The following is a 57,202-nucleotide window of genomic DNA, read 5'->3' as shown; positions in this document are numbered from 1 at the left end:
TGATGTGGTCGCGCAGGATCTGGCGCAGCTCGGTGGTGCTGATCGAACCGTCGGCGACGCCGCTGGTCAACCAGGCCGGCAGCTGGTTGTGCCAGACCAGCACGTGCCCGCGTACGCGCTGGTGGTGCTGCTGGGCGAAGGCGACCAGCTCGTCGGCCGGTCCCCAGTTGTAGCTGCCCCGGGTGGGCTCCAGGCTCTCCCACTTCATCACGTTCTCGGCGGTGACGGTGGAGAACTCGGACCCGGTCAGCTCGCGGTAGCGGGGGTCGGCGGGGTCGTTCAGGGCGGCCATGTCGACCGCGGTGCCCACGTGGAGGCCGTGCCGCATGGCCAGGTCGCGCAGGCTCTGCGCGGCGGGATCGTGCGGGCGGCCCGCCGTGGCGGGGGTGATGTTCAGGGCGGCGACGGTCGCGACGGCGACCGCGCCGGCGGCGATCCAGCGTCTCAGCTTCATGGGGGTTCCTTCCGGGAAGCGGGGTCCTCTGCTCCGAAACTTCCGAAGGTATTTCCGTAAGTAGCCCGGAAGGTTACGGAGGTCGATGGCGTCCGTCAACCGGTCGGCGGGTTCAGTGCTCCCGATAGGTGGCCAGGTCGAAGTCGGCGTACACGCCGTCGTTGCCGAGGTCCTGCACCCAGAGGCCGAGGAAGGCGCCGGTGAAGCCCCAGGCCGCCGGCTCGCCGTCGATGATGAGCGCGGCGTGCTCGTCGGACAGGGTGGTCGCGTCGAGGTCCACCGGGAGCTCCCGCCAGCCGGCGCCGAGGTCGTAGCCGAAGCGCACCACCGGCCCGTCGAACCGCGCGCGCAGGCCGACCGGGACGGCGTCGGCGACGTCGACGGTGAGGTCCGGGTGGACGATCCGCCGCCCCCGGTCGCAGCTGAGCAGCTCCAGCACCAGCCGGCCGTCGTCGGCCCGGGTCAGGTAGAGGTAGTGCCAGTTCTGGGTGTTGTAGTAGGCGGTGAGGCCGGCCAGGTGCCGGTGGTCGACAGGATCGAACTCGACCACGGTCTCCAGTACGCAGTTCGCGGCCCCGACCCGCCGGCCGACCAGGCTGGGGGTCTGCTTGCCGACCGGCGACTGCCCACCATGGATCCGCAGGTGTGACGGGCGCGCCGCGAGGTCGAGCCAGTCCGGGCCCGCCGGGCGGCGCAGCGTCGACCAGCAGGCCGCGAGCCGGGGAGCGTCGAAGTGGTCGGTCGCGGGCTCGTCGGGCCACGGGTGCGCCGGCAGGTCCGGCGCGGGGATGGCGTCGGCAGGTACGCCGCCGGGGATCCGCGGCCACTGCCCGGCGGGCCAGTCGACCCGCTGGATCGCGGTCTCCCGGCCGAGGACGCAGTTGCCCCGCGGCGTGTAGGGGCGCGCCACGAGGTGGGCCAGGTACCACTCGCCGCGCTGGGTCTCCACCAGGCAGCCGTGTCCGGCCTTCTGCAGCCGCAGCTCGGGGCGGCCCGCGGAGGTGAGCAGCGGACCGTTCGGATCGGCCAGGTAGGGGCCGAGCAGGTGGCGGGAGCGGGCGACGGTGACCTGGTGCTCCCAGCTGGTGCCGCCCTCGGCCGTGACCAGCCAGTACCAGCCGTCCCGCTGGTAGAGGTGTGGCCCCTCGGTCAGCCCGGCGGAGGTGCCGTGGAAGATGATCCGGGCCTCGCCGACCAGCCGTCGCTGCTCGCGGTCGTACCGCTGGATCTCGATGCCGCCGAAGCGGTCCCGTCCCGGACGCCAGTCCGCGCTCATGCTCAGCAGCCAGGTGCTCCCGTCGGCGTCGTGGAAGAGCGAGGCGTCGAAGCCGTGCGCGTGCAGCTTCACCGGATCCGACCACGGCCCGTTGATGTCCGGTGCGGTGACCAGGTAGTTCTGCGGGTCCCAGTAGCCGCTGGCGAAGCTCGCGACGTCGCTGTAGACCAGGTGGAACAGGCCGTCGTGGTAGGTGAGGTCGGGCGCCCACACGCCGTTGGAGTCGCCGCAGCCGCGCAGGTCCAGGAGCCGGCGATCGGTGATGATCCCGCCGAGCGCACGCCAGTGGACGAGGTCGCGCGAGTGGTGGACGCGGACGCCCGGGTACCACTCGAAGGTCGAGGTCGCCAGGTAGTAGTCGTCGCCCACCCGCAGGATCGAGGGATCCGGGTGGAACCCGGTGAGGACCGGGTTGCGGATCGTCCGGGCGGTCGTGGCCACGTCTGCGATCTCCGTCGACATGTACGGCTCCTTGGGGTCGGTCTTCCGTCGAATTTCCGGAAGTTGTCCGCCATGAGTTTCCAGATTCCCGCTCACCGTAACGGCTTGCGGCGACCGACGACAGAGCCTTGACCCTGGCGGGAGTGCGTCGTAACGTACCCGCCATCACGTTGAAACATGTCGTCGCGTCGATGAAAATTCCGGTGCCGTCGTTGGCCTGAGCGATGTCGAAAGGGCGCCTCGTGACCTCGGACCATTCCCGGAGAGTCACCATCGCGGCGATCGCGCGGCTGGCCGGTGTCTCGGTACCGACCGTCTCGCGGGTCATCAACGGCCGCTCCGACGTCTCGCCGCAGACCCGGGAACGGGTCGAGGAACTGCTCGCCCGGCACGGTTACCGCCGCCGCCCGCCGAGCATGCGGGCCAGCTCCGGCCTGGTCGACCTGGTCTTCAACGACCTGGACAGCCCGTGGGCGCTCGAGATCATCCGGGGCGTCGAGGATGTCGCGCACGCGGCCGGCATCGGCACCGTGGTGTCCGCGATCCACCGGCGCAGCTCGTCGGCCAAGCAGTGGCTGCACAACATGCGCGTCCGCTCCACCGAAGGGGTCATCTTCGTGACCTCCACCCTGGAGCCGCCGCTGCAGGCCGAGCTGCGCCGCCTCAACATCCCCGGAGTCATCGTCGACCCCGCCGGGGTGCCGCCGCAGGAGGCGCCCACGATCGGCGCGACCAACTGGGTGGGCAGCCTGCGCGCCACCGAGTACCTGCTCGGTCTCGGCCACCGGCGGATCGGCTTCATCGCCGGGCCGCCGCAGCTGATGTGCAGCCGGGCGCGCGTCGACGGCTACCGGGCGGCGCTGGAGACCGCCGGTCTCGCCGTCGACGACAAGCTGATCTGCCCGGGCAACTTCTACCACGAGGCCGGGTTCGCCGGCGGCAACCACCTGCTGGGCCTGGCCGACCCGCCCACCGCCATCTTCGCCTCCAGCGACCAGATGGCCCTCGGTGTCTACGAAGCCGTTCGGCGACGCGGCCTGCGGGTGCCGGACGACATCAGCGTCGTCGGCTTCGACGACCTGCCGGAGGTCCGGTGGTGCTCCCCGCCGCTGACCACCGTCCGGCAGCCGCTGGCCGAGATGGGCATGCTCGCCGCCCGCACGGTCCTGCGCCTGGCCCAGGGTGAGCGCATCGAGAGCCCGCGGGTGGAACTCGCCACCGAGCTCATCGTGCGCGACAGCGCCGCCCCGCTGGCCCGGCGCGGGGAGCGTGCTGTTTCCCGGGGTGACGGCGTCAGCGGTAGGGGCGGCAGGACGAACGGATGACCAACTCGGTGGGGAGCCGGATGTGCGTGTCGCGTTCGACGCCGGCGATCAGGTCGATGAGCAGGCGCAGCGCCTCGGCGCCCATGCGCTGCAGCGGTTGCGTGATCGTCGTCAGCGGCGGGTTGACCAGCGCCGACTCCGGGACGTTGTCGAAGCCGATCACCGACAGGTCGTCGGGCACCGTGAGGCCCATGCCGCGGGCGACGTCCATCGTGGAGATCGCCGAGAGGTCGTTTCCCGCGAAGATCGCGGTCGGCCGGTCGGGGAGCGCGAGCAGCTCCGCGGCCGTGCCGGCGGCGCTCTCGATCCGGAACCCGCCGACGCGTACGAGCCGCTCGTCCACCGGCACGCCGGCGTCGGCCATGGCCCTGCGGAAGCCGGCCTCGCGCAGCCGTGCCGACTCGAGGTCGGGACGTCCGCTGATGTGCCCGATGCGGCGGTGACCGAGGGACAGCAGGTAGTTGGTCGCGAGTACGGCGCCGGCGAAGTTGTCCGAGTCGACGGTGGGCAGGCCGGACGGGCCCGTGTGGGGGTCGACGGCCACGACGTGGAAGCCGTGCTTGGTCTCGACCACGGTCGGCGTGACGATCACGGCCCCGTCGATGAGGGTGCCGGACAGGCGGGCCAGCGAGCGCCGTTCCCACCCTATTGCGGCGCCCTCGCCGTCGCCGCTGGAGTAGGCCAGCAGTTGGTATCCGCTGCCGGCGACCTCCCGGGACGCCCCCTTGAGCAGTTCGGTCGAGAACGGCTCGAACTCGGCGACCAGGATGCCCAGCACGTTCGTGCGGTGGCTGCGCAGGCTCTGCGCCCCCAGGCTGGCCTCGTAGCCGAGCTCGTGGATGACCTGCTGGACGCGCTCCACGGTCGCCTGGGCCACGCCGTACCGCCCATTGACAACCTTCGATACGGTTGCCACCGAGACGCCGGCGGTACGAGCCACATCCGACATCTTGATCCGCTGGGGGAACGCCACGCCGACGATGATAGAGGGCTGCCGGAGGCCCCGCCACGAGGTTTCGAAAACGTTATCGATACCGATTGACATCGAGTTACACGACTGTAAAACTCCCCCGCAAGTAACCCGACTGAGTGGTCGAGGAGACATCGATGGCGATGAAGCGCCGTGCGGGTGCCGTCCTGGCACTGTTGATGACCAGCGCTCTCGTCGTCGCCGGATGCAACGGCGGCGGCGAGGAGGAGGCGGCTCCCCAGAGTGAGCTCTACAAGAACCCGGTCACGCTGACCTGGTGGCACAACGCCCCGCAGGACGGCCCCGGCAAGATCTACTGGGAGAAGGTCGCCAAGGACTTCTCCGCGCTGCACCCGACCGTCAAGATCGAGATCGAGGCGATCGAGACCAACCAGCTGCAGCGGACCCGGATCCCCGCCGCGCTGCTGAGCAACGACCCGCCGGACATCTTCATGTCGTGGGGCGGCGGCGAGATGCGCGAGCAGGTGGAGGCCGACTACCTCAAGGACATCACCGACCAGGTCAAGACGGAGGTCGCCAACATCGGCAGCGCCGCCGAGATCTGGCAGGTGGACGGCAAGCAGTACGGCCTGCCGTTCCGGATGGGCATCGAGGGCATCTGGTACAACAAGGACATGTTCGCGAAGGCGGGCATCACGGCTCCGCCGACCACCTTCGAGGAACTCAACGCCGCGGTCACCAAGCTCAAGGCCATCAACGTCATCCCGATCGCCCTCGGCGCCGGCGACAAGTGGCCCGCCGCGCACTGGTGGTACAACTTCGCGCTGCGCGCCTGCTCGGTCGACACCCTCAAGAAGGCGTCCACCGACAAGGTCTTCGACGATCCGTGCTTCGTGAAGGCCGGCCAGGACCTGAAGACCTTCATCGACACCAAGCCGTTCCAGAACAACTTCATCGCCACGCCGGGCCAGAACGACCCGACCAGCGCGAACGGCCTGCTCGCCAACGGCAAGGCCGCGATGGAGCTGATGGGCGACTGGAACCGGGGCACGCTGGACAACGTCGCCACGGACAAGGCCAAGCTCGCCAAGTTCCTCGGCTGGTTCCCCGTGCCGGCGATCGCCGGTTCCGCCGGTGACCCCAAGGCGGCCCTCGGCGGCGGCGACGGCTTCGCCTGCGCCAAGAAGGCCCCGGCCGAGTGCGTCGAGTTCCTCAAGTACATTGCGAGCCCCGAGGTGCAGAAGGGCTACGCCGCGACCGGCCAGGGCCTGCCCGTCGCCAAGGGCGCCGAGGCCGGCGTCCAGGACCCCGCCCTGAAGTCCATCCTGCAGGCCACGTCCGAGGCGAGCTACGTCCAGCTCTGGCTCGACACGGCCTACGGCAGCACCGTCGGCACCGCGATGAACGACGCGATCGTCGCCATCTTCTCGGGTAACGGGACGCCGGAGAAGGTCGTCTCGGCCATGAAGGCAGCCGCGAGCAAGTGACCTCCACCGACCAGACCCGGTTCCCCGCCGGCGGCGTCTCCGCGCCGCCGGCGGGCCTCCGGCCCGCCGGACGCGCATCGTCCCGCCGGGCCGAAACCCGCCGCAAGTGGTACGAGATCATCGGGCTCACCACGCCGGCGCTCGTCATCTACGTGATGTTCGTGCTGGTGCCGATGGGCTTCGCGGTCTACTACAGCCTGTTCCGGTGGCGTGGGGTCGGACCACCCACCGAGTACGTGGGCTTCAAGAACTACGTCCTCGCCTTCCAGGACCCGATCTTCCTCGACGCGCTGCGCAACAACGCCATCATCGTCTTCGGGTCGCTGCTGATCCAGGGGCCCCTCGCCCTGGGCATCGCCCTGCTGCTCAACCGCCGCTTCCGCGGGCGCGCCGTGTTCCGCCTGCTGGTGTTCGTGCCGTACGTGCTCGCTGAGGTCACCGTCGGCATCATGTGGAAGCTGATCCTGACCGACGGCGGCACGGTCGACGCCCTGATGCGGTCGCTCGGAATGGGCGGCCTGGTGCAGGCGTGGCTCGCCGACCTCGACATCGTCATCTGGACGATGCTGCTCGTCCTCACCTGGAAGTACGTCGGCTTCGCCATCATCCTCCTGCTCGCCGGCCTGTCGAACGTGCCCGACGAGCTGACCGAGGCCGCGGCGATCGACGGCGCGAGCTGGTGGCAGACCCAGCGCCACGTCACGCTGCCGCTGCTCGGCCCGACGATCCGGATCTGGATGTTCCTGTCGATGATCGGTTCGCTGCAGGTCTTCGACGTGATCTGGGTGACCTCGGTGCCCGCGGTGCGGTCCCTCGGGGCGTCCGGCACCATGGCGACGTACATGGTGGACAACGGCTTCTTCGCCCGGCTGTGGGGCTACGGCAACGCGGTGGCCGTGATCCTCTTCGTCATCTCGTTCGTCGCGGCGCTGGTGTTCCAGCGCTTCATCCTCCGCCGGGACATCGAGGGCGCCATCACCGGAAGGGCGAACTGACTGTGGCCACCAACTCCGTTCATCCCCCCACCGCCGGGCGCCGCCCGGTGTCGTGGGGCACGCCGCTCACGTACGCGCTGGCGCTCGCGGTCGCGGCCGTGTCGATCGCCCCGATCCTCTATGTGGTCGTCGGCGGTTTCCGCACCACCCCGCAGATCGTCGCCGACCCGGCCGGCCTGCCCGACCCGTGGGTCTTCGACAACTACGCCCGGGTGCTGACGAAGAGCAACTTCTGGCAGCAGGCGTTCAACAGCGGGGTGATCGCCCTCGGTACCACGCTCGGCGTCGTGGTGCTCGGCATGGCCGCCGCGTTCGTGCTCGCCCGGTACGCCTTCCGGGGGCGCGAGGCGCTCTACACCTTCTTCACCCTCGGCCTGCTCTTCCCGGCCGGAGCGGCGATCCTGCCGCTCTACCTCATGCTGCGTGATCTGGACCTGATCAATTCCTACTACGCGGTGATCCTCCCCCAGGTCGCCTTCCAGTTGCCGCTGACGATCGTGATCCTGCGGCCCTTCCTGTCCGCCATCCCCCGCGAGTTGGAGGACGCGGCGGCGATCGACGGCGCGAGCCGGCTCGGCTTCCTCTGGCGCATCGCGCTGCCGCTGTCGCGGCCCGCGCTCGTCACCGTCGGCGTCCTGGCTTTCGTGGCCAGCTGGAACGCGTTCCTCCTGCCGTTGCTCGTCCTCGGCGACGTCAGCCTGCACACCCTGCCGCTGGGCGTGCAGAACTTCTCGAGCCAGTTCTCCACCGACACCGCCGGCGTCCTCGCCTTCACGTCGCTGGCGATGCTGCCAGCACTGCTCTTCTTCACGCTCGCCGAGAAGCAGATCGTCGGTGGCCTGCAGGGTGCGGTCAAGGGCTGAGCGGCAGCGGTACAAGCACAACCAATGGAAAGGCACAACATGACAGAGGTCCACGCGGTGGTGGACGGGCCGGCACCGGCTCAGGCAACTCCCGACCACGACCGGCCGGACGGGCACGCCGGTGAGGCGCGCGTACGTGAACTGCTCGGCCGGATGACGATCGAGGAGAAGATCGCGCAGCTCGTCGGCTTCTGGGAGAAGGAGGACGGCGAGGCGGTCGCACCCCTGCAGGGCGAGTTCGGCGACGCCGTCAAGCTCGAGGACTTCGCCCGGCACGGACTGGGCCATCTCACCCGGGCCTACGGCACCCGCCCGGTCGACGCCGCGGCGCGCGCGGCCTGGCTCTGGAAGTTCCAGCGGGACCTGGTGACCGGCACCCGGCTCGGCATCCCCGCGATCGTCCACGAGGAGTGCCTCACCGGGCTCTCGGCGTGGAAGGCCGCCACCTTCCCCACCCCGCTGGCCTGGGGCGCCGCGTTCGATCCCGAGCTGGTCACCGAGATGGCCGCGGCGATCGGGGCCTCCATGCGGGCCCTGGGCATCCACCAGGGGCTCGCGCCGGTGCTCGACGTGATCCGGGACCCGCGCTGGGGCCGGGTCGACGAGTGCATCGCCGAGGACCCGTACCTGGTCGGCACCATCGGCACGTCGTACGTGCGTGGCCTGCAGTCGCAGGGGGTGCACGCCACGCTGAAGCACTTCGCCGGCTACTCCGCGTCGCGCGCCGGGCGCAACTTCGGCCCGGTGCACGCCGGTCCCCGGGAACTCGCCGACGTGCTGCTCCTGCCGTTCGAGATGGCGATCCTCGACGGCGACGCGCGCAGCGTCATGCACTCGTACGCCGAGATCGACGGCGTGCCCGTGGCCGCCGATCCGACGATGCTGACCGGCGTGCTGCGGGACCGGTGGGGCTTCGACGGCACGGTGGTGGCCGACTACTACGGTGTCGCGTTCCTGAACCTGCTGCACCACGTCGCGGCAGACCACGCGGAGGCGGCCGGGCAGGCGCTGACCGCCGGGGTCGACGTCGAGCTCCCGACCGGCGATGCCTATCTGACCCTGCGGGAGACGGTCCGGGCCGGCAAGCTCGACGAGGCGCTCATCGATCGCGCGGTGCTGCGGGTGCTGCGCCAGAAGCGGGACCTCGGGCTGCTCGACGCGACCTTCACCGACGAGCCGCCGCAGGCGGTGGACCTGGACTCGCCGGAGCACCGGTCGATCGCCCGCCGCCTGGCCGAGGAGTCGATCGTCCTGGTCGCCAACCGGGACGCGTTGCCGCTGCCCGCGGGTCGCCGGGTGGCGGTCATCGGCCCGAACGCCGACCGGCAGGGCGCGCTCTTCGGGTGCTACTCGTTCCTCAACCATGTGCTCGTCCAGCATCCCGGCGTGGAGACCGGCTTCGAGGTGCCGACGGTGCTCGACGCCATCCGCGTCGAGTTCGGTGCCGATCACGTCACCTGGGCGCGCGGCTGCGACGTGGACACCGACGACCGGTCCGGTTTCGAGGAGGCCGTCGCCACGGCGGCCGCCGCGGACGTCGCCGTACTGGTCGTCGGTGACCACGCCGGCCTCTTCGGGCGCGGCACGGTCGGGGAAGGCTGCGACCGCGACGACCTGGAGCTGCCCGGAGTCCAGCGCGAGCTCGTCGAGGCGGTGCTGGCGACCGGCACGCCGGTCGTCCTCGTGCTGGTCACGGGCCGGCCGTACGCGGTCGGCTGGGCCCTGCCACGATGCGCGGCGGTGGTGCAGGCGTTCTTCCCCGGTGAGGAGGGCGCCGGGGCGATCGCGGGCGTGCTCTCCGGGCGGGTCAACCCGTCGGGCAGGCTGCCGGTCAGCCTGCCCGGCTCGGCCGGGGCGCAGCCGTACTCGTACCTGCACCCCACCCTCGGTGCGGGCAGTGAGGTGACCAACCTGCCGGCGACGCCCGTGGCGCCGTTCGGCCACGGGTTGTCCTACACGACGTTCGCGCACACCGGCCTCACCGTGCCCGCCACGGTGCCGACCGACGGGGCGCTGCACGTCGCGCTGCGGGTGACGAACACCGGCGCGCTCGCCGGCGACGACGTGGTCCAGCTCTACGGCCGTGACCTGGTGGCCTCGGTGACCCGACCGGTGGCGCAGCTGCTCGGGTACCGGCGGGTCCACCTGGCGCCGGGCCAGTCCGCCACGGTCGAGCTGACCGTCCCCACCACCCGCCTGGCCTTCTCCGACCGCACGCTCACCCGGGTCGTCGAGCCCGGTGACGTCGAACTCTGGGTCGGCACGAGCACCCAGCGGGACACGCAGGCGCTCACCACACTGGTCGGTGACACCGTCCCGGTCACCAACGCCTCCCCGCGCTGGACCATCACCGAGATCAGCTGAGGTCGCTCCGCCGGTCGTCCCGTGGGACGGCCGGCGGACCGGCGCCCCGACGCCGCCATGCGAACCCGCGTCGACCACCGGTGTCCGGCGGCGGTCAGAACAGCGTGGCCGGCCCGACCGGCGCCGGCTCGGGCAGCGGCTCGACCTCGGGCAGCCGCGTCCGGACCTCGTCGTGGAACCGGCGGGCGAGTTCGGGCGCGTCGGCGTTGTCCGGCGTGTGCACGAACACCGTCGGCGAGCGGCCCTCGCGCAGCCAGCCGGTCACCACGTCGAGCCACGGTCGCCAGCCTTCGACGGTGCGCGCGGGGTCGTCGCGGCCGAGGTACCGGACGATCGGCCGGTCGGTCAGCGCGCGGGTGCGCAGCGGGATGCGCGGCTTCCGGGTCCACGCCTCCCGTTCCGCGTCGCTGGTCGGCGGAGTGCGGAAGAACGCGGTGGTGTCGAAGGGAATCCACTCCGCGCCGACCGTGGCCAGGGCCTCCTCCAGGGTGCGCGCCGCCCGGGGCTCCTCGAAGAACGCGGGGTGGCGGACCTCCACGGCGTACCGGTGGGCGGCGGGCAGCCCGCGCAGGAAGCGGGCGAGCGCGGGCACGTCGGCGGGGCCGAACGAACCCGGCAGCTGGATCCAGAGGGCGTGGGCCCGCGGGCCGAGCGGCTCGATCGCGTCCAGGAAGACCCGCAGCTCCTCGTCCGCGCCGGTGAGCCGGCGTACGTGCGTGACGGCCTTCGGCAGCTTGAGCACGAACCGGAAGTCCACGTCGGTCTGCCGGGCCCACGACGCCACCGTCTCCCGCGACGGCGTCGCGTAGAAGGTGGTGTTCCCCTCCACCGCGGTGCACCAGCCCGCGTAGGCCCGTAGCCGCTCGTGCGCCGGCAACGGGTGCGCCAGGAAGCGTCCCGGCCAGGACTTGTGCGTCCACATGGCGCACCCGACGTGCAGGCGCATCCGACCCTCCCTCAGCCGGCCGCGCAGGCCGTCTTCAGCTGCGTCACCGCGCCGTCCAGGGCCGCCCGGCCCGGCTTCGCCTTCGGGTCCTTCGCGTACGCGTCGGCAAGGTCCGACATGGCGGTCGCGACCTGCTTCGCGGCGTCGTTGACCGCGGTGCTGTCGGTGAAGGTGTGCGCGTAGAGCCCGGCGGCGCCGGCGGAGAACTGCGCGCTGACCGCCAGGTGGCCGGCCGGCGGCCCGATCTTCTCCGCTGTGGCGACCTTCGCCAGGGCGGCATCGATGTCCTTGCTGATCGTGGTGCAGGCGGTCTTCGTGGCGTCGCTCATGGTCGCCCCCGTGGCGGACGGCTGCGCCGTGGCCGCCGCCGCGCCGCCCGACGGCGTGCGATCGGCCGCCGGAGCGCCGCCGCCGTCGTCGCAACCCGCCATGACGACCAGCGCCAGCATGACCGGACTGACCAGTCCAAGCCGAGTCGACCGCATGGTTCCTCCCCCGTGTGCCGTCGCGTTCGCCGCCGCAAGCTACCAGATGATCAAGGAGAAGTTCCGCCCGCTTTTCCTGCCGCCCTCCCCGAGCGCCCGCGCCCCGCGTTTCGCGTCCCGCGTCCCCGACCGGGGAGCGGGGATCAGCGGACGATCACCAGGTTGGCCATGTCGACGACCGGCCGGAAGCCGAGCGCCGCGTAGATCTTGTTCGAGGTCGGGTTCGCCTGGTCGGTGTAGAGGCACACCCGCGCGCCCTCGGCCCGGATCAGCCGGGACACCTCGGCGACCGCGTTGCTGGCCCAGCCGCGCCCGCGCTGGGCCGGCGGCGTGTACACCGGGCCCACCCGCGCGACCCCGAACGACGGTGGGTTGGCGCCGGTGAGGTGCACCCGCTGCCCGGCCTCGTCCACCCAGAACCACAGCCGTCCGGCGCGGAGCCGCAGCAGCAGCTCCGCCCGGTCCGGCACCTCGTGCGCGCTCGCGCCGCGCGGACGGCCCGCCTGCTCGTCGGCGTCGCCCATGAACGCGCCGAACCAATCGGTCACCAACTCCAGGTCGTCCTCGGTGGCGACCTGCAGGCGGCCGGGCGCCGGGGCCGGCGGGACCAGCTCGCCGAGCTCGTGCAACCGGGTGTGCTGGCCGACCTGGACCCGGCCGCCGCCCAGCCGGGCCAGCTCGGCGGCGCACCGCTCGGCGGCCGGGAGGGCGCCGTTGACCGCGCGCACCTCCTCGCCGCGCTCGTGCAACGCGGCGGCCAGCGCCACCGCCGCCTCGTCCGGCATCGGCAGCAGGAACGGCGGGTACGGCGCGAACGGCGCGGCCCGCATCCCGGCGCCGACCACGCTGCCGCCGGCGTCCCGGACCACCAGCCACCAGTCGCGGTCGGGCAGCGCGATCCCATCCGCCTGCCGGGACGACAGCCGGTGCGCGATGGTGGTCACCACCGTGCTGACCACCGGGTCGGCGGCCAGGTGGTCACCGGCAGCGGCGAGGAACTCGCCGGGATCCCGGTAGAAGTGCAGGCGCGGCTGGGTGCTCATGGGCCGGAACGTAACCGGCGGGACAAGGTAGCCGCACCGGGATTTCGGCGTCCCCGGCGCTCAGACCAACCCGCGTACCGCCCGCAGCGCCGCGTCCACCTCGGCCTCGCTGTTCGCGATGGTCGCGCCGAACCGCAGGTACGACGGGTTGTACGGGGTGCTGCTGGCGATCACGCCGGCGGCCGCCAGCCGGCCCACCGCCTCGCCCACCGGCACGTCGGTCACGTCGCAGCAGACGATGCCGGCGGAGAGCTCGGCCGAGCGCGGGGTGACCATCCGTATCCCGCGGATGCCGGCCAGCCCGTCCTTGAGCCGGTCGGCCAGTTCGCGGGTCCGCGCGGCGACCCGCTCCGGACCGATCCGCCGGTGGAACTCGAACGCCGCGGCCAGCGCCCACCGGTGCTCGAAGGAGTGGTAGCCGCCCGGCGTGTGCGCCGGACCGCCGGGCGTCGACCGCCCGCCCGCGCCGCCGTACAGCCACGCGCCGATGCTGCGCCGGTCGAAGGAGGGGATCACCGGCGTCATCCGGTCCCACGCCAGCGCGCTGCCCCAGACCAGGCCGGTGCCGCGCGGCCCGAGCAGCCACTTGTGGCAGCCGGAGACCAGGACGTCGCAGCCGAGCTGCGCCGGGGTCACCGCCTCGGCGCCGAAGCCGTGCACCCCGTCGACGCAGACCAGGGCCTGCGGACTGCGCGCCCGCACCGCCTCGGCGAGCTGCCGGACCGGCAGCTTCACCCCGGTGCTGGAGTGCACCCAGGTGAGCGCGACCACCCGGGTACGGGAGGTGACCGCCGCCGCGAGGTTGCCGACGATCTCGTCGACGGTGGTCACCGCCGGGTCCAGGTAGAGGCGCACCCGGCGGACCGTCACCCCGTCCCGCTCGGCCCGCAGCCGCAACGACTCGTGGGTGGCGTAGAAGTCGTGCTCGGTGGTCAGCACCTCCTCACCGGGGCCCAGCCGTACCGCCGTGTAGAGCAGGCCGAGGCCCATCGTGGTCGAGTCGGTCAGGGCGATCTGGTCGGGTCGGGTGTCGAGGTGGCCGGCGGCCGCGGTGAGCACGCCCTTGTCCAGCTGTTCCTCGTTGGTGCCCAGGTAGCCCAGCGCGTCCCGGTCGAGCCCGTCCCGGTACGCGGCGACGGCGGCGCGTACCGGCGCGGGATGCGCCGCGAAGACGAAGGTGGCCAGGTGTGCCCGGCTGCGGTCGAGCGCGAACTGGGCCTGCACGCTCTCCCAGCTCGCCGGGTCGAAGGCCGGCGCGCCGGTGGCCGTGACCTCGCCCGCGGCATCCCGCCGCTCGGGCTCACAGCCGGTGGCCAGGCCGGTCACGCCGGCCGCCGCGGTCACACCGAGCAGGCTCCGTCGGGTGAACTGCATGCCACCCATCGTCCATCGTGAACGTCACGTCCAGATCACCGCCGGGCCCGTCCCCGCCTGAGCGCCCGGATGGCGTGCCCGACGTACGCTGCCGCCGTGAGCGCACCGACCCGCATCCTGGTCTACGGGGTGTACGGCGCCGGCAAGTCCACCCTCGCGGCAGGGCTGGCCGAACGCCTCGGGCTGCCGTGGTACCCGGTCGACGACCTGCTCTGGCAGCCCGGCTGGGTCGAGGTGCCGGTGCCCCGTCAGCGCAGCCGGATCGAGGCGATCTGCCGGCGGGACCGCTGGATCCTCGACGGGGCGTACCACGGCTGGCGGGACGTGCCGCTGGCCCGCGCCGACCTGGTGGTCGGCCTGGACTACCCGCGCTGGCGCTCGTTCTGGCGGCTGCTGCGCCGCACCCTGCGCCGGTTGGTGACCCGGGAGGAGATCTGCAACGGCAACCGGGAGTCGCTCGGCAGCGTGCTGTCCCGGGACTCGATCCTGCTCTGGCACATCGCCGCGTTCGGCCGGGCCCGGCGGCGGATGCGGGCCTGGCAGGCGGACCCGTCCGGGCCGCCGGTGCTGCTGTTCCGCTCCCCGGCCGCCCTCGACCGCTGGCTGGACGCCCTGCCCCGGCGGTGAGGGCAGCGGCCCGGCGCCCCCGCCGTGGGATCGGCGATCCGGAGCCGGCCCGGCAGGCCCGCCGGCCGGGCGGTCGGCGCGGGGCTGCCTGGTCGCCGGTGGTGGTGCTCGCCCCGTAGGCCGCCGTTCGGTTCGGTGAATCCGCGGCTCGGCCCTCGCGGCGGGACCTAACGTCGGCAGGGACGATCGGCCGGGCGTCGGAGGGGCGGCGAGATGGGGCGCGACCGCGCGGGGCACGGGCTGGCCTGGCCGCGCCCCCCGGAGCCGGCGCCCCGCGACCGTCCGGTCACGCCGTTCGAGATCTTCTTCGACGTGGTCTTCGTGTTCGCGATCACCCGGATCATGGCGTTGATCGGGCGGGCGCCGGCCCCGGTGACCATGGCGCAGGGGCTGCTCCTGCTCGTGCTGCTCTGGGTGGCCTGGTCGTCGTACGCCTGGTTGGGCAACCAGACGCGGGCGGACGTCGGCCTGGTCCGCGCCGGTTTCCTGGTGGCCATGGCGGCGCTCTTCGTCGCGGCGCTGGCCATGCCCCAGGCCTGGTCGCCCGGTCCGGGTCTGGACGGGCCACTGCTGGTCGCGCTGGCCTACGTGCTGCTGCGCATGGTCCATCTGGGGCTGTACCACTGGGCGGCGGCGAGCGTGCCCGGGCTCCGGGCCCGGATCCGGTTCTTCGCGGCGGTCAGTGCCGCCGGCTGGCTGCTGCTCGTGCTCGGCGCGTTGACCAGCGGGGTCGCGCACGCCGTGCTCTGGGTGCTGGCCTTCGTGATCGAGAGCGGCGGCCAACGCCTCTCGTACGCGTCGCGCGGCACCTGGCCGGTGCGCAGCCCGAGCCACTTCACCGAGCGGCACGGGCTGGTGCTGATCATCGCGCTCGGTGAGTCGCTCAGCGCCGCCGGGGTGGGCGCCGCGTCGGCGGTGACCGCGCCACCGGTCCTCGGCGTGGCGCTGCTCGGCCTGGTCGTGGCCGTCTGCCTGTGGTGGCTGTACTTCGAGCGCGGCGCGCGCACCGCCGCCCGTACCCTGACCGAGGTGGCAGGGGAGCGGCGCGACCGGGTCGCCGCCGACGCCTACAGCCAGACCCACCTGTTGCTGATCATCGGGGTGATCTACCTCGCGGTCGGCATCGAGCAGGTGCTCGCCCACGTCACCGAGGCGCACCGGGGCGACCACGGCGGTGCGCGGACGCTGACCTGGTCCGCCACCATCGCCCTGTACGGCGGTGCCGCGCTCTACCTGGCCGGCCGGCTGCTGTTCCGCCGGCTCTCCGGACAGCCGGTCCGGCTGGACCAGGTGGCGGTCGCCGTGCTGGTGCTGCTCCTGCTGCCGCTCGGGCGGGTGCTCCCGCCGGCCGCGGCGCTCGGCGTGCTCGCCGCCCTCCTGCTCGCCGGGGTGCTCGCCGAACGGGTCGGCCGGGCGCGCCGGACAGACGGGCATCCCGGGCGTCCGTGACAGATGCCGCGGTCGGATTCCCGATCAACCGTCATGGAGGCAACACCGGGCTCCCCTGTGGCGCCGCCGGCAAGTACTCTCCCGCTCGGAGAGGAACGCGATGATCAGTCGTCGAAAGTTGATCGCCACCGGTCTGGGTGTCACGGCCGGCGTGGTGACCGCAGGGTGCAGCCGGGGTGCGTCGTCCGCCACGACGTGGACAGAGCCCGGTCAGGCCGCCGCGACCGGTGCCCCCGCCGGCGCCGTGCAGGTGACCGTCACGCCGGCCGCCGACGCCACCAAGGTGTCGCCGCTCGACCCGGTCGTGGTGGCGGTGGAGGCCGGCACGCTCAAGGACGTCACGGTGACCACCGGCAGCAAGTCCATCGCCGGCAAGCTGGACGACGACGGCCGGTCCTGGCGGTCGACCGGCAAGCTGGCCTACAACAAGACGTACACGGTCACCGTCTCGGCGGCCGACGCCGCCGGCACGGTGACGGAGCACACGAGCACCTTCCGGACCCTCAAGCCGTCCGGGGTCGCCTCGGTCACCTTCCAGGCCAACAAGCTGACCGCCCTGAAGGACGGCGGGACGTACGGGGTCGGTCTGCCGGTCATGGTGAACTTCAGCCGGCCGGTCCGGAACCGCGCCGAGGCGGAGCAGGAGATGCTGGTGGAGACCACGCCCGCCGTCGAGGGACGGTGGCGCTGGATCGACAGCCAGAACGCGCACTGGCGGCCGGCGAAGTACTGGACCCCGGGCACGAAGATCTCTGTGAAGATCAATCTTTTCGGCCGTGACCTCGGCAAGGGCGTGTACGGCGGCGCGAACGCCAGCACGAACTTCACCATCGGCCCGTCCCGCATCGCCATCGCCGACGCCAACACCCACCGGATGAAGGTCTACATCGACGGCCGGATGGTGCGGGACATCCCGATCAGCATGGGCAAGGGCGGCACCACCACCGGGGCGAACGGCGAGGAGATCAGCTACTGGACCCGCTCCGGCCCGCACGTGGTGATGACCCGGGAGCCCTCGCACCGGATGACCTCGGCCAGCTACGGGGTCACCGACCCGGAGGACCCCAACTACTACGACGAGGTCATCAAGCTCTGCCTGCGGATCTCCTACTCGGGCGAGTTCGTGCACATGGCCGACTGGAACATCGGCGCGCAGGGCAACCAGAACACCTCGCACGGCTGCATCAACGTCGGGCCGGCCCACGCCCGCTGGTTCTACGACACGTTCCGGCTCGGCGACGTGGTCGACGTGCGCAACACCCCGCGCCGGATGGCGCTCACCGACGGGGTGGGCGACTGGACCATCCCGTGGGACAAGTGGTGACCACCGGGTCGCGGGCCGGGGCCGCCGTCGGGTGACGGCGGCCCCGGCCGGTTTCCGGCCGGTCGGCCTACGCCTTCAGCACCACCTTCAGGCAGTCGTCCTGCTTGTTCTTGAAGATGTCGTAGCCGTGCGGCGCGTCCTCCAGCCGCATGGTGTGGGTGATGATGAAGCTCGGATCGATCTCGCCCCGGCGGATGCGGTCCAGCAGCGGGCGCATGTAGCGCTGCACGTGGGCCTGCCCGGAGCGCATGGTCAGTGACCGGTTCATGAACGAGCCCATCGGGAACTTGTCGATGAACCCGCCGTACGCCCCGATCGCCGAGATGGTGCCGCCGTTGCGGCAGCTCAGGATCGCCTCGCGGAGCGCGTGCGGCCGGTCGGTCTCCGCCTTGACCGCCTGCTTCGCCCGGTCGTACGCGTGCAGCGCGGCCGACGCGTGGTGGCCCTCCATGCCGACCGCGTCGATGCAGGCGTCCGGGCCGCGCCCGGCGGTCATCTCCCGCAGCGTGTCCAGGACGTCGCTCTCCTCGTAGTTGATGGTCTCCGCGCCGGCCTTGTCCCGGGCCAGCCGGAGCCGGTACGGGAACCGGTCGATGACGATGACCTGTTCGGCGCCGAGCAGGTAGGCGCTGACCGCGGCGAACTGGCCCACCGGCCCCGCGCCCCAGATCGCCACCACGTCGCCCGGCTTGATGTCGCACAGCTCCGCGGCCATGTAGCCGGTCGGCAGCACGTCGGACAGGAACAGCACCTGCTCGTCCGGCAGGTCGTCCTCGATCTTGAGCGCCCCCACGTCGGCGTACGGCACCCGCACGTACTGCGCCTGGCCGCCGGCGTACCCGCCCATCAGGTGCGAGTAGCCGAAGATGCCGGCGGGGGTGTGGCCCATGGCCAGCTCCGCGATCGCGGCGTTGGGGTTGGAGTTCTCGCAGACCGAATAGAGACCGCGCTGGCAGGAGGCGCAGTCGCCGCAGGCGATCGGGAAGGCCACCACGACCCGGTCGCCGACCCGCAGGCCGTCCCGTGCGCCCTGGCCGAGTTCCACGATCTCGCCCATGAACTCGTGGCCCAGGACGTCCCCGCGCTTCATGGCCGGGATGAAGCCGTCGAGCAGGTGCAGGTCGGATCCGCAGATCGCCGACGAGGTCACCCGGACGACCGCGTCGCGCGGATTGAGGATCCGCGGATCCGGTACGTCCTCGACGGCCACCTGGTTCGGGGCGAGCCAGCAGTTGGCCTTCATGGCGCCTCCCTCACGCGGTCCGGGTCGCCAGCGGCCGCGCGGGACGCTGCTTCGTCCGGGTCTGGACGCTGGTGCCCTCCGGCGTGCCGTCGGACCGGGTGATCTCGCCGGTCTCGATGACCTGCTTGAACCGGCGCAGGTCGTCGCAGATCTGCTGCTGCGGGTTCTCGCCGAACGCCTTCGCCACCAGGCTGCCCACCCGCCGGCCGGGGATCTGGTAGTCCAGCTCCACCTGGACCTCCGTGCTCCGGCCACCGGCGACCGGGGTGAACCGGACCGTCCCGGAGTTGGGCACCCGCGCCCCGTCGACCGAGCGCCACCGGATCAGCTGGTTCGGTCGGTCCTCGAGGACCTCGGCCTCCCACTGCACGCTCCGCCGGGCCGGCCCCTTCGCGGTCCACCGGGAGCGCCGGTCGCTTGTCGACCGCACCGACTGGAGGTGGTACATGAACCGCGGCAGGTTCTCGACGTCGTGCCAGAAGGCGTACGCCTCCGCCGGCGGGCGGTTGACCGTCACCGACCCGTACGCGTGGCCGGCGTCGGTGGGCCGCCGGTTGCGGGTGGCCCGCACCGAGGCGTACAGGTCGACGGCGGTGATCCCGGCCAGGGCGGTCATGGTGTACGCGAGGCGCCGCCGACGGTCACCGCGGCGGTTGCGCCACGCCCGACCGGTCGCCGCCAGATCCAGCGCGTCGCCCGCGACCCGCGTCCAGACACCCAGACCGGCCCGACGGGGGACCAGCAGCGCGGCGGCGTGGCCCAGCTCGCGGGCACCGGCGGCGCGCAGGACCGTCCGCGCGGTCCGCGAGTCGTCCACCCCGCACAGCCGGCTCAGCGGGGACCCGGCCGCCAGGGCGGTCACCCCGAGGCCGAGGCTGAACCAGCCGAGGACGCGGGCCAGCCCTTCCGCGCCACGGTCCGAGGTCGCCCGCTCGATGCCGAGGGTGTCCGTCACCGAACGGACCCCCAGGGTCGTCTCTCGTCTCATGCCTTCCACCCCGTGTATTCGGTGATCGCGGGACCGCCCCGGCGGGCCCGGGCCGCCGAACCGGCCGGCGTGCCTTTCCCGGAATTCGCGCCGCCACACCCGCCGCCCGAGACCGCGACCAGCCCCACGGGCGCCCCCGTTTGCCCGCAGCCACGCCGGGAAGGCGGCGCGGATCGCGCCGCGCCGCACGGGCCGACGCCGCGAAGGGGGTACGCGTCATGGGTGACACCGGACGGTCACTGCGGGGCAGGCGGGTGGCGATCCTCGCCACCCACGGGGTCGAGGAGGTGGAGTACAGCCAGGCCCGGGCCGCCGCGGAGCAGGCGGGCGCCGAGGTGCACCTGATCTCGCTCGACCCCGGCGAGATCCAGGCCATGAACCACGACATCAACCCGGCCGGCCGGCACCGGGTCGACCGTACGGTGGACCAGGCGGAAGCCGCCGACTACGACGCCCTGGTGCTGCCGGGCGGCACGGTCAACCCGGACCGGCTGCGGATGAACCCGGCGGCGATGGACTTCGTCCGGGCCTTCTTCCAGCAGGACAAGCCGGTGGCGGCGATCTGCCACGGCCCGTGGTCGCTGGTCGAGACGGGCATCGTCCGGGGGCGCCGGGTCACCTCCTACCCCAGCCTGCGCACCGACATCACCAACGCGGGCGGGACCTGGGTCGACGAGCAGGTGGTGGTCGACAACGGCCTGGTCACCAGCCGCCGCCCCCGTGACCTGCCGGCGTTCTGCGACAAGATGGTGGAGGAGTTCGCCGAGGGCCGGCACGAACGGCGGCTGGCCACCGCCTGACCCGGCGCCCCGGCCGAGCCCGTCCGGCCGCCCCCGTGCTGGTGTGGAACCGCCGCCAGCGGGAAGGCAGGCCGCGGCCGCACTCGCGTACCGCTCGTGTGCCACGGCGTTGGGGGAGGCATGGGCGCCAGGACTTTCATCGTGGTCGGGGGGACCAGCGGACTGGGGCTGGCGGTCGCCCGGCTGCTCGCCGACGAGGACCAGGTGGTCGTCCTGGGCGACGTGGCGGACGAGGTCGACGCGACGGCCGACGAACTCGGCTGCGGCGGAATCATCTGTGACATCTCCTCCTACCCCCAGGTGCGGGACGCCTTCGCCGAGGTGGCCGACCGGTACGACACGATCGACGGGGTGGTCGACTGCGCCTCGATCTGGGCCGGCGGGGACCTGGCCGACCTCCCCCCGGAGCGGATCCGGCGGGCGGTCGAGGTCAACGCGCTGGGCACCACGTACGTGCTCAAGGTGGCCCTGGAACAGCTGCACCGGCAGGGCTTCGGCAACGTGGTGTACGTCGGCGCGATGGCGGTGACCCAGCCGCGCCCCGGAATCCCGGTCTACCGGGCCACCAAGAGCTACGGCAGGAGCCTGGTCGAGTCCGTGGCCGAGGCGCAGCACAGCAACCGGATCAAGGTGATGCAGCTGCATCCCGGTCCGATGCCCACCCGGCTGCAGGAGCGGGTGGGCGACCAGTTCCTCGACGAGGTGTACGCCCTGCCCGACCAGGTCGCCACCGAGGTCGTCCGGCTGCTCCGGCTCGCCCCCGACGACCTGTACGTCTCCGGCGAGCTGGTGCTGCGGGCGGACGGGAGGTGGTAGCCCCCACCGACGCCACCGTCGAGCCCTCGGTCTCGGCGTGGTCGCCGCTGCGCACCGCGGTCTACCGCAGCCTGTGGCTGGCCCTGCTCGCGGCGAACATCGGCACCTGGATGCAGACCGTCGGCGCCCAGTGGCTGCTGGTGCACCAGGCGAACGCCTCCACCCTGGTCGCCCTGGTGCAGACCGCCAGCCTGCTGCCGATGCTGCTGCTGGCCCTGCCGGCGGGTGCGCTCGCGGACACCTTCGACCGCCGGCACCTGCTGATCTCCGTACAGCTGTTCCTGGTGGTGGTGGCCGCGGCGCTGACGCTGCTCACCGCGGCCGGCCGGATGCCGCCGGCGCTCCTGCTCACCCTCACCTTCGCCTTCGGTGTGGGCCAGGCGCTCACCCTGCCGGCCTGGGCGGCGGTGATCCCGGAGCTGGTGCCGCGCGAACAGCTGCGGGCGGCCTCCGCGCTCGGCTCGATCAGCGTCAACGTGGCCCGGGCCGTCGGCCCCGCGACCGCCGGTGTGCTCATCGCGAAGGTGGGCGTCGCGCCGGTGTTCGGCCTCAACGCGGTGGCGTTCCTGATCTACGCGTTCGCGCTGTTCCGCTGGCGACCCGGCGACGCCCGTGCGGTGGAGGTGCCCGAGCGGTTCACCGCGGCGTTGCGCGCCGGCGGCCGGTACGTGCGGCACTCGCCGACCGTCCGTCGGCTGCTGCGCCGCGCGCTGGTCTTCGTCATCCCGGCGAGCGCGCTGTGGGCGCTGCTGCCGCTGGTGGCGAGCCGCCGGCTCGGCCTGGACTCCAGCGGGTACGGCCTGCTGCTGGCCGCGCTGGGGGTGGGCGCCATCGCCGGCGGCCTGCTGCTGCCGTGGATCCGCACCCGGATCACCGCCAATCAGTTCCTGCTGGTGGCCGGGATCCTGTACGGCGCGACGCTGACCGTGGTGGCCTCGGTCCGCAGCGTCCCGGTGGTGCTGATCGCCCTGCTGCCGGCCGGGGTGGCCTGGGTGACCGTGCTCGCCAACGTCAACGCCGAGATCCAGCTCTTCCTGCCCGGCTGGGTACGCGCCCGCGGCCTCGCCGTCTACCAGGTGGTCCAGGGCGGCGGGCAGGCGGTCGGCGCGCTGATCTGGGGTCTGGTCGCCGACGTCGGCGGGCTGGTCGCCGCGTTCGGAGTGGCAGCCGCCCTGATGCTGGTCGGCGCGGTGACGTCGCAGATCTGGCCGCTGCCCGACCTGCGCGGGGTGACCAAGGACCCGGCCGCCTACCGGCCACCGCTCACCCTGGCCCTGCAACCGGATCCCCGGGTGGGGCCGGTGCTGGTGACCGTCACCTACACGGTCCGGCCGGAGCGGGAGGCCGAGTTCCTGGACGCGATGGAGCACGTCCGGGGGTCGCGGCAGCGTACCGGGGCGATGCGCTGGGGGTTGTTCCGCGCGGGCGAGGCGCCGGACCAGTTCGCCGAGGTCTACCTGGTGCCGTCCTGGGACGAGCACCTGCGCCAGCACGGTGGCCGGCTGACCGAGGCGGACGAGCAGGCCGAGTACCGGGCGCGGGAACTGGCCGAGGGTGCGCCGGCGGTGCAGCACCTGCTGCCGGCCGCCGCCGAGTGGACGGCGGCGGAGGTCGGCGGCCAGGAGTCCTGACCCGGGCGGTTCCGGCCGCGGCTGCCGGGGGCGTGCCCGGCGGCGCGCCGGTCGATCCGCGGAGCCGGTTCCCGGTGTTCATCCAGCAGACCATTGACCGACTCCTATGTCCGGATGGGATCATTCGGCAAAGCCGGCGGCGCGGTCACGAGCCGGCGCCGCTACCGCAGAGGAGTCCGTATGCGTACACGTTCCCTCCGGATCGCCGTGTCGTCGCTGAGCCTGGCGGCAACCACCCTGATCACCGCGACCGCGACACCCGCCCAGGCCGGTCCGGACCGCGCGCCGCAGACCACCCGGGCGACGTCGACCGGCGTCGCGCCCGTCTTCTCGGCCACCGACCGGCTCGCCCGCGAGGTGGCCGCCACGCTCGCCGCCCCCGCCGTCCGGGACCGGGTCGTCGCGGCCGTCACCGCCGGGCCGGTGGATCTGCTGGCCACCCGACTCGACGCGCGGGCCGACCGCGCCGCCGGCTCGGCCAACCAGGCGGTGCTGGCGGCGAAGGGCCTGCCGGCGGCCACCGGCTCCGTGCTGCGACTGCGGCTCGGGCACGCGGACATGGCGGCGGCGCTGACCCGGGGCGAGACTCCGCTGGTGGCGGCCGCGTCGACCGACGACGCGCTGAGCAGCGTGGTCGGCTACGACCCGGCCGGCGGGCAGGTCCTCCTGGATCCGGTACGGCTACCCGCCCGGCCGGTGCTGGTGGTCGAGGTCGACGTGGCGAAGGCGATGGCACGCGGCCTGGCGCAGGTCCGGCAGGAGCTCGCGGCGAGCGGCCTGAGCCGCACCACGTCCACGATGACGACCCAGGCCGGCTACTGGGCCACCAAGGTCAACGCCGTCCGGCTGAACGACGACAAGGAGCCGTGGGTCAAGGGCGGCGCCGAGATCTTCGACGTCGTCGGCGGCTTCGGACTCGACGGCAAGGCCACGGTCAACATCGTGGAGATGCCGTACCTCGACAACGACGGCACCACCTACTACCCGAACCAGCTGCTGGTCCACTTCAACAACTACAAGTACAACCTGGCCGACGTGGTGATGTGGGAGGACGACGGCGACACCAACTACCGCGACCTGGCCAAGGCCCTCATCACCGCGCTGCTGACCGTCGTCGACTACGGCACGTACACCCCGCTGGTCAACGCGATCATCGACGCCATGCCGGCGAGCTGGTGGACGGACGACCCGGACTACGTCGACTCCTGGTACACGCTCAGCACCGCCAGCTCCGGCCGGCTCAACGGGGCCGCCGCCAACGGCTGGATGGACGTGGCGCCGTACTGGGTGCAGCAGCTCTGAACCGGCGTGGTCGCCCCGGCGCCGGCCGGGGCGACCACCGCCGCGCGCGGGCCTGGAAAGATGGGAGGCTCGCGCCAGGGGGGAGCAGGACCGGATGGAGCACGCGACGCGGGACGCCGCCGTACTGCTCGGGCAGGCCCGGCGGGTCGTGGTCTTCACCGGGGCCGGCATGTCGGCCGAGAGCGGCGTGCCGACCTTCCGCGACGCCCTCACCGGGCTGTGGCGGCGGTTCGACGCGCAGGCGCTCGCCACCCCGGAAGCCTTCCACGACGACCCCGCGCTGGTCTGGGGCTGGTACGAGTGGCGGCGCAGCGCCGTCCGGCGGGCCCGACCGAACGCGGGGCACCGGGCCGTGGCCGCCATCGAAGCCCGGATCCCGGACAGCGTCCTCATCACCCAGAACGTCGACGACCTGCACGAGCGCGCCGGTTCGGCCGCCCCGGTCCACCTGCACGGCAGCCTGTTCGCGCCGCGCTGCGCGGCCTGCGCCCGACCCGCGCCGGCGCCGGACGGGGTGGCGGAGGAACCGGCCGACGGCCGGCGGGTGCCGCCACCCCGCTGCGGGCACTGCGCGGGCCTGGTCCGGCCCGGCGTGGTGTGGTTCGGTGAGGCGCTGCCGCAGGAGGCGCTGGCCGCCGCCGTCGAGGCGGCGTCCGCCTGCGACCTGCTGATCACCGTCGGCACCTCCGGCCTGGTGTACCCGGCCGCGGAGATTCCCCACCTGGCCGCCCGGCGCGGTGCCGCGGTGATCCAGGTGAACCCGGACGAGACCCCGCTCGACCGGGTCGCCGACGTCAATCTGCGCGGCCCGGCCGCCCAGGCGCTCCCGGCCCTGGTCGAGGCCGCGTGGGGCGGCACCGACCTGCGCGCCGGATGAGTGCCGGGCGAAGAGCAGCCCAGCCAGGGTCTTCGGGCGAGCCGGACCCGTTGTCGGCTGGGCCGCGGCGGGCGCATCACCTGCGAGCGATATGCCGCAGAGACATGAATATGACTCTGCGGCATATCGGTCCCGGGACGTTCCGCCCCCGGATGGCGTCACCTACGGTGACGACCCCCGCCGCCTCCATGGGCCGCGTCCGCCCCGACGGGCGCGTTCCGCCTCAGCCGGCGCAGTTGTTGTTGCGCGCCGGCTGCGTCAGCTTCTCCTGGGTGCCGAACTTCGCGTAGAGCCGCAGGTAGCACGGCAGCTCGACGTCGCCGTAGTAGCTCACGACCTGGTTGTTGTAGTACGTGGTGCCGCTGTCCGCGACCTGCCAGGTGCCGCTGTCGCCGGACTGGATCTCCCAGTAGACGTCGCCGGCACAGCCCTCCAGGCCCCGCGACCAGGCGATGATGTTGGCCCCGTTGTAGATCTCGGACTGCACCAGGGTGCAGGTCGCGGCCTGCGCGGGTGCGGCGCCGACGAACAGTCCGGCCGTCAGCAACGCCCCCGCTCCGACCGCTGACATCAGCTTGCGCATGGTCCGGCACCTCCAAGGTGGATAGTGGATCGTTCTCCGCAGGGTAGCCGTCGGTGAAAACCAGCTTCAATATCGAACCGGCAACTCGTTGGAAATTTTCAGCGTCCGGCGGGCGAAGCATTCCTACGGACAGTAGGGCCGGGCTGTAGACAACTTTCGACGCCCCGTCTATCGTCAGCCGCAACTGAGTGACGCCCATCAATGAGCGGCGGGTGCGCCACCCGGCCGCCCCCGCCGAGACGGAGGAGCAGCCATGCCTGTGTCCGCAGTCGCCCGCCGCCGCACCCGGCGCCTGCTCGGTGGCGTCCTCGCGCTGGTCACCGGGCTGGCCGCGCCCGCCACGCTCGCGCCACCGGCGGCCGCCGCGCCGGCCGGAGCGGCCACCTCCGCACGTCCGCTGGCGGGGGCCTTCACGACCGCGGCCGCCCGGTACGACGTCCCCCGCGACCTGCTGGTGGCGCTCGGCTACGCCGAGACCCGGCTGGACATGCACGCGGGCGCGCCGAGCGCCAGCGGCGGGTACGGGCTGATGCACCTGGTGCACAACCCTGCCGTACGCACCCTCGACGAGGCGGCCCGACTGACCGGTCTGGGACTGCCGGCGCTGCGCACCGAGCCCGCGGCGAACGTGCTCGGCGCCGCCGCGGTGCTGCGCTCCTACGCGGACCAGGCCGGCCTCGACGACGCCGCGCACAAGGACGTCGACCGCTGGTACGGGCCGGTCGCGCGGTACGGTGGCGCGAGCGACCTGGCCGTCGCGCGGCTCTACGCCGACACCGTCTACGACCTGCTCCGCACCGGGTTTCCCGCGGTCGGTGGCGCGGGCGTGACGGCCCGTCCGGTCGCGCCGCGGCGGGGCGCGCTGGAGCGGGCCGCCGCGCCGGGCGACATCGGCACGCTGAGCACCGACTACGGGCCGGCGGCCTGGGCGCCGGCCAGCACCAGCAACTACACCGTGGCCAACCGGCCCACCAGCCACCCGATCCGGTACGTGGTGATCCACGTGACCCAGGGCTCCTACGCCGGCTCCATCAGCTGGTTCCAGAACCCGGCCGCGCAGGTCAGCGCGCACTACACGTTCCGCTCCTCCGACGGGGCCGTCACCCAGTCCGTCCGGGAGAAGGACATCGCCTGGCACGCCGGCAACTGGACCTACAACACCCAGTCGATCGGCATCGAGCACGAGGGCTACGTCGACGATCCCGCCTGGTTCACCGACGCGATGTACCGCTCGTCCGCGGCGCTCACCCGCACCCTCACCGCCAGGTACGGCATCCCCCGGGACCGGTCGCACATCATCGGGCACGTCGAGGTGCCCGGCGCCACCCACACCGATCCCGGCCCGAACTGGAACTGGACCTACTACATGCAGCTCGTGCAGGGGATCACCGGCATCGGATCGGGGACGGTGCACACCTCCTCGTCCGTCAACGTCCGCTCCGGACCCGGCACCGGTTACGCCGTCGTCGGATCGCTGACCGACGGGGCGAGCGTCTCGATCTACTGCCAGGCGGTCGGCACCACCGTGACCGGGACGTACGGCACCAGCAACATCTGGAACCGGATCGGCACCAACCGGTACGTGTCCGACGCCTTCGTCCTCACCGGCTACGACGGCTACATCCCCGGCGTGCCCCGCTGCTGACCCGCCGGCCCGCCGCCCCCGCCACCGGACCTGGCTGTCAACCGGTGGCAGGGCGGCCCATCTCGGCCAGGATCCCGGTGGCCTGGCCCAGCTCGATCAGGTAGCCGTCGGGGTCGCGCAGGTAGCACCGGATCTCCATGCCGTGATCCTTCGGCTCGGTCAGGAACTGCCCGCCCCGGGAGCGCCACAGCTCGTAGACGGCGTGCACGTCGGTGACCCGGACGTTCAGCGCGCTGCTGAGCACGTCCGGGTCGGCCGGCGCCTGGGCCCGGACGGTCGGCTTGTCGTCGGTCGGGCCGCCCTCGTCGTTGATCACCAGGTAGCTGTTGTGCAGCCGGAGGATGGCCGGCTGCCGCTCGCGGACGACCGTCGCGCCGAGCACCGTGCGGTAGAACTCCCGGGAGCGGTCCACGTCCCGCACGATCAGCAGGTGGGTGAGCACCAGCCCGTGCGCGGGCTGGAAGTAGTCCGGCGCCTCGTCCGTCACGGCGGCCCTCCTCCCGATCGGCTCGACCGGGTACCCGCGTGGCGGCGAGGCACACCTGGCCGCCGCCCGTCGGTCGCCGCGAACGGGGCGGTACGGCGGCGGAGCCGACCTCCGATCGACCCCGCCGCCGAGGGGCGGGTCAGCCCTTGTGCCACTTCTGGTTGGCCGTGCCGGCGCAGTCCCAGATCTGCAGTTTCGCGCCGTCGCCACCGTTCCAGTCCTTGATGTCGACGCACTTGTTGGCCCGCAGGTTGACCAGGTCGCCGGCCGCGTTCAGGGTGAACTGCTGGGCGCCGGTGCCGTTGCAGGTGTAGAGCTGGACGACCGCGCCGTTGGCGGTGGACCCGCCGTCGACGTCCATGCACTTGTTGTTCTGGCTCTGCAGGGCCGTGCCGGTGAACGTCCACTTCTGCGCGTTGGTGCCGTTGCAGGTCCACATCTGCAGCTGGGCGCGGTCGACGAAGTTGGCGCTCGGCACGTCGATGCACTTGTTGTTCCAGTTGCTGACCACGGCCACCCCGGAGCCGGAGCCCCCGCCGCCGAACGGGCTCAGGATCAGCCCGGCCGCGCGTGGGTCGCCGTCGTACACCAGCGACTCGAACCCGCCGACGTCGTCGAAGGCGAACGCGTACGCCTTGCCGTCGACCATGTTGGCGTGGATCAGCCGGGCGTACTGGTTGGTCGGGTTGTTGCGGTAGAACTCGGCGGCATTGGTGCTGGGCTGGGTGTCGATCGTGCCGAGCGTGCCCCGGTTCAGCGCCGCGCAGAGCGTACGGGAGATCGGGCCGACCACCTGGTCGTTCGGCGCGGGCAGGTCCCCGTCGCAGCCCCAGACGCTCGCCGAGGAGGGCCGGTTGAACGAGGCGACCACCTGACCGCTGCCGTTGGTGAAGGTCATGACCGTGCCCGAGGTCCGCCCGTAGTACCGGGTGGTCGGCTGGTCGGCGAAGGGAACCACGGTCAGCGTCTTCGTGGTGTACGCGTTCCACGCGGCGGCGATGTAGGAGTCCAGGTAGGTGGGGCTGAGCAGGCCGGCGCCGGCGGCCTTGCCGGGAGCCAGGACGCGCAGCACCGTCCCGTCCGACCGGGTGTGGACCGTGCCGGCCCAGCCCGGCTGGGACCGGATCCCGTCGATGACGGCGTTGCGGCCGTTGGCCACCAGGTCACCGGTCCGCTTGGTGACGCCGTTGGCGCCGGTCACGGTCACCGCGTGCGGCACCGCGAACATGTCCACCTGGGAGCTGTTCAGCCACAACCCGGCGTCGTTGTAGGTGAACTCGCTCCAGTCGAAGAGGATGTCCCGGTTGGCGTCACCGGCCGCCCACGGGGCGGGCTGCACCAGCCCGTCCGGGGTGAGGAAGAACTTCAGCTTCTGCCCGAGGGCGAAATAGACCCGGCCGGAGAAGCCGCGCGGGAACTGGATGGTGGTGCTGCCGCCATTGCCGGGGCCGGGGATCGAGGCGTCCGGCGCGGGCGACGGCGGGATGGAACCGCCGGTCCACGGCACGAACGTGCCGCCGGCGGTGACGTAGCCGAGCCGGCCGGTGGCCAGCTGGACGCCGATGACGTAGAGGTACACCGCGTCGGCGCGGCCGGTGGTGTTGGTGACGGTGACCGGCAGCAACGCCGGACCGACGGCGCGGGCGGGGGCGGCGGCGACGGTGCCGGCGAGGCCGGCGAGCAGGGCCGACGCGACGGCGAGCAGCTTTCTTCGGATACCCAAGGGGACCACCTCGGAGGGGGACGGGACGGGAGTCGGTGTTACGGCTGTCAGCGGGCCCGGTGTCAGCCGGTGCGCCACTTCTGGTTGGCGGTTCCGGCGCAGTCCCACAGCTGCAGGCGAGCGCCGTCGGAGTTGTTCCAGTCCTTGATGTCGACGCACTTGTTGGCCTGCGGATTCACCAGGTCCCCGGCAGCGGAGAGGACGAACTGCTGAGCCGGGTTGCCGCTGCAGTACGCGATCTGGATGACCGCGCCGTTGTCGCGCGAGCCCCAGGCGACGTCCATGCACAGGTTGTTCTGGGTACGCAGGGTGCCGCCGGTGAAGGTCCAGCTCTGCGCCAGGGTGCCGTTGCAGGTCCAGGTCTGCAGCGGTACGCCGTCGGAGAAGTTGGAGAACGGCACGTCGATGCAGCGGTTGTTCCAGTTGCTGATGATCCGCGTACCGGCCCCGCCGCCGGTGGTGGTCAGCGAGAGCCCGTACGCGCCGAGGATCTCGTTGACCGGCTGGAACCACATGGTGCCGCCGGTCGTGCAGTTGCCGGTGCCGCCCGAGGTGACGCCCTGCGCCTGGTCGCCGGAGAGCCAGGAGCCGCCGGAGTCGCCGGGTTCGGCGCAGGCGTTGCTGCGGGTCAGACCGTAGACCGCGCCCTGCGCGTAGTTGACGGTCTCGTTCCGGCCGAGGATGGTGCCGCACCGCCAGCCGGTGGTCCGGCCCGATCGGCACACCGAGCTGCCGATCACGGCCTCCGCGGATCCGGCCACCGGCGCGTTGCCGCCGGCGTAGTTGTTGACCCACGGCCGCGGGGTCCAGTCGCCGTTGGTACGGACCCAGGCGTAGTCGTTGCCGGGGAACGACGAGCCGGCGAAGGTGCCCTGGGCCACGTTGTTGTAGCCGAGGGTGGAGCTGCCCGTGCCGCCGCAGTGCCCGGCGGTCACGAACCCGCCCGCGACGGCGAAACCCACCGAGCAGAGCACGTTTCCGTTGATCACGAACTGGTCGCCGCCGCGGATGTCGTACAGGGGGCGCGGGGCGTCCGCCTGGGCGACGTAGCGGACGAGGGCGGCGGGTGCTCCGCTGGCCGCCACGAACGACGCGGCCGTCGCCGCCCGGCCCGGCTCGACCAGCACGACGACCGTATTGCCGACGCTGTCGACGTACCAGCCGCGCACGGCGGTGGCCGGTCGGCGGCGGGTCGCGTACCGGTCGAGGGCGGCGCGGGCGGCGGCGAGGGTGGTCAGGCTGTGGGCGACGAGCCGGGGCTCGGCGCCTTCGGCGCGGACGGTGGCGGCGGCCGACCGGTCGGTGACCGCCACGGTCAGGCGCCGGCCGTCGGTCAGCCAGGAGCCGGCGTACCGTGTGCCCAGCCGGGCCCGCAGCCGTCGGTCGATCAGCGCGGCCCCGGCCTCGACGCGGAGCCGGGCGGCGACCTCGCGGTCGGTGAGCCCGAGATCTCGCCGCATGGCCTCGGCCATCCCGGGGGCGGGGCCGCTGGCGCCGGGGGTGGGCGCCGCCGCTGATAGTTCCGGTGTGGACGCGGGTGGGGCGGCGAGGCCGGCGGCGAGGACGCCGGTGACCAGCAGCCCGAGGAGCTTGTTCATCGATCTCCTTCCGGCCGGGCGCGGCCTGCGAGCCCGGCGTGAGACGGGGGGAGAGAGCGCTCTCTCATTGAAGACTGCCGATCGGTTAACTTTGTTGTCAAGTCGACGGCGCGTGCCGGGCGGAACCGGTCCGCCCGGCACGCCGCGGGTCACCGGTAGACGCGGACGTAATCCACCAGCATCCGGGACGGGAACGGGGTCGACGCGTCGGGCGGGCCGGGCCAGTCGCCGCCGACCGCCAGGTTGAGGATCAGGTAGAAGGGATGGTCGAAGACCCACGGGCCGCGGGTCGACTCCACCGTCTCCTTGCTGGCGTAGAAGACCTCCGTGTTGTCGACCAGGAAGCGCATCCCGTGGCTGTCCCACTCCACGGCGTACACGTGGAAGTCGGCGGACAGGTCGACGGTCCACACCCGCTCCTGGCCGTAGCCGCCGCCCCCGTTGTACGCCGGCGCGTGCAGGGTGGTGTAGCTGCGGTAGGTGTCCCGGCCGAGGATCTCCATGATGTCGATCTCGCCGTTGTACGGCCACGGGCGCCCGGTCAGGAAGTCGGCCCCCATCATCCAGAACGCCGGCCAGAACCCGTTGCCCTTGGGCACCTTGATCCGGGCCTCGATCCGGCCGTACTGCACCGTGAACGTGGTGCCGGTGTTCATCCGGTGCGAGGTGTAGGCGCGCCCGCCGACGTTCTCCCGACGGGCCTCCATGACGAGCTGGCCGGCGCCGTTCATGGCGGCGTTGGCATTGTCGGTGTAGTACTGCAGCTCGTTGTTCTGCCCGGTGCCCGGGTCGATCGTCCACTTGGCCGGGTCGGGCTTGCCGCCGGCCGGGCCGTTGAACTCGTCGGCGAAGACGAGCGTGGTGGCCGGGAACGTCGGGTCCGGCGGCACCGGCGGGGGAGCGGTCGGGGCGCCGCCCGTGCCGTATACCTGGAACTCCCAGAGCGAGTAGCCGTAGCCACTGCTGCGCGCGGTGCCGTACATCCGCACGTACCGGCCGGTGCCGGTGACGTTGACGGTCTGCTTGAAGCCGGCGCTGGTGGTGGTGCTGTAGACGGTGGTCCAGGTGACCGCGTCGTTCGAGGTCTGGAGCTGGTAGGCCGTCGCGTACGCCGGGTCCCACTGCAGGACCACCCGGTGGATGGTCGCGGTGGCGCCGAGGTCGACGTAGATCCACCCCGGGTCGACCCAGCCGGTGGTGGCGCTGGTCGCCCAGCGAGACGCCGGGTCGAGGTCGAACGCGCGCGCCGGGAAGCACTGCCAGCAGGCGCCGTCGTCCTGGTAGGACGAGGCGAACGCCGGCTTGTTGTAGGACAGCAGCACGTCACCGCCGGGCGGTGGGCTCGACGGTGGCGGGCTCGACGGCGGGGCGTCCGAGGCGTGCACCGCGAACTCCCAGAGCGAGTAGCCCCAGCCGGTCGCCCGGGCGGTGCCGAGGACCCGCACGTACCGGCCGGTGCCGGAGACGGTGAGCTGCTGGCTGCCGCCGGTGCCGGTGGTGGTGCCGTAGACCGTCGTCCAGGCGGTGCCGTCGGCGGAGACCTGGATCTGGTACGCCGTCGCGTACGCCGCCTCCCAGCTCAGGTCGACCCGGCAGAAGGTGCGGGTGGCGCCCAGGTCGACCCGGAGCCACTGCGGGTCGGCCGCGACGCTGGACCAGCGGGTGCCGGCGTTGCCGTCGACCGCGGCCGAGGCGGGGAAGGCGGCGTTCTCGGTCGAGGAGGCGGTGGCCGGGCGGTTCAGCGCGGCGTTGCCCGCGGTGTCGCAGCCGGTGCCGGCGGTCGTGCCGTACACCCGGAACTCCCAGAGCGAGTAGCCCCACACGGTGGCCCGGGCGGTGCCGAGGACCCGCACGTACCGGCCGGAGCCGGTGACGGCGAGGGTGTCCACGCCGCCGTCACCGCTGGTGGTGCTGTGGATGGTCGTCCAGGCGGCACCGTCGGCGGAGACCTGGACCTGATACGCGGTGGCGTACGCGGCCTCCCAGTTCAGCACGACCTGGGTGACCGTCGCGGTGGCGCCCAGGTCGACCCGGAGCCACTGCGGGTCGGCCGCGGCGCTGGACCAGCGGGTGCCGGTGTCGCCGTCGACCGCGGCCGAGGCGGGGAAGGCGGCGTTCTCGGTCGACGAGGCGGTGGCCGGCCGGCCCTGGGACAGCAGTGGATCGGCTCCGCGTGCGCTGCCGGTGACGGCGGCGACGGAGGTGGCGACCAGGGCGGCCACGAGGGCGAGGACGGCGGCGCCTCGGCGTCGCCGGAGGTGGGGGACAGGTGGGGGGTCGGCGGCCGGGACGGGATGGCTGTTCATGACGTCTCCAGGAGGGAGCGGCAGCCCGCGGCACGGTCCACGCGGGCCGGCGGTGCCCGGTCGCCGGGTGGTGGTGGGGACGGCGGCCGAGCCGGACGGCGGACACCGGTCGACGACGACCGGCGTCGGAAAGCGCTCTCTGGCAGACAGGTTCGGCCGCGTCATCGGACGGTGTCAATAGATTCGGCCGGTTCCGGAGGTTCCGGAACCGGCCGGCCGGGACCCGGCCGGCCGGCTCCGGCGCGGGGTCACCAGCCCACGGCCACCAGCAACCACTGCGGGTTGCCGGCCGAGACGAACGAGGACTGGTCGGCGACGTCGTCGTACGGGAAGCCGTACGACCGGCCGCCGATGGCGCGGTCGTGCCAGAACTTCGCGTACCAGTTGGCCGGCGCCTGCTGGTAGAACAGGCTCGGGTCCGTCCACTGCGCCGACGGCAGGTGCGCGACGTGCCGGTTGAGGGCCGCGCAGCCGGCCGGGTTGCCCGCGAGCGGTCCGGCGCAGCCGAAGATGTCCGAGGTGGACGCCGGCAGGCCCACCGACGATGCGTAGCCGCTCAGGTAGTCGGCGTACTGGCCGCCGGCCCGGAACTGCGGGCTGTTGCCCGGCGACGGGATCCGGTACGGCGCCTCGATGGTGGCCAGGTGCTTGAACTCCGCCGGCATCGCGTCGGAGAACCGCTGGAACGTGACCGACCGGTCCTCGGCGAACGTCGCCTCGGTCTCGCCGACGGCCACGTCGTACCCGGCGTGGCTGCGCAGCCGCATGGCCAGCTTCAGGCCGAACGCGTCCACCCGGGTGGTGTTGCCGTTGAACTGGTCCGGCCCGACGGTGAACTCGATGAAGTCGCTGTACTGGCTGGTCGGTGATCCGAGGTGGAAGTACATCCGGCCCGCCGTGTTGACGGGCATGTCGAAGTAGGGCTGCTCGGCGATCGAGTGCGCCTGGCCGTTGTAGCTCCAGTACACCTGGCTGTCGGGGTAGCGGCCGTTGGTGCGGTTGAGGACCTTCACCATGAGCACGTTCTGGGCCGGCGGGATGGTGCCGGTGTCGCCCCAGAAGCCGCCGGTGGGCGGCGGGGTGGTCGGGGGCGGGGTCGAGCCGGACGTGGTCCGCACGACGAACTCCCACAGCGAGTAGCCGTACGCGGTGGCCCGCGCCGTGCCGTACACCCGCACGTAGCGGCCGGAGCCGGTCACGGCGAGGGTCTGCGTGCCGCCGGTGCCGGTGGTCGTGGCGGACAGGGTGGTCCACGGCCCGTCCGGGTTGGCGGCGACCTGCACCTGGAACGCCCGGGCGTAGGCCGCCTCCCACTGCAGGACGACCTGGCAGAGGGTCTGTGTGGCGCCCAGGTCGACCTGGAGCCACTGCGGGTCGGCGAAGCCGCTCGACCAGCGGGTGCCGGGGTCGCCGTCGACGGCGGCGGAGGCGGGCAGGGCGGCGTTCTCGGTCGAGGAGGCCGTCGCCGGCCGGTTCAGCGCGGCGTTGCCCGTGCAGCCGGTGGAGCCGGTGGTGCCGTAGACCTTGAACTCCCAGAGCGAGTAGCCGTAGCCGGTGGCCCGGGCCGTGCCGTACATCCGCACGTAGCGGCCGGTGCCGGTCACGGCGAGGGTCTGCGTCCCGCCGGTCCCGGTGGTGGTGCTGTAGATCGTCTGCCAGGGGCCGGCCGGGTCGGCCGCGACCTGGAGCTGGAACGAGCGCGCGTAGGCGGTTTCCCAGACCAGTTCGACCTGGTCGACGGTGGCGGTGGCGCCGAGGTCGACCTGCAGCCACTGCGGGTCGCTGAACTGGCTCGACCAGCGGGTGCCGGGGTCACCGTCGACGGCGGCGGAGCCCGGCGTGCCGGCGTTCTCGATGGACGACGTGGTCACCGGCCGGCCCTGGGAGAGCAGGGCGGACGCGGCGTCGGCGGGCGCGGTCACCGCGAGGTGACCGATCAGCAGCGCCAGGGCCGCCGCGGCGGCGGTGAGCAGATGGGCGGGGCGGTGCCGGCGGTGGCCCGCCGGTCGAGGTGGGTGGGGGAGCGGGGGAGCGGTGTGCATGGCTTCTCCTGCGGCGTGGTGTCCGATGGAGAGCGCTCTCCGCCCGAGAGTCGCCCGCCGCCCGCGGTCCTGTCAAGGAGCGGATCCGGGTCCAGCAAGATCCATTCCGGACTTTCCCCAGGCCATTGACTGATAGAAACGGCTCGATGACTCTGATGGCGAGCGCTCTCCATCCCGGTCCCCACCACGAGCCGTCCTGGGAGCCAGCCATGCCCGCGACACCACCCCTGCCACCACCCCGCCGGCGACGCCGCCTCACCACCGCGCTCGCGGCGCTGCTCGTCCTGCTCGCCGCCTACCTGGCCGTACCCGCCCCGCCCGCCGGCGCCGCCGGGCCGCTCATCTCGCAGGGCCGGCCGACCACGGCGTCCTCCGTCGAACAGGCCGCCACCCCGGCCGCCGCCGCCACCGACGGCGATCCCGGCACCCGCTGGTCCAGCGCCTTCGCCGATCCGCAGTGGCTCCAGGTCGACCTCGGCGCCACCGCCACCGTCGACCAGGTCGAACTGGTCTGGGAAACCGCCTACGCGCGCTCGTTCCAGCTCCAGGTCGCGGCCGACCCGGCCGGCCCCTGGCAGACGATCTACAGCACCACCACCGGGACCGGCGGGACGCAGACCCTCGCCGTGACCGGCACCGGCCGCTACGTGCGGATGTACGGCACGGCCCGGGCCACCGGCTACGGCTACTCGCTCTGGGAGTTCAAGGTCTACGGCACCACCGGCTCCGGGCAGCCCGGCGGCCGGCCGATCTCGGAGTTCAAGAAGGTCGCCGCGTCGTCCTGGGAGGGCGGCAACGCCCCCGCGGCCGCGCTCGACGGCCGGACCACCACCCGCTGGTCGAGCCAGTTCAGCGACCCGCAGTGGCTCAGCGTCGACTTCGGCGGCGTCGCCACGGTGAACCGGGTCGTGCTCAACTGGGAGGCCGCGTACGCCACCGGCTACCGGCTGGAGACGTCGACCGACGGGACCTCCTGGACGATCATCTACGCCACCACCTCCGGGCGGGGCGGCGTCGAGCAGCTCACCGTCGCCGGCACCGGCCGCTACCTGCGCTTCCACGGCACCGCCCGGGCCACCGGCTACGGGTACTCGCTCTGGGAGTTCCAGGTGTACGGCTCCGTCGACGAGGCGGCCACCACGGCGCCGATGCTCTCCGGTCCCACCCGGCCGCCGGGCACGCTCAACCAGTTCGCGCTGACCGCCCCGGCCGACGGCGCGATGGTCACCACCACCCGCCGGCCCACCCTCAGCTGGGCGGCCGTCGCCGGCGCCACCCGCTACCAGGTGTGGATCAACATCAGCCGCACCGACTACGACTTCACCGCCCCCGGCAACCTCATCGACCTCTACACCAAGGTCGCCGAGCCGACGGGCACCTCGTACACGCCGACCTGGGACCTGCCGGACCGCTGGACCTACAAGTGGTACGTCACCGCGGTCGGCGCCACCACGACCGCCTCGAACATCCGGCGCTTCAGCGTCTACCTGCCCACCCTGGAGGCCGTCGCCGACGGGATCGGCATCGTCGCCGGCAGCCGGGACCTCAACCGGAACGGCGCCATCGAGCCCTACGAGAACTGGCGGCTCCCGGTGGAGACTCGGGTGGACGACCTCCTCGGTCGGATGACGGCCGAGGAGAAGGCGTACCAGATGTTCTACAACGCCCAGGCGTACCCCCGCTCGGGCTGGCACTTCGGCCCGGCCCAGGCCCAGGACCTGCACGACCAGCTCCTGGCGTCGGCCGGCACCCGGCTGGGCATCCCGTTCGTCTCGGCCGGCGACACCATCCACGGCTACCAGACCAGCTATCCCATGCAGAGCGCCCTCGCCGCCGCCCGGAACTACGCGCTCGACTACAAGCTCGGCGACATGCAGCGGCGGGAACAGCTCGAGGTCGGCACCCGGGGCGTCCTCGGGCCGCTCGCCGAGGTCGGCACCAAGGTGATCTACCCGCGCATCCAGGAGGGCAACGGCGAGAACGCGCAGGTGGCCGCCGCCCAGGTGCGGGCGCTGGTGGCCGGGCTGCAGGGCGGACCGGAGCTGAACCCGAACTCGGTGCTCGCGACCGTCAAGCACTGGCCCGGCGAGGGCGCCGGCGGCGAGGCGCTGATCGTGTACGACGGGGTCACGATCAAGTACCACATGATCCCGTTCCGGGCGGCGATCGAGGCGGGCGCGGTCAACATCATGCCCGGGTACGCGGGCAGCTCGTACCTCGACCCGGGTGGCCCGGGCGCCGGGGACAGCGCGCCGATCCTCGCGTACCTGCGGCAGAACCTCGGCTACCAGGGCCTGATCACCACCGACTGGCTGCCGTCCGGCTCCTGGGTCGGCGCGGCCAACGCCGGGTCCGACGTGATGGGCGGCGCGGACCCCGGCGCGGCCGGCTTCTCGATGGCCACCTTCCTGGCGAACGTGCCGGCCGCCCGGATCGACGACGCCGTGCGGCGGGTGCTGCGGCTCAAGTTCCAGCTCGGGATCTTCGAGAACCCCTACGGCGACCCGGTCAACGGCCCGTACCGCTTCCACCAGCCGGCGTACGCGGCCCTGGCCAACCAGGCGTCCCGCGAGGCGATGACGCTGCTGAAGAACGACGGGGTGCTGCCGGTCCGGCTCAACCCGGGCGACAACATCGTGGTGGCCGGGCCGCGGGCGGCCGACACCGCCGCCTGCTGCGTCTGGACCAGCTTCTTCCACTCCGAGTACGGCTCGCAGACCATCCTGGACGCGGTGCGCGCCCGGGCGGCGCGCAACGGCGTCAACGTCTACTCGGGCGACGGGCCCAACCCGAAGCTGGCCGTCGTGGCGGTCGGGGAGGCGTCCTACACCCACGCGACCAACTGGCCGAAGGAACAGCCGTACCTGCCGCCCGACCAGCTCCAGGTGATCCAGGACTTCCGTGCCCGGGGGATCCCGGTGGTGGTGGCGCTGGTGCTGCCCCGCCCGTACGTCATCACCGAGTGGCGTGACCTGGCCAGCGCCATCGTGGTCACCTACCGGGGCGGCGAGGAGATGGGCCCGGCGCTGGCCGGCCTGCTCTTCGGTGACTACACCCCGAGCGGGAAGCTGCCCTGGCAGTTGCCGCGCAGCCTGGACCAGGTGCTCCGGCCGGGTGGCACCGACGTGCCGGCCGACGCCGTGGAGGCCTGGGACCTGCCGTACGACCTGGGGGCCGGCGCCGCCGAGCGGACCCAGATCCGGGCCAGCATCGACGCCGGCCAACCGCCGGCGACGACGTACGGCAACCCGCTGTACCCGTACGGCGCCGGGCTGACCGGATTCTGACCGGCGGCGGCCCGGCGGTCCGCGATCCGGACCGCCGGGCCGCCCGTCCGGGGAACTCCCGAGGGTGCTCAGTCCCCGGCGGGCCGACCGAGCCGGTGCCGCAGCGCGAGCTGGAGGGCGAGCCGGGCGTCGGGGTCGTCGAGGGCGCCGCCGAACAGCGCGCGCAGCTGGCGCAGCCGGTACCGGACGGTCTGCGGGTGGGTGTGCAGCTCCTCGGCCACGGCGACCACCTGGCCCTGCCGGCGCAGCCAGCCGTGCAGGGTCTCGGCCAGCACCCGCCGGCTGCCCGGCCGCAGCCCGGCCAGCGGCGCGAGGCAGGTGTCGGCGAGGTGGGCGGCCAGCCCCGGCTCCCAGCGCAGCAGCAGGGTGAGCAGGTGCGCGTCGCCGACCACCGGGTCGGCCCGCAGCTCGCCCTCCTGCCGCAGGATCAGCGCCCGCCGGGAGATCCGGTACGACAACCGGGCCCGGCCCAGCGCGACGGTCGGGCCGAGCGCGGCCCGCCGCCCGGCCAGCGCCCGCCGGGCCCCGTCGAGGCGTCCGGCGGTGTCCGGCTCGGGCAGCACTATCCGTACCGCGTCGGCGATGACGGTGGCGATCGCGCCGCCGCCGATGGCGCGGGCCAGGTGTTCGGCGTCGGTGCCCTCGACGCTCAGCACGGCGACGGTGCGGGGCAGCGGCCAGCGCGCAGCGTCGGCGGCGGCGTGCAGTGCCGCCTCGGCCGGCGGTTCCGGCTGGACGAGCAGCGTGATCAGCCGGCGGCGGGTGGTGGCCCAGTCCTGGGCGGCGTCGCGCTGCTCGTCGAGGAAGCCCTCGGCGGCGGCGCCGGCCAGGGCGTCGGCGTAGCCGAACAGCGCCCCGGCGATCACGTACAGGTCGGCCGGGGCCGGGCCCTCGGCCGTGGCGTGTTCCACCAGGAAGGCCCAGATGTCCCGGGCGCCCAGGGTGAGCACGGTCCGCAGGGCGTCGACCCGGTGCCCTTCCCGGTACTCCGTCCGGCCGAGCGCGTGGAAGACGGCCCGGGTCGCGGCCAGGTCCCGGCCGGGGTCGGCGACCGCGTCGACGAAGGCGTCGACCGCCGTCTGCACGCCGAGGGTCAGGCCCTGCCCCTGCCCGCCGGTGAGGGACCGGCCCTGTGCCCGCATGGCGGCGCGGACGGTGGCCAGGATCCGGCCGTGCAACGGCTCGCGCAGGCCGCGCAGGTGCTCGCCGACGGCCGGCGCGAGACCGGCCAGGCCGGGCTCGATGTCCCGCAGCGTGTCGACCACCGCCGCCTCCTTTTGTCACCCCGGTTACAAGACCGGTCGCGAATCATGCGCACCCCGACCAAGGATTTTGGCAGCCCGGTACGTACCGTCGGGCACGTGGACACCGATGTGATCGTGGTCGGGGCGGGCCTGGCGGGCCTGGTCGCCGCCGCCGAGGCGGCCGACGCCGGCCGCCGCGTGCTGCTGCTGGACCAGGAGCCGGAGCAGAACCTCGGCGGGCAGGCGTGGTGGTCGTTCGGCGGGCTGTTCCTGGTCGACTCGCCCGAGCAGCGGCGGATGGGCATCCGCGACTCGGTCGAGCTGGCCTGGCAGGACTGGACCGGCAGCGCCGCCTTCGACCGTCCCGAGGACCACTGGCCGCGCCGCTGGGCCGAGGCGTACGTGCACTTCGCGGCGGGGGAGAAGCGGGCCTGGCTGCGCGCCATGGGCCACCGGATCTTCCCGGTGGTGAGCTGGGCCGAACGCGGTGGGGGAGCGGCGCACGGGCACGGCAATTCGGTGCCCCGGTTCCACGTCACCTGGGGCACCGGCCCGGGCGTGGTCGAGCCGTTCGCCCGGCGGGTCCGGGCCGCCGTCGCGCAGGGCCGGCTCCGGCTGCTGTTCCGGCACCGGGTCGACGAGCTGGTCACCAGCGGCGGCGTGGTCACCGGCGTCCGCGGCGCGATCCTGGCCCCGGACGACGCCCCCCGCGGCCGCCCCACCTCCCGCACCGTGGTCGGCGACTTCACGTACGCGGCGCAGGCCGTGATCATCACCTCCGGTGGGATCGGCGGCGACCACGACCTGGTCCGGCGCGCCTGGCCGGCCCGCCTGGGCACCCCGCCGGACCGGATGGTCACCGGGGTGCCCGCGTACGTGGACGGCCGGATGCTCGCCGTCACCGAGGCGGCCGGCGGCCAGATCATCAACCCGGACCGGATGTGGCACTACACCGAGGGACTGCGCAACTGGGACCCGATCTGGCCCGGCCACGGCATCCGGATCCTGCCCGGGCCCTCGTCCCTCTGGCTCGACGCGACCGGCCGGCGGCTGCCGGCGCCGCTCTTCCCCGGCTTCGACACCTTGGCCACCCTGCGGCACCTGCGCGCCACCGGGCACGACTACAGCTGGTTCCTGCTCACCCAGAAGATCCTGGAGAAGGAGTTCGCGCTGTCGGGCTCCGAGCAGAACCCGGACCTGACCAGCCGCAGCGTCCGGCAGGTCCTGCAGCGGGTCCGCCCCGGCGCGCCCGGGCCGGTGGAGGCGTTCAAGCGGCACGGGGCCGACTTCGTCGTGGCCGACGACCTGTCGGAGCTGGTCGACGGGATGAACAAGCTGGCCGCCGAGAGCGGCGGGCCGCAGCTCGACGCCGCCGAGCTGCGCCGGGTCGTCGAGGCCCGGGACCGGGAGATCGCCCACCCGTACGGCAAGGACGCCCAGCTGCACGCCATCCGGGGCGCCCGCCGCTACCGGGGCGACCGGCTGATCCGGGTGGCCACCCCGCACCGGCTGCTCGACCCGGCCGCCGGCCCGCTGCTCGCGGTGCAGCTGCACGTGCTCACCCGCAAGACCCTCGGTGGGTTGCACACCGACCTGTCCGGCCGGGTGCTGCGCCCCGACGGCGAGCCGCTGGGCGGGGTGTACGCCGCCGGCGAGGTCGCCGGCTTCGGCGGTGGCGGCATGCACGGCTACAACGCCCTGGAGGGCACCTTCCTCGGCGGCTGCCTCTTCTCCGGCCGGGTCGCCGGCCGGGCCGCCGCGGCGGCGGTCGGCTGACGGACGGGTCCCGGCCGACCGCCGTGATGGGGGCCCGGGAGCTGCCGGGCCGCCCCTGGTGAACTTTCTCGCCTCCCCGGGCAACCTCCCCCGGCACCCGACCGGTAGTTACCGGTGACCGACAGGCGAAGGAGACGCGGGTGTCGAAACGGCAGGAGTTCGACGAGTTCGTGGTGGCGTGTTCGCCACGGTTGCTGCGGACGGCGTACCTGCTGACCCGGGACCGGGTGCTCGCCGAGGACCTGCTCCAGACCGCCCTCACCAAAGCGTGGTTCGTCTGGCACCGCCTCGACGGTGGGCCCGAGCCGTACGTCCGGAAGATCATCGCCAACACGTACGCGTCGTGGTGGCGGCGCCGGTGGAACGGGGAGGAGGCGATGGCCGAGCCGCCGGAGGAGCAGCCAACGGATCCGTACGCCGTCCTCGACGCCCGCGACGAGCTGTGGCGCTCCCTCGGCCGGCTGCCGAGGCGGCAGCGCACCGTGCTGGTGCTGCGCTACTTCGAGGACCTGTCGGAGGCGGAGATCGCCCAGGTGATGGGCTGCACGGTCGGCACCGTGAAGAGCCAGGCGGCGAAGGCGCTGGCCAAGCTGCGGCTCGACGAGACGCTGGGGGTGATGGCATGAACGGCGTGCTGCGGGACGTGCTCGACGAGCGGGCCGGCGACGTGGCCGAGGAGAGCGGCGACCCCGCGCGGCTGGCCGCCGTGCACCGCCGGATCGCCCGGCTCCGCCGTCGCCGGATCGCCGCCGCCGGCACGGCCGTGGCGGTCGTCGCCCTCGCCGTCGGGGTCGGGGCGGCGGCGGAGGTACGTCCGTCGATCCGGAAGCCGCCCGCCGGTGCCCTGCCCGCCGCGACCCCCACTCCGAGCCCGAGCCCGTCCGCCCGCACGATCGCGGGCTTCCCGGAATACCTCGACGGCGGCCGGGTGCGGTGGGCTACCTCCGCCCCGGCCTCGGAGATGACCGTCAGCCTCACGTTCGTGCCCACCACGACGAACCTGATGATCTGGACCCGCTGCGATCCGCCCGAGATCCTGGCCCAGGTGGAGGCGCCCAGCGGCGCCCTCCTCGGCGGCGAGTGCGGCGGGAGCCACCGGTTGCGAGCCCGATCGCTGGCCGACCTCGGCATCAAGGTGGGCCGGCCGGTCACCCTGCGGCTCAACGTGGACGGCACCATGCCGAGGCCCGGTGAGCCGCGGCAGACGGCGCCACCGGCGAACGGGACGATCGCGCTCGCTGCCGGGGAGGCCGTGCCGTTCGCCGCCTACCCGTTGCCGCCCCGGCCCGCCACCCTGCCGCCACTGCCCACCTCGGACACCGGCACCACGATCCGCAGCGCGCCGGACGATCCGCTCGCCCCGCAGTCCGTCGCGGTGTCGCGGCGCCAGCGGTTGACCTTCCTGGCGCAGTCGCAGACGCCGGGGACGCTGCGGGTGCTGGCCGACGGTCGGGAGATCACCACCTGCGTGAAGTGGGACTACGCGCCAACCGCGACCAGGCCGAGCCGGGCCGAGATCGACAACGGCTGCTACGAGGAGTTCCTCCCCGGCGACCTCGACCGGCCGACGAAGCGCGACAGCGTCACCATCACCGTCCAACCGCAGCATGTGGCCGGGGACTGGGCGGTCCGGGTCTTCTGACCGCGCGGCGTCCCGGACGGCCGACGCGGGCCGCCCGGGACCGGCGGGTCCGGCGTAGCAGCGGCTCGCCGTGGCCGGACAACCGGACGCCCGGGGCCTGGTCGCGGCGGCTGAGCCCGGTCAGCCACCGCTCGGCCGGTCCGGCGTCGCCCGGGGGCGGGCGCGCAAGTGGGCCCGTTCGCCCTGCCTGCCGAAGAGGCTGAGGAACTCGACCGGCTCGGCGTCGGCGGCGCCGAACCAGTGCGGCACCCGGGTGTCGAACTCGGCCGCCTCGCCGGGGGAGAGCACCAGGTCGTGTTCCCCGAGGACGACCCGGAGCCGCCCGTTGAGGACGTAGAGCCACTCGTAGCCCTCGTGGGTCTGCGGGTCGGGCGTGGCGGGGCCGCCGGCCGGGATGACGAACTTGTACGCCTGGATGCCGCCGGCCCGGCGGGTCAGCGGCAGCATGGTCATCCCGTGCCGGGTGATCGGGCGCAGGTGGATGCGCGGGTCCCCGGTCGGTGGGGCGTCGACGAGTTCGTCGAGGGTGACGCCGTGCGCCCGGGCCAGGGGGAGCAGCAGTTCGAGGGTGGGCCGGCGGGTGCCGGACTCCAGCCGGGACAGGGTGCTCACCGAGATGCCGGTCGCCGCGGACAGCTCGGCGAGGGTGGTCTCGCGCTGCTGGCGCAGCGCCCGCAGCCGGGGTCCCACCCCGTCGAGGGTCTGTTCGAGGTCGTCCATCCGCCGAGTTTGCCACTCCGGCAACAAAGTTTGCCACCTAGCGGGGCAGGTCCGCATGGTTGCCGTGGGAGGTGGTCACGGTGACCGAACAGCTCAGGAACGGGTACGACGTGGTGGTGGTCGGCGGGGGCGCGGCCGGGTTGAGCGGGGCGCTGACCCTGGCCCGGTCCCGCCGTTCGGTGGTGGTGCTCGACGGGGGTGCCCCGCGCAACGCCCCGGCCGCCGGGGTGCACGCGCTGCTGGCCCGGGACGGGATGCCGCCGGCCGAGCTGCTGGCGCGCGGCCGGGCGGAGGTGCGGGGCTACGGCGGCCAGGTGCTGCCCGGCGAGGTGGCGGGGGTCACCCGCGACGGCGACGGCTTCGCGGTGACGCTGGCCGACGGCCGGGTGACCCGGGCCCGGCGGCTGCTGGTCGCCAGCGGCCTGGTCGACGAGCTGCCGGACGTGCCCGGACTGCGCGAGCGGTGGGGCCGGGACGTGCTGCACTGCCCGTACTGCCACGGGTGGGAGGTGCGGGACCGGGCCGTCGGGGTGCTGGCCGGCGGGCCGATGTCGGTGCACCAGGCGCTGCTGTTCCGCCAGTTGACCGACGACGTCACCTACTTCGTCCACACCACCACCCCGCCGGCGGGAGAGCAGGCCGAGCAGCTCGCCGCCCGGGGCGTACGGGTGGTGTCCGGCGAGGTCGCGGCGCTGGAGGTCGCCGGGGACCGGCTCGTCGGGGTGCGGCTGGCCGACGGCACGGTGGTCCGCCGGGAGGCCCTGGCGGTCGCGCCGCGGATGGTGGCGCGGGCCGGGTTCCTGGCGGCGCTCGGGCTGGCGACGCAGGAGCACCCGTCGGGGATGGGCGAGCACGTGCCCGCCGACCCGGCCGGCCGGACCGCGGTGCCCGGGGTGTGGGTGGCGGGCAACGTCACCGATCCCGCCGCCCAGGTCGGCGCCGCCGCGGCGGCCGGCACGGTGGTGGCCGCCCAGATCAACGCCGACCTGGTCGCCGAGGACACCCGCCGGGCGGTGGCGGCCCGGCACGAGCCGTTCTCGCCCGCAGCCGAGGCACGGGTGGGTGAACTGGTGGCGGGCGACCGCCGGCACGGTCTGTGAGCACGGAACGGAGCCGTGGCGTGTCCGAGGAGTTCGACGAGGCGTCGTCCGCGCCCGCCGGCGGCCCTGACCCGGGTCCGCCGGTCACAGCCGCGCCTCCGGCCAGGGCACCCGGGTCAGGTGGCGGCGCAGCACCAGGTGGGCGAGCCGTTCGAGCAGCCAGGGGCCCTGGGTCTCGTGGCGCTCGTAGCCGAGCAGTCGCCCCCAGTGCCCGGCCGTGACGATCAGGGCGGTGACCTGTTCCCGGCCGGTGTCGTCCGGGCGGGTCTCGATGTCGGCGACCCGGCCGACGACCCGGCCGGTGGCGTCGCGGACGGGCCGGCCGATCACCGCTCCGGCCCGCAGTGCCCCGGCCGGCCGGTCAGCCGGCATCGGTGGCTCCGGGGATGCGGCCGATCAGGTGGTCGCGCAGCCAGACCTCCAGCGGCGGGTCGGGCAGCAGGTCCCGGCTGACCGACAGGTTGACCGCGCTGGTCAGCTCGGACACCAGGTCGTAGGGGATGCGGATGGGTCCCCGGTCGCGGTCCGGCGCCAGACGCCGGGCGACGTCGGCCAGCCAGCGGCCGAGCCGGCCGCCGATCCGGTCGCCGAGCGCCTGCTGCCCGACCAGCAGCGCGGCCACGTACGCGGTGCCGTCGTCGGCGAGCGCGAGCTCCACGTCGTCGACCTTGCCGACGGGTTCGCCGTCGCGGTCGAGGATCTGCCGGTCCAGCAGGTCGAAGCCGATCAGCACCTCAGCCACCTCCCATCCGGGTGACGATCATCAGGGGTATCGCGGCGGCCGCCGCGACGAGGACGACCACCAGGTAGAGCAGGCCGAAGGTGTTGGCGAGCCGGCCGTTGACCCGGTTGCCGAGGTAGCCGCGGTCGTTGGCGACGACCAGGATCGGCAGGTACGTCAGCGGGAGCGCGACGGCGCTGAACACCAGCGTGTACTCGGTGAGCTGGATCGGGTCGATGGTGGTCAGCAGGAGCAGCACGCCGACCAGGATCGAGAGCATGAGGACGGTGTGGAACCGGGCGTCCTCCCGGGGCCGGCGCAGCTTGCCCCAGGCCCAGCCGAAGTACTGCGCCACCGTGTAGGCGCTGGACAGGGCGGTCTCCATGGCGGCGCCGAAGGTGGCGGCGAAGAAGCCGAGGATCGCCGCCGCCAGGCCCAGCTTGCCCAGCGCGATGGCGGCGGGCAGCGCCACCTGGGACAGCGCGTCGACCCCGACGCCCACCGGCTGGAAGACGGTGGCGGCGGTGGCCATCAGCGCGAACGCGAGGAGGCCGCCCAGGGGGAAGCCGAGGAACACGTTGACCCGGGAGGTGAGCAGGTCCCGGCTGCTCCAGCGTTCCTCCACGCCGCCGGAGGAGAAGAAGAACACCTCGTACGGGGTCATCGCGGAGGCGAACAGGGCGACCGCCATGAACCAGTAGGTGCCCCAGTCCTCGCCGGCCGGCGGGCCCGGGTGGCTGGCCTGCCGCCACAGCTCGCCGGGGTCGGCGGGCAGGCGGAGGAGCGCGACCACGAACACGATCAGGACGAGGCCGGTGAGGCCGAACAGGTTCTCCAGCGCCGAGAACTTCACCCGCCACAGCGCCAGCCACAGCACGGCCCCGACCAGCGGCACCCAGAGCAGGTAGTCGACGCTGGTGGCCAGTTGCAGCGCCAGCCCGACGCCGCCGATCTCCGCGCCGAGGGTCAGCACGGTGACGACCAGGGACCCGGCGAGGTTCGCCAGCGCCACCCGCGGGCCCAGGCGCTCCCGGACCAGGTCGAAGACCGGCCGCCCGCTGACCGCCGTCACCCGGCCGCTCATCTCCGCGTACGCGCAGATGCCGAGCACGCCGACGGCGAGCACCCAGGCGTGGGCCAGGCCGAACCGGGCGCCGGACTCGGCGTTGGCGACGATGTCGCCGATGTCGACGAACCCGCCGATCGCGGTCAGGATCCCCAACGCGACGGCCAGCACCCGTTTCAGGCCGGCCCCTCGGCTCACCGGTGCTCCTCGATCAGCCGGTCCAGCCGGTCGGCCGTCTCGTCGAGGTCGTCGATCGCCGCGCGCAGGCGCGATTCGTCCGCCGCGCCGGCGGCGTCGGTCAGCGACCGGCCGGCCGCCTGCACCAGCGGGGCCAGCCGGTCCCGCAGCGCCGTGGTGGCCGGGTCGGGCGGGATCGCGGCGGCCAGTTCGTGCTGCGCGCCGGCGACGGCCCGCAGCGCGTCGTCGTAGGCGGTGTCGGCGAACGGGCCGGTGAGGTGGCCCCGGAGCTGCTGCCGGCCGACCAGGACCCCGGTGGCCGCGGCGTCGTGCGCCGACGTGGCGACCTGGACCGCCGTGCGCAGGTAGTCCGACGCCTCGGGCGGCCGGGACACCTGGTACGCGAACCCGGCCCAGAGTCCGAGCAGCGCCACGGCCGCGATGGTGATCCGGGGGAGGACCTTCACCCCGGGACTTCTACCCCGATCGTTGCCGGAGTCAACCCACCCTCCGGCGCCCCCGACCTCACGCGCCGGACGGGTACGTCTCGGGTTCCGCGACGTGCGCGGCGGGCACGGCCAGCGGGCGGACCGCCTGTGACCGGTCGATCCAGCAGAAGGCATCGTAGCGACGGCCGAGCACGGTGGGCACGTAGTTGCGCACGCTCTCCCGGTCCGGGTGGTAGACCACCCCGATCGCCCGGTGATCCAGCTCGTGGGTCAGCAGGTCGGGCTGGCCGTCGCGCGGGAAGACGAACAGGGCCTGCCCGGGGGCGGCGGCGTGCAGGGCGTCCTCCAGGCCGTACCGCCGGGCCGGCGGCACCGCCCGCACCGCCATCGGCGCACCCCACGCGTCCCCGGCCACCACCGTGCCCTGGTACGTGCCGAAACCGACCAGCACCACCTGATCGGCCCCGTACCGTTCGCGGGCGAGCTGACCGATGTTGACCTCTCCCGCCGCCACCATGTCGGTGGCGCGGGCGTCGCCCACGTGGTGTTGTGCGCCCAGACGACGGCCTTCGCGCCCGGGCCGTAGTGGGCCAGCAGCCGGGCGAGGGTGTCGTCCATGTGCCGGTCCCGGACGTTCCAGGATTCCCGGCCGCCCCGGGCCAGCGTCCGGTAGTAGCGTTCGGCGCCCGCGACGACCTCGGCGTTCTGCCACGCCCCGAACCGGCCGGCCCCGTCGGCGGCCGCCCGTCCGCGGAGCGCCACCAGCAGCGCCACGACCTCGTCCGCGCAGCCGGCCGGCACCAGGCGGGTCGCCCGGGCGTACCGCTGCGCGTCCTCCTCGTACGGCTGGAAGCAGTGCCACGCGGCCAGCGCCGCCGGGACCCGCTCCGGGTCGTGCTCCCGCAACCACCGCAGGATCGCCCGCAACGACTCCCAGAGCGAGTACACGTCCAGCCCGTGGAACCCGGCACGGTCCTCCGGCGCGACCGCGCCGTTGCGGGCGCGCAGCCAGCGGGCGAAGTCGGCGACCTCCTCGTTGGCCCACAGCCAGGTGGGCCACCGGGTGAAACCGGCCAGCGCCGCCCGTGGGTCGGCGGCCCCGCCGGATCGGCGTACGCTGCGGTCCACCCGGTCGCAGTCGGGCCAGTCGCCCTCGACGGCGACGAACGAGAACTCCTTCTCCTCGATCAGCCGCCGCCTGAGCGTCGCCCGCCAGGTGTAGAACTCCCGTGTGCCGTGGGTGGCCTCGCCCAGCATCACCACCCGGGCGTCGCCCACCCGGTCGAGCAGTGCGTCCAGGTCCTCGGCGGCCGTCATCGGCCGGGCGAGGGAGATGACCTCCTTGTCGTAGCGTCCCATCGCCCGCTCCCGCCCGTCGTCCCCGCCCCCCCCGCCGCGCCTCAGCGCAGCCGGACCGGTCCGGCGTCGATCCGGATCCGGAACAGCGCGTACGGCTTGCGCCGCAGATCCTGTCCGCGCTGGTACTTCGGCTGCCGGTGCAGCTGGTTCGCGGTCACGTAGAGGTAGCCGTCGGCGGCCACCGACATGGTGTCCGGCCAGAGCAGCCGGGGGTCGTGCGCCACCGTCTCGTACTCGCCGTCGGGGCGTCGCCGCAGCACCGCGTTGTGCTCGTACGAGGTCAGGTAGAGGCGGCCGGCGTCGTCGGTCTCCAGGCCGTCGGAGCCGCCGCCCTTGTCCCCCTCGTCCACCACGGTCGCCGCGACCTCGGCGTCGTCGCGCGTACGGTCGACCAGCGCGTCGGTGGCGACGCTGTACCACCGACGGGACGCGAGCGGACAGTAGTGGAGCCGGGCGCCGTCGGCGGAGATGGCGATGCCGTCGGCGCCCATCGCGATCGGCTTCGGCGGCCCGTCCGGGGGCCGCTCCAGCAGCGGGCGCCCCTCCACCACCGGCCGGTAGTGGGACAACGGCTCGGCCCTGGTGGACGGGTGGTCGTGCAGCCGCCGCCAGGACGCGCCGCTGGCCAGGTCCACCACGATGATCCCGTTCGGGCCCGAGTCGGACGAGTCGGTGACGTAGGCGGTGCCGCCCTCGCCCCGGCGGAGGTCGAACCGCACGTCGTTCAGGTACGTCGACGGCAGCGCCACGTCCGTCGGGAAGGTGATCACCTGGGCCACCCGGTCGGTGTCCAGGTCGATCCGGACCAGCTTCGGGCCACCCGGGCTGGTCGGCTGGAACATCGGGCTGCCGGTGTCCAGCACCCAGAGCCGGTCGGCCGGGTCCACCACGATGCTCTGCACCGACACGAAGGCGCCCGGGTCGTCGTCGCCGGCCGGGCGGTTCCACGCCTCGTCCGGGAACGGCGCCTCGCGGCCGTCGCGCAGTTCCACCACGGTGGCGGGCACGTCGTCGCCCCACTTCGGAAAGTTGACGAAGATCCGGCCGGTGTGCGACACGCTCACCCCGGTCGGCATGGGGCCCGTGAAGGTGTGCACCAGTTCCAACTCGCCGAGCGGCTCGTCCCGTACCGGCCCGTTCATCCGCTGCTCCTGCCTCGTGGTTGCGGGTCGCCCTTCCCGCCGCCCCGCCCGGCAAACCTGCCCGGCGGTCGCCGAGGCCCCCGCGGACGACCCCGGCCGCGTCACCGGGGGCGGATTGGACGCCCGGGTCTGGTGACGGGCGGGTGACGCGACCTCCGGCAGGGTCGCTGCACGACGTCAGCCCCCTCGTCCCGTCCAGGCCGTCCGAGGAGAGTTCATGATCAGGACGATGCTCCGGCTCACCGCCCGCCCCGGATGCGAGTCCGTGGTGGAGGCCGCGTGTCGGACGGTCGCGGGGCAGATCGCCGGGCTAGCCGGCAGCCTCCGGCAGGACCTGCTGCGCGACGCCGACGACCCGCGGGGGTTCGTCATGGTCACCGAGTGGACCGGCGAGGCCGCCCTGCGCCGGTACGCGGCCGGGCCGGTCGCCACGCGCTTCGCCGAGGCGGTGCGCCCGCTCTGCGTGGGGGCACGGCACCAGCGGGTGATGCGGGAGGCGCCCGGTGGGGGGTCGACGATCTACGTGGACGTCGAACTCACCGTGCCGGCCGACCGGCGCGCGGAGTTCCGGCGCGGGTACGCCGAGGTCCTCGCCCGGATGGCCGCGGTGCCCGGCTACCTGCGCGAGGAACTGCTGTACGAGCCCGGCACGGACGTCCACCACATCTTCGCCGAATGGCGCGGCGAAGCGGAGTTCCACCGCTGGATCGGCAACCCGGCGCACGCGCAGGAGGAGGCCGGCCCCATCGCGCCGTTCCTCCTCGACATCCGGCGCCGGCTCTTCCACGCCGTGGCCGATCCGGGAAGCAGCCGAGAAGCGAGGACCGGCAGGGAGGCCGACGTGCACAGGACAACGGACGTACTCGTCGTCGGGGCGGGCCCCACCGGGCTCACCGCCGCCGTCGAACTGGCCCGGCGGGGCGTCGAGTGCCGGGTGATCGACAAGCTGGCCGCGCCGGCCGGGCAGGCCGACAAGGCGATCGGCGTGCACTGCCGCACCATGGAACTCTGGGAGGAGCAGGGCATCGTCCGGGAGGCGATGGACGCCGGCATCTGGCTCACCGGCAACATGGTGTTCGTCAACGGTGTGGAGACGCACCGGATGAGCTGGGAGCTGCCCGGCCTGCCGTACGCGCACCTCGGCCTGCCCCAGTACGAGACCGAGCGCCTGCTCACCCAGCGGCTGGCCACCCTCGGCGTACGCCCGCAGCGCGGGGTCGAACTGGTCTCGTTCACCCAGGACGACGACGGCGTGTCGGCCGTGGTGGCCACCCCCGACGGCGGCACCGAGACGGTACGCGCGAAGTACGTGATCGGCTGCGACGGCGCGCACAGCCGGGTCCGCGAGCTGCTCGGGTTGACGTTCAGCGGCGGGCTCGGCCGGTTCCCGCAGCTGTTCATGCTCGGCGACGTGGACGTCGACTGGGACATGCCGGACGGCCACCTGCTGCGCTTCCTGCACGAGACCGACGGCCGGATGGACGGCATGCTGGTCTGCGTACCGCTGCGCGGCGAGCGCCGCTACCGGATCGCCACGCTGGCCCCGCCCCGCTTCTTCGCGCAGACCGGCGGGCAGGACGCCCCGCCCGGGTTCAGCGAGGAACTCGCCGAACCGACCCCGGCCGACGTCCAGGCCGCGCTCGACCACCTGGCCCCGCCCGGCACCCGGGCGTCGAACCTGCGCTGGTCGTCGGTGTTCCGGATCAGCCACGGCATCGTGGACCGGTACCGCGACGGCCGGGTGTTCGTGGCCGGCGACGCGGCGCACCTGCACCCGCCCGCCGGCGGCCAGGGCATGAACACCGGGATCCAGGACGCCTGGAACCTGGCCTGGAAACTGGCCCTCGCGGTGCGCGGCGTCGCGGCGCCCGGCCTGCTCGACAGCTACGAGACCGAACGGCGGCCGGAGGGCGAGGAGATCGTCGGCCGCGCGGTACGGATGGCCTTCACCGACGAGCTGGACCGGGCCGACCTGGAGCGGCAGTTCCTCCAGGAGATGTCGATGCTGCTCAGCTACGCCGGCAGCCCGCTGGTCGGGGAGTCCGTCGCCGACCCCGACGCGCTGCGCGCCGGCCCCGGGCCCGGCGACCGCGCCCCCGACGTCGCCGGTTTGCGCCGGCACGGGGTGGGACACCCGCTGCGGCTGCGCGACCTGACCCGGGGCACCGGGCACACCCTGCTGGTGTACGCCGACGCCACGGCCGACGAGAAGGCGCTGACCGCGGCGGCGGAGCTCTGCGCCGACGTGCAGCGGCAGGCGTCCGGCGAGCTGGACGCGTACCTGCTGCTCAGCCCGGACGCCCGCGCGCCGCGGCTGCTCGCGCCGCCCGCGGTGGTGGACGCCGACGGCGCCTTCCGCGCCACCTACGGCGCCGCCGGCACGGCGCTCTACCTGATCCGGCCGGACGGCCACGTCGGGTACCGCAGCCAGCCGGTCGACGGCGACGGCCTGCGCAAGCACCTGCACCTGGTGTTCGGCGGTGCCCGATGACCCGGGTACGCACCGTGCTCGCGATGCGCGCCCGGGCCGGCTGCGAGGAGCGGTTCGAGGCGGAGTGGCTCTCGGCGGCCGAGGAGATCCGGACGCTGGACGGTTGCCTGCACCAGGACCTGGTCCGCGACGCCGACGACCCGCGCAGTTACCTGATCATCAGCGACTGGGCCGACCGCGAACGGCTGGACGCCTTCGGCCGCAGCGAACACCGGGACCGGCTGCTGCGCATCATCCGCGAGCTGCGCGAGTCCGCCCAGCGCCACACGTACCAGGTGCTGCACAGCGTCAGCGGCGAGCCACAGGAGTCGAGATGACCGAAGAGCCCGTACCCGGCCGGGAGCTCTACACCGAAGAGTTCGCCGCCGACCCCTATCCCACCTTCGCGCGGCTGCGGACCGACCGGCCGGTGTGCCCGGTCAGCGCCCGGTTCGACCAGTACCTGATCACCCGGTTCGACGACGCCCGGGTCGCGCTGACCGACCCCCGGCTCTCCAAGGACCTCTACGGTCCCGGCCAGCACTACCTTCGGATCTTCGGACCGAACTCGGCCGGGCTGAACCGGAACATGCTGAACTCGGACCCGCCGGAGCACACCCGGCTGCGCCGGATCGTGTCCCAGGCGTTCGCGCCGCGCCGGATCGAGGCGTTGCGCCCGCGGGTCGCGCGGATCGTGGACGACCTGCTCGACAAGGTCGTCCCGCACGGCCGGTCCGAGCTGATGCAGGACTTCGCCATCCCGCTGCCGATGACGGTGATCTGCGAACTGCTCGGGATACCACCGGCCGACCACGGGCGGGTCCTCGACTGGACCCAGGTGATCCGGACCTCCGGCTCCTCCGGCCGCAGTCCGGAGGAGGAACGGGCGGCGGTGCAGGACGCCCAGCTGCGGCTGCACCACTACCTCGTCGATCTGGTCCAGGCCAAACGGGCGGACCGGGCCGACGACATGATCTGCGCGCTGATCGAGGCCAGCGACCAGGACGCGACGCTGTCCGAGGCGGAGGTCGTCGCCACCACGTTCCTGCTGCTGTTCGCCGGCCACCAGACGACCGCCGACTTCCTCGGCAACGCCGTGCTCGCCCTGCTCACCCATCCCGACCAGCTCGAACTGCTGCGGACCACGCCGCAGCTGCTGCCGTCGGCGATCGAGGAGCTGCTCCGCTTCGACGGCCCGCTCCCGGTGGCCAGCCCGCGGATCGCCACCGAGGACGTCGAGTACGAGGGCGTGAAGGTCCCGCAGGGCTCGGTCGTCGGCGTGGTGATCAACGCGGCGAACCATGACCCGGCGCACTTCGCCGACCCGGACCGGCTGGACATCCGCCGCGTACGCGGCCCGCACCTCGGCTTCGGCCACGGCGTGCACTACTGCCTCGGGGTGTCGCTGGCCCGGATGGAGGCGCAGATCGGCCTCGGGGCGGTGCTGCGCCGGCTGCCGGGGCTGCGCCTCGCCGTACCGCTCGCCGAGGTGCGCCGGCTGCCGGCCGGGTCACCGTTCCGGGGCCTGCTGGAGCTGCCGGTCACCTTCGCCGCCTGACCCGATCCGACTCATCCGATCCCACCCAAGGAGCAGCCATGGTCTTCCGTAACGTGATCGTCTGCCGCATGGTCCCCGGTAGCGAGGGCACCGTCGGCGACGTCTTCGGCTACTACGACCGGACCACCCGACCGCAGGACCTCGGGGTCATCGGCCGGATCCTGCTGTCCCACCACGACCTCTACCTGCACGTCATCGAGCGGGTGCAGGACCCGAAGATCTCGGGGCAGACCCGGGGGCTGCCCGCGTTCCAGAAGATCGCCGAGGCCATCGGGCCGTACGTGACGCCGTACCCGAGATACTGGAAGAACCCGTCCGACTCGGTCGCGAAGGAGTTCTACCGCTGGGCGCCGGAGGACGGGACGGCGCCCGCGGACACCACGCTGACCGTCATCGTCCAGCGGATCAAACCCGGCGCCGAACCGGACGTGGCGCGGATCTTCGCCGACTCCGACGCCGGGTCGCTCCCACGGGAGCTGGGCGTCGCCGCGCGCTGGCTCTACTCGATCGACGACGTCTTCGTGCACCTGGTGGAGCAGGACTCGGCGGTCGCCGAGAGCCTCCGCGACAACCACCAGCAGAAGCCGGCGTTCGGCAAGCTCATGGCGGAACTCGCGCCGTACGTCGAGCCGTACCGGCCGGAGAGCTGGCGGGGCCCGCAGGACTCGGTGGCCACGGTGTTCTACCGCTGGGTCGCCGAGGACTGAGCCGCCACCCCGACCAGCCGGGGTGGCCGGGACACGAGCGCGCCCGGCCCGTCACGTACGGGCCGGGCGCGCTGGCGTCCGGGTCAGCCCACCTTCTCGCCGCGACTGGCCCGGACGATGCCGTCGGTGTCGGAGATGCCCTCGCCCTTGACCACCTTGCCGTCGCGCAGCGTCCAGAAGTGCACGAAGCGCACGTTGAACTCGCCGCCGCTGCGGAAGTGGCCGTACCACATGCCGATGGCCGCGGCCCAGTCGTCGCCGGAGACCCGGACCTCCTCGACGTCGAACCGGTTGTCGTCGAGCATCTCCAGCGCCCCGGTGAAGTACTGCATCGCCCCGTCCAGGCCGCTGTAGTGGCCGGTGGACCAGGGCAACGACTTCGGCGTGACGATCTCCGCGTCCGGGTGGAAGAGGCTGACCACCGCCGGCGCGTCCATCCGCTTCAGACCGTCGTAGAGCGCCTCCACGACCGCCTCGACCCGTTCCGTCATGCGATCCCTCCCGGGGTGTGGGCGATGCGCCGGTCCGTCCTGATCGGACAGAGCGCGGGCGCGTACGTCGACGTCAGCCAAACGCATCGGACCAGCGCGGACAACCCCTAGCCCGGGCCGGTCGGCCCCTATCCGCGGGGTATCCGACCGGGACCGGCCACCCCCGCCGGCGGGGTGACCGGCGGGTAACCCTGGCCGGTCGGGCAGCCGCCGGAGGCCGTTCGGACACCGTTCGCCGGGTGCGCTCCGGGGCAGCAATCTCGGAGAAGACAGTGATCGTCCTCACTCCCAGGATGGGAATCGCGCAAGGGAGGCCGGTACGCCTCCCACGTCGGTCCGGCTGCTCCGGATCAGCCCGACCGTCCTCATCGGATCTCGCCCGCCACCCGATCGCACGGCCCGGACGCGCCTCCACCCGCGCCGGTACCGCGTGTCGGGCTTTCGTTCCGGCGTGCCCTGCCGGCCGGCGGCCGGCCGGTCCACGATCCCGCCCGCGCCGGTCCGCCGGCGCCCTCCCACGAAGGACGAACCATGCAGGACTACTGGCTGGCCCGGGTGCGCCAGCATGCCACCTCCCGCCGCGCCGTGCTGCTCGGCGCGGCCGGCGCCGGCGTCGGCCTGGCCCTCAGCGGGACCAGCGCCGCCTCGGCCGCCACGCCGACGACCATCGCCGCCGAGGAACTGCCACCGTTCGACTTCGACACGGGCAACGCCGCCGAGTCGGTGCTCGGTCCGTTCGCCGGCCCGGTGGTCGTCACCGCCGTCGGGCAGGGCGACGCCACCCTGATCATCCGGTGGGCGCACATGCTGGAACTCAGCTGGTTCGACGCCATCGCCCCCTACCACCCGACGGCGGTGGGCATCTACACGCAGCTGCCCCGCCGGCCGCGCGCCGAGGCGCAGACCAACCGCAACAAGAACATCGCCATCCTGCACGCCTCGTACCACGCGTTCAACAGCATCCTGCCGCAGCACAACCAGACCTGGCGGGCCATGCTCCAGTCGGTCGGCCTGGACCCGTCCGACGAGAGCACCGATCCGAGCACCCCGGTGGGTATCGGCAACCTGGCCGGCAAGGGCGTGGCGGCCTACCGCGAGCACGACGGCATGAACCAGCTCGGCGACTACGGCGGCCAGGTCTACAACCGGCGGCCGTACTCCGACTACACCGGCTACCGGCCCAAGAACACCGCGTACGAGCTGATCGACGCCTCGCGCTGGCAGCCGGCCGTCGTCACCAAGGGCAACGGAATCTTCCAGGTGCAGCAGTTCGTCACCCCGCAGCTGAAGAACGTCGCCCCGCTGAGCTTCACCGACCTGGAGGAGGTCCGGGCGCCGGTGCCGACCGCCAGCAACCACCGCAACAAGGCCGAGTACAAGGCGCAGGTGGACGCCATACTGGCCACCTCCGCCGGGCTCACCGACAAGCAGAAGATGATTGCCGAGTTCTTCGACAACAAGTTCGAAAGCCTCGGCATCGCCGTCGGGCAGGCGATCCAGAACGCCGGGCTGGGCCTGGACGCCTGGGTCCACCTGCACGCCGTGGTGGAGACCGCCACCTGGGACGCCGCCACCGCGATCTGGTGGAACAAGAACATCTACGACGCGGTGCGCCCGTTCAGCGCGATCCGCCACGTCTACCAGGGCCAGACGGTGACCGCCTGGGGCGGCCCGGGCAAGGGCACCGTCCGCGACCTGCCCGCCGAGCAGTGGCGCGGCTACCTGCAGGTGCCCGACCACCCGGAGTACCCGTCCGGCTCGACCTCGCTCTGCACCGCCCAGGCGCAGGCCGCCCGCCGGTTCCTCGGCACCGACCAGGTGCAGTTCCGGTACGAGCGGAAGGCCGGCTCCTCGGTGATCGAGCCGGG

Annotated in this window: 47 protein-coding genes and 1 pseudogene (2 of these 48 cut by a window edge); 24 read left to right on the top strand and 24 right to left on the bottom strand. The window is 73.2% G+C overall.

Features of this window, described 5'->3' with window-relative positions:
- Positions 1–454, bottom strand: partial view of an endo-1,4-beta-xylanase gene (locus ACGFI9_RS03120; protein WP_393174283.1) — the beginning only. Its footprint begins 740 nt before the window's first position; 454 of the gene's 1,194 nt are visible here — the first part of the coding sequence; its start codon is at positions 452–454; the stop codon falls past the left edge of the window.
- 112 nt (positions 455–566) lie between these two features.
- Positions 567–2,192: a glycoside hydrolase family 43 protein gene (locus ACGFI9_RS03115; RefSeq protein ID WP_393174281.1), complete on the bottom strand. Its 1,626-nt coding sequence runs from the start codon at positions 2,190–2,192 to the stop codon at positions 567–569.
- Positions 2,193–2,413: 221 nt separating this feature from the next.
- Here ACGFI9_RS03115 and ACGFI9_RS03110 point away from each other — a divergent pair, with 221 nt between their 5' ends.
- Positions 2,414–3,496, top strand: a complete 1,083-nt coding sequence (locus ACGFI9_RS03110) for a LacI family DNA-binding transcriptional regulator (protein WP_393174279.1) — start codon at positions 2,414–2,416, stop codon at positions 3,494–3,496.
- Here the strand turns inward: ACGFI9_RS03110 and ACGFI9_RS03105 are convergent.
- The gene (locus ACGFI9_RS03105) at positions 3,465–4,469 is read right to left on the bottom strand and encodes a LacI family DNA-binding transcriptional regulator (RefSeq protein ID WP_393174277.1); all 1,005 of its coding nucleotides are present in this window, start codon (positions 4,467–4,469) and stop codon (positions 3,465–3,467) included. The genes ACGFI9_RS03110 and ACGFI9_RS03105 overlap by 32 nt on opposite strands.
- A gap of 134 nt (positions 4,470–4,603) precedes the next feature.
- Here ACGFI9_RS03105 and ACGFI9_RS03100 point away from each other — a divergent pair, with 134 nt between their 5' ends.
- From ACGFI9_RS03100 to ACGFI9_RS03085, 4 genes are read left to right on the top strand one after another with little or no spacing between them, the layout of a single operon-like run.
- A complete protein-coding gene (locus tag ACGFI9_RS03100) occupies positions 4,604–5,914 on the top strand; it encodes an ABC transporter substrate-binding protein (protein WP_393174275.1) in 1,311 nt (436 codons plus the stop codon).
- Positions 5,911–6,909, top strand: coding sequence for a carbohydrate ABC transporter permease (locus tag ACGFI9_RS03095; protein WP_393174273.1), 999 nt, complete (start codon positions 5,911–5,913; stop codon positions 6,907–6,909). Before ACGFI9_RS03100 ends, ACGFI9_RS03095 begins: the two co-directional genes overlap by 4 nt.
- Complete coding sequence (locus ACGFI9_RS03090) at positions 6,906–7,772, top strand: carbohydrate ABC transporter permease (RefSeq protein WP_393175219.1); 867 nt, start codon at positions 6,906–6,908, stop codon at positions 7,770–7,772. Before ACGFI9_RS03095 ends, ACGFI9_RS03090 begins: the two co-directional genes overlap by 4 nt.
- A gap of 39 nt (positions 7,773–7,811) precedes the next feature.
- Complete coding sequence (locus ACGFI9_RS03085) at positions 7,812–10,136, top strand: glycoside hydrolase family 3 N-terminal domain-containing protein (RefSeq protein ID WP_393174271.1); 2,325 nt, start codon at positions 7,812–7,814, stop codon at positions 10,134–10,136.
- A gap of 94 nt (positions 10,137–10,230) precedes the next feature.
- Here ACGFI9_RS03085 and ACGFI9_RS03080 read toward each other — a convergent pair whose 3' ends face one another.
- The 4 genes from ACGFI9_RS03080 to ACGFI9_RS03065 form a co-directional block, all read right to left on the bottom strand.
- Entirely contained in the window at positions 10,231–11,058 is an 828-nt protein-coding gene (locus tag ACGFI9_RS03080; RefSeq protein ID WP_393175217.1) for a DUF72 domain-containing protein, read from the bottom strand.
- 35 nt (positions 11,059–11,093) lie between these two features.
- On the bottom strand, positions 11,094–11,567 hold the full coding sequence (locus ACGFI9_RS03075) for a hypothetical protein (protein WP_393174269.1): 474 nt from the start codon (positions 11,565–11,567) through the stop codon (positions 11,094–11,096).
- 143 nt (positions 11,568–11,710) lie between these two features.
- Positions 11,711–12,610, bottom strand: a complete 900-nt coding sequence (locus tag ACGFI9_RS03070; protein WP_393174267.1) for a GNAT family N-acetyltransferase — start codon at positions 12,608–12,610, stop codon at positions 11,711–11,713.
- Positions 12,611–12,670: 60 nt separating this feature from the next.
- Positions 12,671–13,984: an aminotransferase class V-fold PLP-dependent enzyme gene (locus tag ACGFI9_RS03065; RefSeq protein WP_393174265.1), complete on the bottom strand. Its 1,314-nt coding sequence runs from the start codon at positions 13,982–13,984 to the stop codon at positions 12,671–12,673.
- Between the two features lie 96 nt (positions 13,985–14,080).
- Between ACGFI9_RS03065 and ACGFI9_RS03060 the strand changes: the two genes are divergently transcribed.
- The 3 genes from ACGFI9_RS03060 (at position 14,081) to ACGFI9_RS03050 (ending at position 17,384) form a co-directional block, all read left to right on the top strand.
- Positions 14,081–14,611, top strand: a complete 531-nt coding sequence (locus ACGFI9_RS03060) for an adenylate kinase (protein WP_393174263.1) — start codon at positions 14,081–14,083, stop codon at positions 14,609–14,611.
- A gap of 213 nt (positions 14,612–14,824) precedes the next feature.
- The gene (locus ACGFI9_RS03055; protein ID WP_393174261.1) at positions 14,825–16,060 is read left to right on the top strand and encodes a low temperature requirement protein A; all 1,236 of its coding nucleotides are present in this window, start codon (positions 14,825–14,827) and stop codon (positions 16,058–16,060) included.
- Between the two features lie 100 nt (positions 16,061–16,160).
- Complete coding sequence (locus ACGFI9_RS03050) at positions 16,161–17,384, top strand: Ig-like domain-containing protein (protein ID WP_393174259.1); 1,224 nt, start codon at positions 16,161–16,163, stop codon at positions 17,382–17,384.
- Between the two features lie 67 nt (positions 17,385–17,451).
- On the opposite strand, the gene ACGFI9_RS03045 is transcribed toward ACGFI9_RS03050, so the two are convergent.
- Together ACGFI9_RS03045 and ACGFI9_RS03040 are read right to left on the bottom strand one after the other, a co-directional pair.
- Positions 17,452–18,627, bottom strand: a complete 1,176-nt coding sequence (locus tag ACGFI9_RS03045) for a zinc-dependent alcohol dehydrogenase (protein ID WP_393174257.1) — start codon at positions 18,625–18,627, stop codon at positions 17,452–17,454.
- A gap of 10 nt (positions 18,628–18,637) precedes the next feature.
- Complete coding sequence (locus ACGFI9_RS03040) at positions 18,638–19,615, bottom strand: SRPBCC family protein (protein WP_393174255.1); 978 nt, start codon at positions 19,613–19,615, stop codon at positions 18,638–18,640.
- 218 nt (positions 19,616–19,833) lie between these two features.
- Here ACGFI9_RS03040 and ACGFI9_RS03035 point away from each other — a divergent pair, with 218 nt between their 5' ends.
- From ACGFI9_RS03035 to ACGFI9_RS03015, 5 genes are all read left to right on the top strand, one after another.
- Positions 19,834–20,415, top strand: a complete 582-nt coding sequence (locus ACGFI9_RS03035; protein WP_393174253.1) for a type 1 glutamine amidotransferase domain-containing protein — start codon at positions 19,834–19,836, stop codon at positions 20,413–20,415.
- A 120-nt stretch (positions 20,416–20,535) separates the two neighbouring features.
- The gene (locus tag ACGFI9_RS03030) at positions 20,536–21,231 is read left to right on the top strand and encodes an SDR family NAD(P)-dependent oxidoreductase (RefSeq protein WP_393174251.1); all 696 of its coding nucleotides are present in this window, start codon (positions 20,536–20,538) and stop codon (positions 21,229–21,231) included.
- Positions 21,225–22,862: an MFS transporter gene (locus ACGFI9_RS03025; RefSeq protein ID WP_393174249.1), complete on the top strand. Its 1,638-nt coding sequence runs from the start codon at positions 21,225–21,227 to the stop codon at positions 22,860–22,862. The genes ACGFI9_RS03030 and ACGFI9_RS03025 overlap by 7 nt, the downstream gene beginning before the upstream one ends.
- A gap of 180 nt (positions 22,863–23,042) precedes the next feature.
- Positions 23,043–24,164, top strand: coding sequence for a DUF3103 family protein (locus ACGFI9_RS03020; RefSeq protein WP_393174247.1), 1,122 nt, complete (start codon positions 23,043–23,045; stop codon positions 24,162–24,164).
- A gap of 94 nt (positions 24,165–24,258) precedes the next feature.
- On the top strand, positions 24,259–25,041 hold the full coding sequence (locus ACGFI9_RS03015) for an NAD-dependent deacylase (RefSeq protein ID WP_393174245.1): 783 nt from the start codon (positions 24,259–24,261) through the stop codon (positions 25,039–25,041).
- Positions 25,042–25,264: 223 nt separating this feature from the next.
- On the opposite strand, the gene ACGFI9_RS03010 is transcribed toward ACGFI9_RS03015, so the two are convergent.
- Complete coding sequence (locus ACGFI9_RS03010; protein WP_393174243.1) at positions 25,265–25,624, bottom strand: hypothetical protein; 360 nt, start codon at positions 25,622–25,624, stop codon at positions 25,265–25,267.
- Between the two features lie 253 nt (positions 25,625–25,877).
- Here ACGFI9_RS03010 and ACGFI9_RS03005 point away from each other — a divergent pair, with 253 nt between their 5' ends.
- A complete protein-coding gene (locus ACGFI9_RS03005) occupies positions 25,878–27,269 on the top strand; it encodes an N-acetylmuramoyl-L-alanine amidase (RefSeq protein WP_393174241.1) in 1,392 nt (463 codons plus the stop codon).
- Between the two features lie 37 nt (positions 27,270–27,306).
- Here the strand turns inward: ACGFI9_RS03005 and ACGFI9_RS03000 are convergent, their stop codons facing one another.
- The 5 genes from ACGFI9_RS03000 to ACGFI9_RS02980 form a co-directional block, all read right to left on the bottom strand.
- Positions 27,307–27,756: a VOC family protein gene (locus tag ACGFI9_RS03000; protein WP_393174239.1), complete on the bottom strand. Its 450-nt coding sequence runs from the start codon at positions 27,754–27,756 to the stop codon at positions 27,307–27,309.
- A gap of 139 nt (positions 27,757–27,895) precedes the next feature.
- Positions 27,896–29,473, bottom strand: coding sequence for a beta-1,3-glucanase family protein (locus ACGFI9_RS02995; protein ID WP_393175215.1), 1,578 nt, complete (start codon positions 29,471–29,473; stop codon positions 27,896–27,898).
- A gap of 68 nt (positions 29,474–29,541) precedes the next feature.
- On the bottom strand, positions 29,542–31,077 hold the full coding sequence (locus ACGFI9_RS02990; RefSeq protein ID WP_393174237.1) for a ricin-type beta-trefoil lectin domain protein: 1,536 nt from the start codon (positions 31,075–31,077) through the stop codon (positions 29,542–29,544).
- A 149-nt stretch (positions 31,078–31,226) separates the two neighbouring features.
- Positions 31,227–33,383: a discoidin domain-containing protein gene (locus tag ACGFI9_RS02985; protein WP_393174235.1), complete on the bottom strand. Its 2,157-nt coding sequence runs from the start codon at positions 33,381–33,383 to the stop codon at positions 31,227–31,229.
- A gap of 248 nt (positions 33,384–33,631) precedes the next feature.
- Positions 33,632–35,425 (bottom strand): discoidin domain-containing protein, encoded by a 1,794-nt coding sequence (locus tag ACGFI9_RS02980; RefSeq protein ID WP_393174233.1) that lies wholly within the window; start codon positions 35,423–35,425, stop codon positions 33,632–33,634.
- 209 nt (positions 35,426–35,634) lie between these two features.
- On the opposite strand from ACGFI9_RS02980, the gene ACGFI9_RS02975 reads away from it, so the two are divergent.
- Positions 35,635–38,712 (top strand): discoidin domain-containing protein, encoded by a 3,078-nt coding sequence (locus ACGFI9_RS02975; RefSeq protein WP_393174231.1) that lies wholly within the window; start codon positions 35,635–35,637, stop codon positions 38,710–38,712.
- Positions 38,713–38,780: 68 nt separating this feature from the next.
- On the opposite strand, the gene ACGFI9_RS02970 is transcribed toward ACGFI9_RS02975, so the two are convergent.
- On the bottom strand, positions 38,781–39,977 hold the full coding sequence (locus ACGFI9_RS02970; protein WP_393174229.1) for a PucR family transcriptional regulator: 1,197 nt from the start codon (positions 39,975–39,977) through the stop codon (positions 38,781–38,783).
- 96 nt (positions 39,978–40,073) lie between these two features.
- Here ACGFI9_RS02970 and ACGFI9_RS02965 point away from each other — a divergent pair, with 96 nt between their 5' ends.
- From ACGFI9_RS02965 to ACGFI9_RS02955, 3 genes are all read left to right on the top strand, one after another.
- Positions 40,074–41,732: an FAD-binding dehydrogenase gene (locus ACGFI9_RS02965; protein WP_393174227.1), complete on the top strand. Its 1,659-nt coding sequence runs from the start codon at positions 40,074–40,076 to the stop codon at positions 41,730–41,732.
- A 140-nt stretch (positions 41,733–41,872) separates the two neighbouring features.
- Positions 41,873–42,358 (top strand): SigE family RNA polymerase sigma factor, encoded by a 486-nt coding sequence (locus ACGFI9_RS02960; RefSeq protein ID WP_393174225.1) that lies wholly within the window; start codon positions 41,873–41,875, stop codon positions 42,356–42,358.
- Positions 42,355–43,374: a hypothetical protein gene (locus ACGFI9_RS02955; RefSeq protein WP_393174223.1), complete on the top strand. Its 1,020-nt coding sequence runs from the start codon at positions 42,355–42,357 to the stop codon at positions 43,372–43,374. Before ACGFI9_RS02960 ends, ACGFI9_RS02955 begins: the two co-directional genes overlap by 4 nt.
- Before the next feature lie 120 nt (positions 43,375–43,494).
- On the opposite strand, the gene ACGFI9_RS02950 is transcribed toward ACGFI9_RS02955, so the two are convergent.
- Positions 43,495–44,094: a helix-turn-helix domain-containing protein gene (locus ACGFI9_RS02950; RefSeq protein ID WP_393174221.1), complete on the bottom strand. Its 600-nt coding sequence runs from the start codon at positions 44,092–44,094 to the stop codon at positions 43,495–43,497.
- A gap of 80 nt (positions 44,095–44,174) precedes the next feature.
- Between ACGFI9_RS02950 and ACGFI9_RS02945 the strand changes: the two genes are divergently transcribed.
- On the top strand, positions 44,175–45,194 hold the full coding sequence (locus ACGFI9_RS02945) for an NAD(P)/FAD-dependent oxidoreductase (RefSeq protein WP_393174219.1): 1,020 nt from the start codon (positions 44,175–44,177) through the stop codon (positions 45,192–45,194).
- A gap of 84 nt (positions 45,195–45,278) precedes the next feature.
- Here ACGFI9_RS02945 and ACGFI9_RS02940 read toward each other — a convergent pair whose 3' ends face one another.
- The 6 genes and pseudogenes from ACGFI9_RS02940 to ACGFI9_RS02915 all read right to left on the bottom strand — a co-directional run bounded on the left by ACGFI9_RS02940 (position 45,279) and on the right by ACGFI9_RS02915 (position 50,108).
- The gene (locus ACGFI9_RS02940) at positions 45,279–45,566 is read right to left on the bottom strand and encodes a PRC-barrel domain-containing protein (protein WP_393174217.1); all 288 of its coding nucleotides are present in this window, start codon (positions 45,564–45,566) and stop codon (positions 45,279–45,281) included.
- Complete coding sequence (locus ACGFI9_RS02935; RefSeq protein WP_393174215.1) at positions 45,556–45,936, bottom strand: hypothetical protein; 381 nt, start codon at positions 45,934–45,936, stop codon at positions 45,556–45,558. Before ACGFI9_RS02935 ends, ACGFI9_RS02940 begins: the two co-directional genes overlap by 11 nt.
- Positions 45,929–47,179: an NRAMP family divalent metal transporter gene (locus tag ACGFI9_RS02930; RefSeq protein ID WP_393174213.1), complete on the bottom strand. Its 1,251-nt coding sequence runs from the start codon at positions 47,177–47,179 to the stop codon at positions 45,929–45,931. The genes ACGFI9_RS02935 and ACGFI9_RS02930 overlap by 8 nt, the downstream gene beginning before the upstream one ends.
- The gene (locus tag ACGFI9_RS02925; protein ID WP_393174211.1) at positions 47,176–47,625 is read right to left on the bottom strand and encodes a hypothetical protein; all 450 of its coding nucleotides are present in this window, start codon (positions 47,623–47,625) and stop codon (positions 47,176–47,178) included. The genes ACGFI9_RS02930 and ACGFI9_RS02925 overlap by 4 nt, the downstream gene beginning before the upstream one ends.
- Before the next feature lie 58 nt (positions 47,626–47,683).
- Positions 47,684–48,966, bottom strand: a pseudogene (locus ACGFI9_RS02920) (erythromycin esterase family protein).
- A 41-nt stretch (positions 48,967–49,007) separates the two neighbouring features.
- Positions 49,008–50,108, bottom strand: coding sequence for an L-dopachrome tautomerase-related protein (locus ACGFI9_RS02915; RefSeq protein WP_393174209.1), 1,101 nt, complete (start codon positions 50,106–50,108; stop codon positions 49,008–49,010).
- Between the two features lie 217 nt (positions 50,109–50,325).
- Here ACGFI9_RS02915 and ACGFI9_RS02910 point away from each other — a divergent pair, with 217 nt between their 5' ends.
- From ACGFI9_RS02910 to ACGFI9_RS02895, 4 genes are read left to right on the top strand one after another with little or no spacing between them, the layout of a single operon-like run.
- On the top strand, positions 50,326–52,599 hold the full coding sequence (locus ACGFI9_RS02910) for an FAD-dependent monooxygenase (RefSeq protein WP_393174207.1): 2,274 nt from the start codon (positions 50,326–50,328) through the stop codon (positions 52,597–52,599).
- A complete protein-coding gene (locus tag ACGFI9_RS02905) occupies positions 52,596–52,916 on the top strand; it encodes a putative quinol monooxygenase (protein WP_393174205.1) in 321 nt (106 codons plus the stop codon). Before ACGFI9_RS02910 ends, ACGFI9_RS02905 begins: the two co-directional genes overlap by 4 nt.
- Entirely contained in the window at positions 52,913–54,136 is a 1,224-nt protein-coding gene (locus ACGFI9_RS02900) for a cytochrome P450 (protein WP_393174203.1), read from the top strand. The genes ACGFI9_RS02905 and ACGFI9_RS02900 overlap by 4 nt, the downstream gene beginning before the upstream one ends.
- Positions 54,137–54,174: 38 nt before the next feature.
- Complete coding sequence (locus ACGFI9_RS02895; protein ID WP_393174201.1) at positions 54,175–54,843, top strand: TcmI family type II polyketide cyclase; 669 nt, start codon at positions 54,175–54,177, stop codon at positions 54,841–54,843.
- Between the two features lie 83 nt (positions 54,844–54,926).
- On the opposite strand, the gene ACGFI9_RS02890 is transcribed toward ACGFI9_RS02895, so the two are convergent.
- Positions 54,927–55,334: a nuclear transport factor 2 family protein gene (locus ACGFI9_RS02890; protein ID WP_393174199.1), complete on the bottom strand. Its 408-nt coding sequence runs from the start codon at positions 55,332–55,334 to the stop codon at positions 54,927–54,929.
- Between the two features lie 531 nt (positions 55,335–55,865).
- Between ACGFI9_RS02890 and ACGFI9_RS02885 the strand changes: the two genes are divergently transcribed.
- On the top strand, positions 55,866–57,202 hold the 5' portion of the coding sequence (locus ACGFI9_RS02885; RefSeq protein ID WP_393174197.1) for a DUF6851 domain-containing protein. Its footprint extends 208 nt past the window's final position; the window shows 1,337 of its 1,545 coding nt (coding positions 1–1,337); the start codon lies at positions 55,866–55,868; the stop codon falls past the right edge of the window.

It is taken from the genome of Micromonospora sp. NPDC048930, from assembly GCF_043197935.1.
Taxonomy (GTDB): domain Bacteria; phylum Actinomycetota; class Actinomycetes; order Mycobacteriales; family Micromonosporaceae; genus Micromonospora.
This window is presented reverse-complemented; position numbering and strand designations above follow the sequence as displayed.

What these genes read in the sequence shown, in the direction of transcription:
- ACGFI9_RS03115 (WP_393174281.1), bottom strand. Translation starts at nt 2,192, where the DNA reads ATGTCGACGGAGATCGCAGACGTGGCCACGACCGCCCGGACGATCCGC.
- ACGFI9_RS03100 (WP_393174275.1), top strand. Translation starts at nt 4,604, where the DNA reads ATGGCGATGAAGCGCCGTGCGGGTGCCGTCCTGGCACTGTTGATGACC.
- ACGFI9_RS03085 (WP_393174271.1), top strand. Translation starts at nt 7,812, where the DNA reads ATGACAGAGGTCCACGCGGTGGTGGACGGGCCGGCACCGGCTCAGGCA.
- ACGFI9_RS03080 (WP_393175217.1), bottom strand. Translation starts at nt 11,058, where the DNA reads ATGTGGACGCACAAGTCCTGGCCGGGACGCTTCCTGGCGCACCCGTTG.
- ACGFI9_RS03075 (WP_393174269.1), bottom strand. Translation starts at nt 11,567, where the DNA reads ATGCGGTCGACTCGGCTTGGACTGGTCAGTCCGGTCATGCTGGCGCTG.
- ACGFI9_RS03070 (WP_393174267.1), bottom strand. Translation starts at nt 12,610, where the DNA reads ATGAGCACCCAGCCGCGCCTGCACTTCTACCGGGATCCCGGCGAGTTC.
- ACGFI9_RS03065 (WP_393174265.1), bottom strand. Translation starts at nt 13,984, where the DNA reads ATGCAGTTCACCCGACGGAGCCTGCTCGGTGTGACCGCGGCGGCCGGC.
- ACGFI9_RS03055 (WP_393174261.1), top strand. Translation starts at nt 14,825, where the DNA reads ATGGGGCGCGACCGCGCGGGGCACGGGCTGGCCTGGCCGCGCCCCCCG.
- ACGFI9_RS03050 (WP_393174259.1), top strand. Translation starts at nt 16,161, where the DNA reads ATGATCAGTCGTCGAAAGTTGATCGCCACCGGTCTGGGTGTCACGGCC.
- ACGFI9_RS03045 (WP_393174257.1), bottom strand. Translation starts at nt 18,627, where the DNA reads ATGAAGGCCAACTGCTGGCTCGCCCCGAACCAGGTGGCCGTCGAGGAC.
- ACGFI9_RS03040 (WP_393174255.1), bottom strand. Translation starts at nt 19,615, where the DNA reads ATGAGACGAGAGACGACCCTGGGGGTCCGTTCGGTGACGGACACCCTC.
- ACGFI9_RS03035 (WP_393174253.1), top strand. Translation starts at nt 19,834, where the DNA reads ATGGGTGACACCGGACGGTCACTGCGGGGCAGGCGGGTGGCGATCCTC.
- ACGFI9_RS03030 (WP_393174251.1), top strand. Translation starts at nt 20,536, where the DNA reads ATGGGCGCCAGGACTTTCATCGTGGTCGGGGGGACCAGCGGACTGGGG.
- ACGFI9_RS03020 (WP_393174247.1), top strand. Translation starts at nt 23,043, where the DNA reads ATGCGTACACGTTCCCTCCGGATCGCCGTGTCGTCGCTGAGCCTGGCG.
- ACGFI9_RS03015 (WP_393174245.1), top strand. Translation starts at nt 24,259, where the DNA reads ATGGAGCACGCGACGCGGGACGCCGCCGTACTGCTCGGGCAGGCCCGG.
- ACGFI9_RS03010 (WP_393174243.1), bottom strand. Translation starts at nt 25,624, where the DNA reads ATGCGCAAGCTGATGTCAGCGGTCGGAGCGGGGGCGTTGCTGACGGCC.
- ACGFI9_RS03005 (WP_393174241.1), top strand. Translation starts at nt 25,878, where the DNA reads ATGCCTGTGTCCGCAGTCGCCCGCCGCCGCACCCGGCGCCTGCTCGGT.
- ACGFI9_RS02990 (WP_393174237.1), bottom strand. Translation starts at nt 31,077, where the DNA reads ATGAACAAGCTCCTCGGGCTGCTGGTCACCGGCGTCCTCGCCGCCGGC.
- ACGFI9_RS02985 (WP_393174235.1), bottom strand. Translation starts at nt 33,383, where the DNA reads ATGAACAGCCATCCCGTCCCGGCCGCCGACCCCCCACCTGTCCCCCAC.
- ACGFI9_RS02980 (WP_393174233.1), bottom strand. Translation starts at nt 35,425, where the DNA reads ATGCACACCGCTCCCCCGCTCCCCCACCCACCTCGACCGGCGGGCCAC.
- ACGFI9_RS02975 (WP_393174231.1), top strand. Translation starts at nt 35,635, where the DNA reads ATGCCCGCGACACCACCCCTGCCACCACCCCGCCGGCGACGCCGCCTC.
- ACGFI9_RS02955 (WP_393174223.1), top strand. Translation starts at nt 42,355, where the DNA reads ATGAACGGCGTGCTGCGGGACGTGCTCGACGAGCGGGCCGGCGACGTG.
- ACGFI9_RS02950 (WP_393174221.1), bottom strand. Translation starts at nt 44,094, where the DNA reads ATGGACGACCTCGAACAGACCCTCGACGGGGTGGGACCCCGGCTGCGG.
- ACGFI9_RS02940 (WP_393174217.1), bottom strand. Translation starts at nt 45,566, where the DNA reads ATGCCGGCTGACCGGCCGGCCGGGGCACTGCGGGCCGGAGCGGTGATC.
- ACGFI9_RS02915 (WP_393174209.1), bottom strand. Translation starts at nt 50,108, where the DNA reads ATGAACGGGCCGGTACGGGACGAGCCGCTCGGCGAGTTGGAACTGGTG.
- ACGFI9_RS02910 (WP_393174207.1), top strand. Translation starts at nt 50,326, where the DNA reads ATGATCAGGACGATGCTCCGGCTCACCGCCCGCCCCGGATGCGAGTCC.
- ACGFI9_RS02905 (WP_393174205.1), top strand. Translation starts at nt 52,596, where the DNA reads ATGACCCGGGTACGCACCGTGCTCGCGATGCGCGCCCGGGCCGGCTGC.
- ACGFI9_RS02900 (WP_393174203.1), top strand. Translation starts at nt 52,913, where the DNA reads ATGACCGAAGAGCCCGTACCCGGCCGGGAGCTCTACACCGAAGAGTTC.
- ACGFI9_RS02895 (WP_393174201.1), top strand. Translation starts at nt 54,175, where the DNA reads ATGGTCTTCCGTAACGTGATCGTCTGCCGCATGGTCCCCGGTAGCGAG.
- ACGFI9_RS02890 (WP_393174199.1), bottom strand. Translation starts at nt 55,334, where the DNA reads ATGACGGAACGGGTCGAGGCGGTCGTGGAGGCGCTCTACGACGGTCTG.